Genomic DNA, 55,865 nt, shown 5'->3' on the forward strand with positions numbered 1-55,865 from the left:
CCGGACGGCCACTCCTGGGAAGCCACGAACGGCAAGGAACCATCAGCCACATCCGGCCCTCCCGGGCCACCCAACAACTTACGGAGGAACCATGATCAAGAGGACCAGACGGCTCACCTCGGCCGCCGCTCTGCTGGCCGCCCTGGCCGTCGGCGGTGCCGCCGTCGTGCCGACCGCGACCGCCGATCCCGACGGGGCTGTCGGGGGATCCGGGGACAGCGGCTCCGTCGAGTACGCCGACTACGCCGGTGACACCGGTTATGCCGGTGCCGCCGCACCGGCCTCCGGAGGAGGCCACGGTACGCCGCCCGTGATCCGGGCCGAGCTCGTCTCCAAGGTCGCCCCGCTGGACCCGCCGTCGCCGTTCGGCCACCTGACCGTGCTGGAGGGACCGGCCTTCGGACCCGACGGCAGGCTGTACTTCGTCAACCTCACGGGCGCGCCGGGGCAGCCGAAGATCCTCAAGTTCGACCTGCGCACCAAGGCCGTCACACCCGTCCACGCGGACGCCACGAGCGGCTACTCGTCGCTCCAGTTCAGCCCCGCGGACGGCAAGATCTACGCCACCGACTTCCACAACGGGGAGATCGACCGCCTCAACCCCGACGGAAGCGGGTTCGAGACCGTCTTCGCCGGCCCGGTGGCGGGCCGGCCGATGGTGCCCGACGACATCGCCTTCGACAAGGCCGGGAACATGTACATCACGGACTACCATGGCACGCCCTGGAGTCCGACCGGCCGGGTCGTACGCCTCGACGCCGACGGCACCGACCCGATCGTCCTGCAGGACGGCCTGTCCGGCCCCAACGGCATCACCTTCACCCCGGACTTCACCGGCGTGTGGGTGAGCGAGTACAGCCTCGGCCGCGAGAACCACTTCGCGCTGGCACCGGACGGCAAGAGCTTCACCGACGGCCGGGTGGGCATGTCGGCGAACATCGGCCTCCACGGCTTCGACTCCAACACCGTCGACGCGGCCGGCAACGTCTATCAGGTGGTGATCGGCACCGACAAGATCCTCGTCTGGAACCAGAAGGGCGATCTGATCGCCACCGTCGTCGTGCCGTACCCGCAGAACGGGAAGCGACTCGTCAGCAACCTGGCGATCAAGCCGGGCACGAACACCGCGTACGTCACCGTCGGCGGCGACGACGGAGGCTACATCTACAAGTTCCGCACCCTCGCCCCGGGCATTCCCCAGTCCAACGGCGGAGGCGCCTGAGACACCGTCGCGCCCGCCCTGGCACCAACGACCAACACCCGTTGCCAGGGCGGCGCTTCGGCGCCGCGGACCCCTGTGTGCGGGCGACAGCGGCCCTCAGGATCACCGTCGCGCGCTCAGACTCGGGCATCCGGATCGCGCCGTCGTGGGGGCCACCGGCCGACCAACGCGGCCGCGAACCCGGCCACCGCCTCGAAGTCGCCGTCCTGCAGGCCGCGTTCCCGGTCGACGCGGTGCAGCAGTGCGAGCCCTCCGTGATGAGTCCGCACGTACGCCTCGTCCAGATCGGTGATCTCGTCGTCGAGCCACACGAACGGACGGCCCGCGGCGTGCGCGACCAGATGCACGGTCTTCCAGAACTCCCCGCCAGGGCCGGGCGTACGTTGCGCGGCGGCCCCACCCGCGCGGTAGTCCGGCACGTCCGGCCACGTGATGACCGACAACTGCGGCAGCCCCAACACGGGCGCGATGAACTCGTTCGCGTCCTTGCCCCAGGCCGTCGCCCACACCAACTCGAACGCGTCCTCGAAGGCGGCCAGCCGCGGACCGTGCTCGGGGTTGAGCAGGACCCGCAGGGGCTCGACCGAGGAGCGCGCCTTCCCCGGATGCTGCACGACCCAACTCTCCGGCTTCATCCGATGCGCGGTGAATCCCGCCGGGGTGTGCCGGGAATCGGAGACATACGGGTTGAGCGGGCCGTCGACGTCGATGTAGAGCGCAGGCCGGGTCACAGTGGACTCCTCTCCACAAAGCAACAAACCGCAACAGCCAGCACACCCCAGAATCACACGTCCGCAGCACTCCCCCGTCGATATTGGCAGGAGCCGACATGTTGGGGTGGTGGGGGTGGGGGCTTTGGGCTTGCGGGCTACGTTGTGCGTATGGGTATGTCCATTTCGGAACTGCAGCGGCTCTTCGGCGTGCCCGGCGCCGGCCTGCCGGAGTCACCAGGCGGCCCGGGCGCTTTTGGTGGGCCGGATGTCCCGTCGCTCCCGGTGCTGCGCGAGGCCGCGAAGGCGGTGGACGGGTCACCGGTGTACGTCGGGGAGGTCGCCGGTACGGACGCCTTCCGGCTGTGGAGCCGGCTGCGCGGTCTGCACGACCGCACCGGATGGTGGCCGGTCCTTGCCGGGGAGCCGGAGGCCCTGGACCGGGTGCTCGTCGGCCTGGAGCGCGGCTTCGCGCCGACGCTCGCCGGGCCGGACGGCACGTCGCCGGACGGGCGTGCGCTGCTCGACGGCTGGGCCCGCGAGTCCGTGCGCTTCCTGCCCTCCCCCGCCGCTCCTGCTGATTCCGGTGCCGAGGCGGCCTCCGCCGGGCCGGACGTCCCCCGGGTCCTGCGTCGCCTCACCGAGCACGTCGCCGACCAGGTCGACCTCGATCTCGTCGGTGGCCTGCACGTGTCGGCGCTGGGACAGGAACGAACTGTGCTGTGCCTGGTGCAGGCGCCTTCGGGTGCCGACGTACCGACCCTGCTGAACTGGCTCGGGGCTTGCAACTACGACATCACCGGTCCCGAACATACCGCTGTGCTCAGGCACTTCGACCGGCGGTACGGCGCCGAACTGGTGACCCTGGAAACGGCGGTGCTGGAGGTTCTGGTGACCCGTCGCCCCCGTACGCCGGAGACGGTGGCAACCGCCGCCGTGGAGCACTACGCGTACTGCAACGACATCGTTCACCAGGGCGTCGGGACCATCGAGGAGCTGATAAGCGGTCAGCTGCGAAGCGGTTCCTGGTACTTCTGGTGGGACTGAGCGCGGCCCGCGCGGAATCGGGCCGGATTCGCGTAGGAGTCAGTCGGGGTCGAAGGCCGCCAGGAGGGCGTCCGCCGACAGTTCCGCGGACAGGGGGGCCGCGGCGGGTTGGGGCGTGGTGGACTGTTCGGCCCAGATGGTCTTGCCGGCACGGTGGTAGCGGCTGCCCCAGCGGTTGGTGAGCTGGGCGACGAGGAAGAGGCCTCGACCTCCCTCGTCCGTGTCGCGGGCGCGGCGCAGCCGGGGCTGGGTGTTGCTGGGGTCGGAGACCTCGCAGACGAGTGTTCCGCCGCGGATCAGCCGCAGTCCCACCGGGCCGCCCGCGTACCGGATGGCATTGGTGACCAGTTCGCTGACGACGAGCTCGGTGGTGTAGGCGAGTTCGTCCAGGCCCCATTCGGTGAGTTTGGCGGTGACCAGCGCGCGGGCGTGCGCGACCTCCCCCAGGTCGGCGGGCAGTTCCCAGGCGGCCACGGCGTCGTCGGGGATGCATTCGGTACGCGCCAGCAGCAGCGCGACGTCGTCGTCCCGCGGCGGGTCGAGCCGGCCCAGGACGACGGCGCCGATGGCGCCCAGCGGTCGCCTCCGGTTCTCCGCCACGACCGCCGCGAACTCGCTCATGCGCGCCGTGAGATCGCGGTCCCGGCGCTCCACCAGCCCGTCGGTGTAGAACGCGAGCAGAGATGACGGCGGCAGGTCGATCTCGAAGGACTCGAACGGCATGCCGCCGACGCCCAGCGGCGGCCCCGGCGTCAGGTCCACGAACTGCGGTTCCGTGTCGGGCCGCAGAACGAGTGGCGGCGGGTGGCCGGCGCTCGCGACGGTGCAGGTGCAGCTGACCGGGTCGTACACCGCGTACTGGAACGTCGCGCCCAGGGCCGCGAGTTCGGCGGTCGAGTCGTCCGGGTCGTGCTCGGGCCAGTAGCTGATCACCAAGTCGTCCAGATGGCCGATGAGTTCGTCGGGCTCCAGGTCGAGGTCGGCCAGGGTCTGCACGGCGGTCCGCAGCCGGGCCATCGCGGCGGTCGCGCCCAGCCCGTGTCCGACGACGTCGCCGACGACGAACGCGGTGCGCATCGAGGACAGCGGGATGACGTCGAACCAGTCTCCCCCGACTCCGGCCTCGCCCTCGGCGGGACGGTACGTGCCCGCCGTCTCCGCGGCCGGGGTGCGATTCGCCAGCCTGGGCAGCAGCGAGCGCTGCAGGGCCACGGCGGTGCGGTGTTCGCGCGTGTAGCGGCGGGCGTTGTCGACGCTGAGGGCGGCGCGCGAGGCGATCTCGGCGAGCAGCGCGGCATCGCGTTCGTCGAAGGCGGGCCGGCCGCCGGTACGCCAGACCGTGATGCTGCCCAGCAGCAGCCCGCGTACCAGCAGTGTCGCGACCATGGACGAGGTGGCCGCGGCCGGGATGATGGTGTCCAGCGTCGCCGCATCGAGCCTGAGGGACGTGCGCAGGTACGCCATGTCGGTGGCGCGTACCGGAATCCCCTCGGCGAGCGGCCCCAGCATCGGGCTCTCCGGGAACGGCGGCAGCCGGTCGCCGACGTCCAGCATCGGGGCGGGCCACGTGGTGCCGGGCCGGGCGGCGACCGCGGCGCGCCGGAACTCGACCTCGTCCGTCCGGCGCGGCTCGTCGCCGTGGAGGACGGATTCGGCCAGGTCGACCGAGGCGAGGTCCGCGAAGTCCGGCACGAGGACGTCGACGAACGCCCGGGCCGCCTCGCCCAGGTCCAGCGTCGCGCCGATGTCCACCGCGGCGGTGTGCGCCAGAGCCTGGTGATCCTGGCCCCGGGCGTCCGAGAGCCGCGGGTCGCCGGCGGCTCGGCCGACGGGCAGCAGCAGGATCAGGCGGGCGCTGGGGACCAGGTTGGAGTGCCCCGGGCCGTGGTCGGACAGCGGCGTCGTCAGCGAGCGCGCGTGCACCGGCCCGGCGGTCCCGGGAATCCGGACGCGCGCCCCGGGGCCGCGCCGGGGGATCTCGCGCAGCGCCGCGGCGGCCTCCGGGGCCAGCGGGTCGCCCAACTGACGCCGGGCGGCCGGGCTGCACATCAGGACGCGGCCGTCCGCGTCCAGCAGTACGGCCGCGAGATCCGGCGGGATCCCGTCGTCGGGCCGGGCGGCGCGTGCTGCGGGCATGTGTGCCCCGCCTTGTCTCCCCGAGACGGGCAGGATTCGGTACCTATTGTCCCGCGGACAGGGCCCCGCCTGCTACCAGGGCTCTGGACGCGTTGACGCACACGCTGTGTCACGTGGGCGCCACGGATGTGGTCTGCGGTGCCCTTGCGGGCAGATGGCGGTGTCCGCGGTCGGGCCACGGAGGGATGGACCGGGGCGGGTTCGGCGGCCGGTGGTCGCGGGGTGGGTCCAGGTGCAGGTGCGGGAGTAGCGGGATCGTTGAGTGCCACGGGAGCCGTCCGTGCGCAAATTCGCCGGCGGCAACATCCGCGCGATAGCCGTGACCGCCGACCTGTGGGTCGGCCGACCTGTGGGTCGACTGACACATCGGCAGCCACGGTTCACTCGCCCGCGCCGTCCTCGGTCTCCCAGCGCAGCAGGTCGCCCGGCTGGCACTCGAGCACCTCGCAGAGCGCGGCGAGCGTCGTGAAGCGCACCGCCTTGGCGCGGCCGTTCTTGAGTACCGCAAGGTTGGCGGGCGTGATCCCCACGCGGTCCGCGAGGTCGCCCACGGACATCTTCCGCTTGGCGAGCATCACGTCGATGTCGACGACGATCGGCATCAGACGACCTCGTCCAACTCGGCCTGCATCCGCACCGCTTCGCCGTCGCGAGCGACGGCCTGGGCGAGCAGCATCCGCAGCACGAGCACGATGAGAGCGACCCCCAGGATGGCCACGCCGACCCCGGCCATGATGACGGTGACGCCTGGGTCCTCCCGCTGGCCCGGCGCATTGATGCCCGTGACCGTGAACCACACGAGGGCAGCCGCGACGATGGCGCCGATCACGATGTCCACGTACCGGAAAGCCGCGTGGGAGAACACGGTTCCGCGTCGCACCATCGACACCAGCCGCCATACGCAGACCACGGCAACCTGGACCGCCATCATGCCCAGGACCGTGACCACGCGCAGCGGGGTCAGCGGCAGCGACCCGTCCTCCGGGTCGTTCCCGGTGACCAACGCCCAGACCATCCCGGCCTGCACGAAGAAGGTGCCGATGAGCATCATCGCGAGCACGGCACGCAACGCACCCACGGTCAGCTTTCCCATGGCTCATCCTTCCATCGACCAACGATGGAAATCTATCGAATATCGATACCCCAAACAAGCACCGAAACAGCCCCGGCCACAGCCCCACGCCACGGCACGCCGCGGGGAGAGTTCTCCCATCACCGGAGGGTCCGCAACGGCACGCAACAGGTGACACCGCCGACGGGCGCACGGCCGAGGTGAACGGCGAACGCGCCTACGTCTCGGCCGGCATCGCCAAGGTCGACATCCTCGCCGCCCTGCTGCTCCAGGCCCAGCAGGAGGACCGCGCCCTCACCGCGGACGAGAAGACGTCCGCCTCGGCGATGATCCGGCAGAGCGACAACGACGCGGCGTTCGCCCTGTGGAGGGCCCTCGGCGGTGCGCCCGCCCTCGAGGCGGCCAACGCCCGGCTGGTCTGGCCGAGACCACCCCGGACACCGAGACCTGGGGCCTGGACACGACCACCGTCGGCGACCAACTGCGCCTGCTGGCCGCGCTGACCGCGGAGTCGTCGCCGCTGAGCGCCGCTTCGCGGGCGTACGCGCTGGGCCTGATGGAGGAGGTCGCGGAGGACCAGGCCTGGGGTGTCTCGGCCGCCGCGGACCCCGGGCAGGGGGCCGCCGGATCCGAGGGCCCGGCGCTGAAGAACGGCTGGCTCCCCCGCAACACCACCGGCCTGTGGGTGGTCAACGGCATGGGCCGGATCGTCCACGGCGGACACGAACTGCTGGTGGCCGTTCTCTCCGACGGCCATGCCTCGATGGCCGCCGGAGTCACCAGAGTGGAGTCCGCGGCGGAGGCGGCCGCCGAGACCCTGGTCTCGATGACGGCCGCACCCGGAGAGTGATCCGTCAGTTGCCCTGTGCCTCGTCGACCCGCTTGTTGAACTCGGCTTCCTCGATGACCTGGTCGGCCGGCGGCGCGGAGACCTCGCACTTGTCGGTCTTGGTGAAGACCGTCTCCTCGCGCTCCTTGCCGCCGACGGTCTCCTCGACCTGGCCCACGATGACCGGCTCGCCCTTCGCGGCGATGTAGTACGTCTTCTTGACCTTGTCGCCGTCTTCGTCCCGCTCCTGGACCAGGGGGACCACGTCCTTGCCCTGGAAAGTCGTCACGGCGCCCTTGGTGACGTTGTCGGTCTTGCCGTCGAAGAAGTCGACGGTCGCCGCGTCCCCCGGCTCCGGCTCGCTCTTGACGAACTTGCCCTCGGACGCCTGCTCGAACAGGTCCGCGACCCTCGCGTCCCCCGGCCGTCCGGCGAACTGCGCCCAGCCCAGCGGTGTCGCCTTGATGTACCGGACGCGGCCGACCTCGAGCATCTCGGCCGACTCGTCACCCAGTTTCAGCGTGCCCTTGACGTCCTTGGTCTTCATCACGGCACACGCGTCGATGCCGATCGGGTTGCCGTTCTCGTCCGTTCCGGAGCCCTTGTTGGACAGGAACTCGATCTTGTCCATCGCGGCCACGGCCTGGTCCGCCAGGGCCTTGGCCTCGGTCTTGGTGTTGTCCTGCTCCTCGTCGTCACCGCAGGCGGTGAGACCCACAAGCGCGAGGACCGTGACAGACACGGCGGCGGCAAAACGGCGAGTACGCATGGCAGAAGACTCCGTCAAATCGGGGACCCGGGCTTTGTCGATCACTATGTCAAACGCGGCGTCACAAGCCCGCGCCGCCCGTCGCCGTGCCGCCGGGGACCGGGCTGTCCGAGGCGTCGCCGGTGGCGCCCTCTTCGTCGAGGTCCATGTCTCCGAAGTCGAAGTCGAAGACCTTGCCCTCGACCGCTTCGTAGGCGGCCTTGTCCACGAGCTGGTCCGCCGGCGGCACCTTGACGCCGCACGAGCCGCCGCCCGACGTCAACTTGAAGTCGACCTTGTCGGCGGTGCCGGGAGTCTCGTACGTGAGGCGCACCGGGATCTGCTTGCCCTTCTCCGGTACGTACACCGTGGTGACCTCGTCGGTGTCCTCGTCCGTGACGCTCAGCGGGATGACCTGCTTGCCCTCGTACTCGACCGGCTCTCCCTTGACGACCTTGCCGTAGTCGTCGCCGAACAGCTCCCGGATGTCGGTGAAGTCCGCGAACCCGCCGGCGCTGTCGTCGTCTTCGGCCCCGCCCGCGAAATCGGACGACTCGCCGCCGAACGGATCGGAGGCGGACGCCTCGGGAGCGGGCGAGGCGGTGTCGTCGGAGGACTCCGCCTCGTTCATGATCCAGCGGCCGTCGACCAGGGCCAGCAGCTGGTCGTACGCGGCCCGGTCGACCTTCACCTCGCCGCTGTCCAGATCGAACAGCATCGAGTACCACGCGTCCCAGGACGCGCGCGAACCCTTCACGTACTCCTTGCCGTCGACGAGCAGGACCTCGAGTTCGGCCTTGTCGTACGAGAATTTCCCCTTCAGCGTCTCGTCGGACGTGAAGCACATCTCCGCACTCAGGTCCATGGTCTCGCCGTCGCCGAAGTCGACGGTACCGCCGCCGGTGATGCGGACCGTCTCGGTCTCCTTGACCTTCTGCTGCGTCTGCTGCGCAAGCGTCTTGGCGTCCACCGTCAGGTTGCTCGCCTCACCGGCCTTCTCCGTGCCGCAGGCGGACACGGCCAACATGGCCATGCCGGCGGCCGTGGCGACGGCGGCTATTCGGGCAGAACGCACAAATACTCCCAGGTCAGGACGAGGACTCCGCGCAGACTCGCGGTTCGCGTCTGCGCCGGAAGTGAACCAAGAGGAAGCTATCGCAAGGGAAAAATCCGCCACAGTCGGTTTTCACCACGCGGGTGGGCGCCTTCGCGCCGCTCCCTCTCCGCCTTGCCGCAAGGAACCCCGGCCGCCGTGCAACGCGGACGGCCCGGATGCGTGTTTGTGGGGGTAGGGAGGTACGGGGTGAGACCTGATGATGCGGCTGCGTTCCAGGAGTTCGTCCGATCGCGGTGGCCGAGGCTGGTGCGGACGGCGTATCTGATGACCGGCGACTACGCGGAGGCCGAGGACGTGGCGCAGACGGCGCTGGCGCGTGCGGGTGCCTCGTGGCGGCGGATCCAGGCGAGCGAGCGGCCGGACGCGTACGTCCGCCGGATCCTCGTCAACTGCAACAACAACCGGTTCCGCCGGAAGCGGCCGACGCTGGTGTTCGGGGACAAGCCCCTGGACGTCCCCGGGCCGGATCCGACCCACCGCGTCGATCAGCGGGAGGCCCTGCGTGACGCGCTGCTCAGGCTGCCGCCCCGGCAGCGCGCGGCGGTCGTCCTGCGCTATTGGGAGGACCTTCCGGAGGCCGAAGTCGCCCTGGTCATGGGCTGCTCGGTCGGCACGGTGAAGAGCCAGGCGGCGCGCGGGCTGGACAAGCTCCGTGCTGATCCCGCCCTTTCGGACGTCGCCCCGATGGACGGTGCGGCCGGCCTCCCGCCGTCCGCGGGAAGGCAGGTACAGAGGGAGAAGCAGCATGGACGGGTCTGAGCACCGCTCAGGCGGCGGCACCGGTACCGGCACCGCGGCGGAGGCCTGGCTGCAGGCGCAGCTCAACGCCCATGCCGACGAATTCGTCGTCATGCCACCGGACTTCGCGCGTATCGACGCCCGCCACCACGGCATCCGGCGCCGCAGGGCGGCGCTGGTGGCGTGCGCGGCTTCGGTGCTGACCGTCTCGACGATGATGGCCGCGGTCGCGCTGACGGGCGGCGGAGGCGAGGCCGAAGTGACGACGCCGCCGACGCTCCTCGTCCCGACGCCGTCCGCGGAGACCGCACCGGCCACGCCCGCGCCGTCGAAGAGCACGGCGACCACGAACCCGTCGGCCACGATCCCGTCCCCCACCGAGCCTCCGCGGCCCGACCCCACCGGCACGGGCGGCACCGCACCCCCCTCGTCCGGCGCCCCGAACCCGAACCCGACGGGAACGGCGGCACCCACCGGCGGGGCCGCGACGACCCGCGCCCCGGCGCGCCCCGGGGGCGGTTCCGGCGACCCGAGTACGCCGGGCACCTCCGGCACCTCCACCACGTCGGGCGGCGACGGCACCGCGGCGTGCACCGACAAGAACGTCCGGATCAGCATGTCCACCACCGAGGACTCGTCGAACCACGTCCTCCTGACGGCGACCAACATCGGCGCGACGAGCTGCACGCTCTACTACCACCCGCAGGTCGTGCTCGGGGACCGGCACCCCACGCCGCCCATGGAGTCGCCCGCGAAGGCGCTCGCCACGATCGCGCCGGGCCAGAAGGCGTACGCGGGCGTACGCCTGTGGAACGACGGGGACACTCCGCCGGAGCACCCGGTGAAGTCCTTCGCCGTGAACCTCCAGGGCCGGGTCGCGAACACTCCCGCGGGCCACCCTATCGATGTCCAGGTCCCGCGCGAGATCATCGCGCTCGACGTCGGCACGAACCCGCTCAGCACCCTGTGGAACACCGACGTCGACGCGGTCAACAGGTACCTGTACGCCCGCTGACCGCCGGTCGCCTCGTGCCGCGTCTTTCGTGTCCCGTATGGGCGGCCTTCACAACGACGAGGCGGCGCTGCCGGGTTCAGTGGGTGTCCGGCTGTTCCTGCCGCCCGGCGGCCGCGGGCCCGGTGGCCGCGACCGGATGGCGGAGCAGGTAGAAGCCCGCGGTCGACACCAAAAACGCCATGCAGGCGATGAACACCAGGCCCGCGCCTTCCAGACCGATCGGCTCCACCAGGAGTCCGACCCCGATGACCGGCACCGAGATGCCGAAGTAGGCCACCACGAACAACGCGGAGATCACCGCCGCACGCCGCTCCGGCTCGGTCGCGCCCGCCACCGCGGACATCGCCGCCCGGAACGACAGCCCCTGCCCGGCCCCGCCGACGACCGCGCTCAGCACCACCAGCGCCAGCAGGTCCCACACGAGCGCGCCCGCGAGCAGCCCCAGCCCGACCAGCAGGGCCGCGCAGCCCAGCGGCAACGACCGGGTCACCCCCACCCATCCGACGGCCAGTTGCCCGGCGGTCGAGGAGAAGAACGCCAGCGCGACGACCAGCCCGGTGAGCGCGTGGTTGTGCACGTCCAGGGACTCGGCGAGGAACGCCGGGCTGACCGCGGTGAACACACCGAACAGGGCGAACCCGACGAAGGACGCGATCGCCGCGGGACCGAACACCGCCCGGACCGACGGCGGCAGGGCGGGCCGCTGGGGGCGTACGGTGTGCAGCGGACGCCGGTCCCGCACCGTCTCCGGAAGCCACAGCAGGATCACCGCGGAGCAGACCGCCACCAGGCCCAGGTGCACGATGAACGGCAGGTACAGCGGCCATGCGGCGTACTGGGCCAGTACGCCGGCGAGCAGCGGGCCGCAGCCCAGACCGCCCATGTTGGCGGCGGTCGCGACGAACGTGGCCCGCGAGCCACCGGCCTTCGGCGCCAGCTCGATCACGTACGCGGTCGCCGCGCCGGTGAACAGCCCGGCGGACAGCCCCGACAGCAGGCGGCCCGCGTACAGCCAGCCCAGCGCGGTGGCAGCCAGGAAGCAGGCGGCGCTCGCGGCCGCGAACAGCATGCCCCACAGGAGCACCGGACGCCGGCCCACCGCGTCCGAGGCGTTGCCCGCCAGGAGGAGCGTGCCGATCACCCCGGCGGCGTAGACGGCGTAGACGACGGTGACCGTGAGCTCGGAGAACCCGAACTTGTCCTGGTAGAGGGGGTACAGCGGAGTCGGCAGCGTGGTGCCGGCCATGCACACGGCGAACACCGCGCCCGCGGTCAGGCAGGCGGGCCACCCTCGAAGATCACCGTGCATGGTCCCGACGGTAACTTCGCGCGCTCCCGCACCCGCTCCGGCACGCCGCCACTCCCGCGCGGTCCCGCCGTACGCCGTGCGTCGCCGCGCGGAAGGCGAGGGTTGGCGCCCTCCGCCTCGGGGCCGTCAGGCCGTGTCTCATCGGGCGGCTCACGCCGTCGGCGCCGCGGAGTTCAGCCAGGTGATCAGGAGGTCGTTGACCTCGTCCGGGCGTTCCTGCTGGACCCAGTGCCCGCAACCGTCCAACAGGTGCGAGGAGACCAGGCCCGGCAGCGTGGCCGGGTACGCGTTGATCGCGTCGGCCATCCAGATGGTGGAGGCGTCCAGCGCGCCGCCGATGAACAGGGACGGCTGCCTGACGGGAGCGCCGTTGTACGGGGAGAGGTCCTCCCAGTCGCGGTCCATGTTGCGGTAGCGGTTGAGTGCCCCGGTCATGCCGGTGCGCTCGAACTCCCCGGCGTACACGTCGAGATCGTGCTCGGTCAGCCAGCCGGGCAGCCGGTCGGTCGGGAAGCGGTCGCGCAGTCGGCCGCCGCGGCCGACGAAGTGCGGGTCGGGTGCGTCCTGCGCGGGCATGGTGTCGGCGGACAGCGCCGCGAAGAAGCCCGCGAGCCAGCCGCGGACGTCGGGTTCCATCTCGGTCTCGGCCCGGCCGGGCTCCTGGAAGTACGAGACGTAGAACTCCTCGTCGCCGCCCATCCCGGCGAAGACGTCGGTGGGACGGGGGCCGCCGGGCGGGGCGTAGGGCACGCTCAGCAGCCCGACCGCGCGGAACACCTCGGGGTGCACGAGCGCGGAAGCGGCTGCGATGTTCGAGCCCCAGTCGTGCCCGACGATCACCGCCGATTCCTCACCCAGGGCCCGCACCACCGCGAGGTTGTCCTCGACGAGGGCGAGCATGCGGTAGTCGCGGGTCGCGGCGGGCTTGGAGGACCGGCCGTACCCGCGTACGTCGAGGGCCGCCGCCCGGTAGCCCGCTGCCGCGAGGGCCGGGAGCTGGTTCCGCCACGAGTACCAGGACTCGGGGAAGCCGTGGACGAGCAGCACCAGCGGTCCGGTGCCCTGCTCGACCAGGTGCAGCCTTCCGGCGGGTGCCTCGACCGTGCGGTGGCGCGGGTCTGCGGCGGATACGGACCGGTGCATGGCTTCTCCTCGTGCCCGGGGTGGATGCGGCGACCCACCGATCATGCGTCGCCGCCGCCGGCCGACGCGACCTTGCCTTGCCATTCCGGCAAACTAGGAGGCCAGAGGGGTGAAAGCGGAGGGTCGGAAAGGCGCGGGCGAGCATGACGGACGACGGCATTGCGGACGTACTGGCAGCGTTGGGCCCGCGGCTGCGGACCGTACGCGAGCGACACGGTGCGACCCTCAGCGACGTGGGCCGGGCGACCGGCGTCCCGCTCAGCACGCTCTCGCGGTTCGAGAACGGCCGACGCACGCCGGGCCTGGCGATGCTGCTGCGGTTGGCGCAGGTGTACGGCGTCTCGCTGGACGCGCTGACCGGCACCGACACCGGAACCGGCACCGATCTCGGTCACGGCCACGGCCACGGCACCGAGAGCGGCGCGGCGGCCGCCGTCTCCTCCCCGAAACGGAATCCCCCGCGAACCACCGCGCCGCAGCGCGCCGTTCCGGAAAAGGCGATGGTCCCGCTGACCCGGTACGTCGGCGGCCTGCACGCCCACAAGCACGTCCTGCCCGCCCGCGGTGAACCGCCGCGGCGACCCGCCCAGGTGTCACACGAAGGGTACGAATGGCTGTGCGTGCTCTACGGGAAGCTGTGGCTGGCGCTCGGCGGGCACGACCTGGTCCTCACCGCCGGGGAGGTCGTCGAGTTCGACACCCGTACCGCGCACGGGCTCGCCAACGCCGCACCCGACGAACCGGTCGAGTACCTGATCATGTTCGGGCCGCAGGGCGAACGCCTGCGGCAGCGCACCCCGCCCGGCGGCCGACCGCAAGGCTGAGGAGACCGTAAGGCGGACCACGGACGGGCCGGCGCGAGCACCCGAACGGACGGCCAGTGCGGGCAGCCGGTGCGCCGAGCGGACGGCCAGACCTCACGGCCCGGCAAACCGCCGTTGGTCGCACGGTCGCCGAACGCCACTACACACGTCTCCTATGACCCCTGTGGAGAGAAATTTCGACCGAAGGACCCTGCTGCGCACCGGCACCGCCGTCGGGGCGGGCCTGGCGATCACCCCCGTCGTCGGTGCCGCCTCGGCAGGCGCGGCCACCTCCGACTCGGGCCCGGGCCTCGTGCTGCCCGGTCGGCCCGGCCTCAGCCACGGCGTGCAGAGCGGCGACGCGATCGCCGACTCCGCGATCGTCTGGGGGCGCGCCGACCGCCCGGGCCGGCTCGTCGTCGAGTACTCCACCCGCCCCGACCTGCGCGGCGCGGCCCGTGTGCGCGGCCCGTGGCTGACCCCGGAGAACGACCTGACCGGCCGCGTCCGGCTGCGCGGGCTGCCGTCCGGGCGTCGCATCCACTACCGCGTCCACGTCGAGGGCGAGCGCGGTGCCGCCGGGCAGGCGGTGGTCGGCTCGCTGGTCACCGCGCCGCACGAACACCAGCGCGCCGACGTACGGTTCGTGTGGTCGGGCGACACGGTCGGGCAGGGCTGGGGCATCAACCCCGACATCGGCGGCATGACGATCTTCGAGCAGATGCGGCGGCTCCGCCCCGACTTCTTCCTCAACAGCGGCGACACCGTCTACTCCGACGGGCCGCTCGTCGAGTCGGTGGCGCTGCCGGACGGGCGGATCTGGCGCAACCTGACCACTCCGGAGAAGTCCAAGGTCGCGGAGAGCCTCACCGAGTACCGCGGGCAGTTCGCGTACAACCTGCTCGACGCGAACTACCGGGCGCTCGCCGCCGAGGTCGCGCAGGTCGTCCAGTGGGACGACCACGAGGTGCGCAACAACTGGTTCCCGGGCCAGGTCATCGACGACGCCCGCTACACCGAGAAGCGCGTCGACGTCCTCGCGGCGCGCGCCAAGCGGGCGTTCCACGAGTGGATGCCGATCGGCGACGACCGCATCTACCGCAAGCTGTCGTACGGGCGGCACCTGGACGTGTTCGTGCTCGACATGCGCACCTACAAGGACCCCAACGACAGCAACCGCTACGCCGATCCCGAGCGCGGGCTGCTGGGCGAACGGCAGCGGCGCTGGCTGATCGAGGGTCTGTCGCATAGCCGCGCCACCTGGAAGGTCATCGCCGCCGACCTGCCGCTCGGCCTGATCGTGCCGGACGGCGCAAACCTCGAGGGCGTCGCGCAGGGCGACAACGGCGCGCCGCTGGGCCGCGAACTGGAGTTCGCCGAGGTGCTGCGCACCGCGCAGCGGCGCGGCGTACGCGGAATCGTCTTCCTGACGGCGGACGTCCACTACACGGCCGCGCATCATTACGACCCGTCGCGGGCCGCGTTCAAGGACTTCGATCCGTTCTGGGAGTTCGTCTCCGGGCCGCTCAACGCGGGCGCGTTCGGGCCGAACGCACTGGACGGCACGTTCGGCCCGAAGGCCGAGTTCGTGCACGCCCCGCCGCGCGCGAACGCCTCGCCGATGGAGGGCTTCCAGCACTTCGGCGAGGTCGAGATCGACGGACCGAGCGGCGACCTGACCGTCCGCCTCCGCGACGGCGCCTCGGCCGTCCTGTGGAGCACCACCCTGCGCCCCAAGCGCTGACCGCGGTCCACCCCGTCGTGGGCGACCGGTCGTGACGTCGGCGTACCGCGGCACCGGTACGGGGACCGGCGAAATCGGCGCCGCCGGGTGCGGTTGACCCTCTCGTCGTGTCACCCCTTCTACTCGGTCTCCTCGTGATCCCGTCGATCGAGGAGTGGCGCACATGTTCGCGTATTCAGGTTCCGGCCCCTACTGCTACACGCATTCGCTCGGAATGGTGCTCGGCTCGGAAGCTCCCGCGCCGGGGGTGATCGAGACGCTGACCGGGGCTCCCTTCGGTGTGCAGTTGCTCGCGGGGACCGTACCGCTGTTCGATCCGCTGGGCTGGGACCCGGAGTTGGGCGTCGACGCGGCGCTCGGCCTGCTCGGCTGGACGTGCGTCCGCGAGGCGGGCGGTACGGGGAAGGAGGCGGTCGGCCGGCTGCGGAAAGCGGTCGCTGGCGGCCCGGTGATGGTCGGGCCCGTGGACATGGGCCTGCTGCTCTACCAGCCCGGGACCCCCTTCGGCAGCGGCGAGGACATCGCGGACCATTACGTCGTGGTGGTCGACGTCGGCGCGGAGACGGTGGTGATGCACGACCCGCACGGGCACCCGTTCGCGACGTTGCCGGTGGCGGAGTTCGCGGCGGCGTGGCGGGCCGAGGCGGTGGAGTACATCGACCGGCCGTACGTCATGCGCCACTCCTTCGTCCGGGAGCGCGTCGTCCTCGAGCCGGACGCGCTGCGCGCCGCGATGCCGCAGGCCGTCGCCTGGCTGGGCAACTCGGGCGAGTCCCGCGCGACGGCCGGTTCGATCGGCGGCGCGGCGGCCGTCGAGGCACTGGCCGACCAGGTCCGACGCGGACTCGCGCCGCAGGTACGCACGCTGCTGCGAGTTTTCGGGGTACGGGTCGGCGCGCGGCGCCTCGCCGACGCCGCCGCATGCCTGGCCCGGCTGGACCTGGCCGACGCGGCCGCCGTCGCCGCGCGGCAGGCTCGGATCGTCGGCGCACTGCAGTACCCGCTCGTGACCGGCGACGACCGCGCGCTCGAAGCGGGTCTGCGGCTGCTGGCCCCCACATACGAGAACCTGCGTATCGAGATCGCGCGATCCCGGGCACAATCGCTGCGACCGTCTGCCGACTGTGCCCCGGCTCCCGCCGTCGACGGCGGGTGAGGGGCCCACCCGGCTCCACGTCCGTCGAGAGAGGCACCGCCCAGCATGTCCTTGGTCTATGACGTACGCCTGCGCCCCGCCCAGCCGCCGACGCCCGCCGCGGACGCCTTCACCGTGCACCGCGGCGAAGTCCCGGCGACGGAAGGGCGTGACGGCCTGGAGATCGCGTACGTCCGGGAAGGGGTGGGCGGTTACCCCCTGCTCCTCCTGCACGGCTATCCGGAGACCAAGCGGATCTGGTGGCGCAACATCCGGCCGTTGGCCGAGGCCGGGTACGAGGTCATCGTCCCCGACCTGCGCGGCTTCGGGGACTCCGACCTCTCGGCGGACGACGTGTACGACCTCGCCGCCTACAGCCGGGACCTGCACCTTCTCGTGCACGGTGTCCTGGGGCACGAGCGCTGCGGGGTCGTCGCGGGCGACGTGGGCGGGGCGACCGCCGTCGACCTCGTCCACCGCTACCCGGGCTTCGTCGACAAGCTGGTCTACTTCAACACCGCGCCGCCGGCGATCTTCGAGGAGTACGCGGCGGCGGGCATCGACGTGTCCGCCATCCGCACCTTCGCGGACGGCCCGACCGCCGACTACCGGTACCGCCAGGGCGCGACTCCCGACGACCTTGCCGCCGAACTGGACACCCCGGCCAAGCGGCGCCGCTACATCGGGGAGATGTACGGCCACCGGCTCTGGGCCTCCCCCGGCACCTTCACGCCCGAGGACATCGACTTCATGACGGAGCCGTTCGCCTCGGACGAGCGGCTGCGGGCCAGTTGGGCGGTCTACCAGCTCGCCTACGGCCGACGGGCGAGCGAACCGCCGCTGATGTCCGGCAAGGTGTCCGTCCCGACGATGATCCTCTACGGCATGGACGACAACGTGGTCGGTCCGGATTTCCTGCACACCAGCGAGGTCGCCTTCACCGACCGGACCGGACCCGTCGTGCTGCCGGGCGCCGGGCACTTCCTCCAGTGGGAACGGGCCGACCTCGTCAACGCGCTCGTCATCGCGTACTTCGGCGACCGGCGCGGGTAGCCGGTTCCGGCAAGGCATACGGCGTCGACGGGGCCGCCGGCGAAGGTTCGCGCACGGTCGGCGGCTCGCCGTCGAGCCCCCGGCGAGTCATCCTGCGGGCCGCCTCCTCGGCTCGATTGTGTCTGCGGAATGCGTACGGACGGCAACGGTGCTCGGCCACCGACGAGTTGCCGCAGAGGCGGCGACTCGACCGAGATACGGGAGCGACGTGGGAGTTCTGGCAGACCGTCACACATCGTGACTCAGCGTCGACACCGACCGTCCGAATCTGACCGAAAAACCCTGTGGGTTTCCGCAAAAGTTGATCACGCCATCAAGATCAACAACGCTAGTGTCGCGTTCGTCCTCAGCCGCGCGGCTTACCCAAGGTGATCAACAAATGTCGCAGAGACTGACCGTCCCCCCGATCTACTCGCCGTTCGAGCCCGCCATCCACCCGAGCCATGCTGTCATCGACAAGCAGACCAGCGAGTGGGCCGAGAAGTTCGGCATCGGCTCCGAGGATCTCCGTACCCGGCTCGTCACACACGAGATCGGCACGTTCGCGGCCCGCATCCTGCCTGACGGCCACGAGGAAGTCGTCGGCATCCTGTCCGACTTCGTCATGTGGCTGTTCGGCGTCGACGACGGATGCTGCGAGGAGGGCATCGCGGGCGCCGACCCGCACGACCTCGTCCCGGTACTGTCGCGGCTGATCCGCGTCGCGCAGAACCCCGAGACGCCGATGCTGCCCGACGACCCGCTCGCCCGGGGCATGCGGGACTTACGCGGCCGCATCGCGGCGCACGCCACCGCCGCCCAGGCCACCCGGTGGGTGGACGGCCTGCGCGAGTACTTCCTGTCCCTGGTGTGGGAGGCCGCGCACCGCAGCCGCGGCACGATGCCCGCGCTCGCCGACTACACGATGATGCGGCTGTACGACGGCGCCGCGTCGATCATCTCGCCGGTCCTGGAGTTCGCGTACGGCTACGAACTCGCGCAGAACGACCGGGACGCGCACACCGTGCGGGCATTGGCGGAGATGGCGTACTTCGTCATCTCCTGGGACAACGACATCTTCTCCTTCCACAAGGAGAGCCGGGCCGACCGCTACGTCCTGAACGTGATCAAGGTCCTGGAGCACGAGTACCGCATCACCCCGGAGCAGGCGATGTCGGTGGCGATCTCGCAACGCGACCGCGTGCTCTGGCTGTTCCTGCGGCTCCGCGAGCACCTGCTGACCACGGCGGGTCCGGAGCTGGCCACCTACCTGCTCAGCCTGGGCACGTTCATACGCGCCACCCAGGACTGGAGCATCTCGTCCCGGCGCTACACCACCCCCGAGGACCCCGCTGACCTGCCCACCGACTTCGCCGACACGCCGACCGACACCAGCAACGAACCGCTCCCGATCTCACCGATCGCCTGGTGGTGGGGGCTCCTCCCGGACTGACCCGTCCGGACCGACGGTTCCCGGCCGCTCGGCGTCGCGCCGACCGGCCGGAAGCGTTTTCGCCATGCCTCGTGTCGATACCCTCGTGACAAGGAGTTCCGCGATGACGACCGAACTGCGGTCGGTTCCGCGCGCGCCGGGACGTCTCCCCCTGCTCGGCCACCTGCTGCCGCTGGCCCGCCGTCCCTTCCCGTTCCTCCGCGGCCTCCGGGATGTCGGCGAGATCGTGCGTGTCGAACTCGGCACGTCACCCGTCTACTTCGTCACCACGCCCGAGGCGGTCCAGGAACTCGTCCTGCTCAAGGCCCGTTCCTTCGAAAAGGGCCGACTGATGGACCGCGCACGCGAGTTCACCGGGAACGGGCTGCTCAACTCCGACAACGCCACCAACCTGCAGCGCCGACGGCTGGTCCAACCGATGCTGCACCGCGCACGCGTCCGGGAGTACTCGACCTCGATGGCCGGACACGCGCAGGCGCTCGCCGACTCGTTCGAGGCCGGCAGCACCGTCGACGTCTACCTGGCGATGTACGAGTACACCATCAACACCGTCACGACCTCGCTGTTCTCCAGTCATGCCGACGCGGAGGCCATCGACGTCATCCGCCGCCAAGTGCCCTTCCTGCTCAAGGGCGTCATGGCCCGGGCGGCGTTGCCCGCACTGCTGGGACGCATACCCGTACGCGCCAACCGCGAGTTCGACCGCGCGGTGCGCGAGCTGCGGGAGGTCATCGACCAGCTCGTGGCAGGCGCCCGCAAGAACCCGGACGACAGCCCGGACTTCCTCTCGACCCTGGTCGCCGCCCGCGACGCCGACAGCGGCGCAGGGCTCTCCGACGAGGAGGTGCGCGACGAACTGGTCACGATCCTCATCGGCGGCACGGAGACCACCGCGTCGACCCTCGCCTGGACCTTCCACGAACTCGCGCGTGCTCCCGAGGTCGAGGCCCGCGTCCTCGACGAGATCGACGCCGTGGTCGGCGACGGCCCGGTGGGGTTCGAGGACATCCCACGTCTGACCTACCTGGCGCACGTCGTGAACGAAGCCTCCCGGCTGTACGCGCTGCCGGTGCTGATGCGCCGTGCCGTCCAGGACGTCGAGGTGGCGGGTGTGCGGATCCCCGCGGGCACCGAACTGGCTTTCAGCCTCTACGCCATCCACCGCGACGCGCGAATCTACTGCGACCCGGACCGCTTCGTGCCCGAGCGATGGGAGAACGGAGGCAACCGCTCCCGCGTCGGCACCGAGTTCCTGCCCTTCAGCACCGGACCGCGCAAGTGCCCCGCGGAGGCGTACGCCCGGATGGAGATGCCGATCGTCCTCGCGACGATCCTGTCCCGATGGAGACTGCGGCCCGCATCCGAGCAACCGGTGCACGAGGTTCTTGCCGCGGTTCCGCGGCCGAACCACCTGGCGATGACGCCGGTTGCCCGGCGGAGTCCGAGCACCGTCGCCGTACTTCCCGAACCCGGCCGCCGCTCGGGGTAGGCCGCCCTCCGCTCGGAACGCGCTCGCCTGGCTCCCGAACTGCCGTTCGGGAGCCAGGCGAGCGCGGGTGCCTCAGCCGCGGCGCCGGACCCGGCCGACGAGCCGCCGCCACAGGGAAGGCCGACGCGGCGTCAGCACCGGCGGTGCGCCTGCCGCTTGCGCGGGGGCCACCGCACTCGGTGGGGTCGACGGGTGGGCCTGCGCCTCCGTCGTACCCGGCGGTTCGGCGCCGGCCGGAGCGGACGGCGCGGCGGGGGGCACCGCCAAGGCCGCACCTGGTGCCGATGCCTCCGGGCCGGGTGTGCCCGTACCGGGCTCCGCGGCGACCGCGGCCGGCTGCTTCGGCGTGAACTGCACCGGCAGCGCGGTCAGGTGCCTCGACAGCCAAGTGGACACCGACACCAGTTCGTCGTCCGGAACGGAAATGTGAATGTCCGGTAGACGCGTCAGCAGGACGTCCACCGCAGCCTCGGTGACGGCCCGGCCGATGTCCTGCCCCGGGCACTCGTGCGGGCCGCCGCTAAACGCCAGATGCGACCGGTTGCCGTGCATCGGCACGCTCAGGTCGGGGCGGATCTCCGGGTCCACGTTTCCCGCCGCCAGCCCGAGCAGCAGCATGTCGCCCGTCCTGATGTCCGCGTCGCCGAGTTGCGTGTCCCCCACGGCCCAACGTGCCGGGCACACCATGGTGGACGGCTCGTCCCACAGCACCTGCTCCACCGCGTCCGGGAGCGTCATCCGCGCCCCGGCCAGCGACGCGCGGAACCGCGGATCGCTCAGCACCAGGCGCAGCGTGTTGCTGATGCACACGGTGGTGTTCTGATTCGCGGCGGCCAGCAGCACGCGCATGTGCTGGACGACCTCTTCGTCGCTGAGCCCGGCCGGGTGCTCCATCAGCCACGACCCGATGTCGTAGCCCGGCTGCCGGCGCTTGCGCTCGATGTGCTGCCGGAGGGTCGCGACGACGAACTCGTTGCTCTCGAAGGCGGTGTCGGTGCCGCGCACCAGGTCCAGCACGGCTTCGGTCAGCCGCGGACCGTACTCCTCCGGTATGCCGAACAGCTGTGTCATGACCAGCATCGGCAGCTTCTCGGCGAACTGCCCGACCAGGTCCGCTTCGCCCTCGGCGCAGAACGCGTCGATGAGCTGGTTCGCGAAGCGGGTGACGTGCCGACGCACGCCTCGGCGGTCCAGCTGGTTGAGGCTGTCCGTCACGGCCTTGCGGAGCCGCTGGTGCTCCTCGCCGTCCAGGAACGCGAGCAGCGGCTGCCAGCCGAGCATCGGCAACAGTGGTGACTCCGCGTCGACTTCACCGCGGTTCCAGGAACCCCAGTTCCGCGAGTCGCGGGAGAAGCGGTTGGGGGTGCGGACCACTTCGAGGTTCTCGCGGTAGCCCAGGACCAGCCACGCGGGCAGGTCGCCCTCCACCAGCACCGGCGCCACCGGGCCGTACCGGGCACGCAGTTGCTCGTACACTCCCATCGGGTCGGACTGGTGCTCGGGGCTGTTGAGCCGGACGACGTCCTCGCGCCCGGCAGCCGCGGCGCCCGCGTGGGCGGGGCACCCCGGGGGCGGGACCGACCCGTCAATGGCCGTACCGCCGTGCGGGGCTTCGTCGGTGGGAGTGCTGCTCATCGTGTCTCCGTCTGTGCGAGCGTCATCGCGTGCAGGTAGCGCGTCAGTTCGAGCAGAACATCGCGGCTGGATGCCCGGTTGCGGGCGTCGCAGTCGACCATCGGGACCCAGTCGGGCAGGTCCAATGCCTCACGCAGTTCGGCCAGTTCGTGCCGTGGGGCGTCGGGGAAGGCGTTGACCGCGACGACGAACGGCATGCGGCGGTCCTCAAGGCGGCTGATGATGTCGAAGCTGACCTCCAGGCGGCGTGCGTCGACCAGGACGACCGCCCCCAACGCTCCGTCGAAGAGTCCGTTCCACAGGAACCAGAACCGCTCCTGGCCTGGGGTGCCGAACAGGTAGAGGACCAGGCGTTCGTTGAGGCTGATGCGGCCGAAGTCCATGGCGACCGTGGTCTCGGTCTTGTCCTCGATGCCGGTGACGTGGTCGACGCCCTCGCCGGCCCGCGTCATGGTCTCCTCGGTGGTCAGCGGCCGGATCTCGCTGACCGCGCGGACCATCGTGGTCTTGCCGACCCCGAAGCCGCCCACGATCACGATCTTCACGGCCGTGGTGACCGTGTCCGGCAGCGCGTCCTGCGGACGCGGGCCGACGGGCTCGCCGAGAGATGCGTCCGGGACGGGGTCAGAGATTCTGTAGTCCATGCATCACCGCCTCGAGAAGTTCGGCGTCGGGCAGCGACGCGGCCGGGATCGGCGGCCGGGCCTCCACCCGGCCGTCGGCGAGCAGGTCGGCGAGCAGCACCATGACCACGCTCGCAGGTAAGGAAAGGTAGGCGGAGATCTCCGCCACGGACAGCGGATACCCGCACATCCGCACGATGGCGGCCTGCTCAGGCTGCAGGCCCGGGTCGGGCGACGACCGCGACACGATCAGGGTGACCAGGTCCAGTTGCTCCCGGGCGGCGCCGCTGCGGCCGCCGGTGAGCACGTACAGCCGTTCGGGGGACCCTTCTTCCCAGTCGAGCCGTCGCGGTCCGCTCATGTGCCCCGCCCGGCGGCGGTGGTCCGCGGCGGGCTGCTCAGGTGCTCTCCGATCCGTGCCACCAGATCGCGCATGCGCTGGCCCATCAGCCCCGCGTCGACGCCCTCGTCGGCGAGCACCGCGAGGTACGCACCGGTTCCGGCGGCCATCAGGTAGAAGAAACCGCCGCCCATCTCGATGACGACGAGCCGCATCTGCCCGTCACCATTGGGCAGTTCCAGCGCGATGGCGGCCGACAGGCTCTGCAGCCCGGCGCACGCGGCCGCGATGCGGTCGGCGGTGTCGACGTCGCAGCCGTGCTGGGCGATGCACAGACCGTCCGCCGACAGCACGACCACGTGCCGTGTCTGCGGGACACCGTCGGCGAGATCCTTGAGGATCCAGTCCAGATCGGCTCTCTTCTGCATCACCGCTCACCTTCATTCTGGAGCGTGCCGTCGGCCGCGTCCGCGGGCGCGGCAGCCCCCGGGGAGTCGGCCGGAGCGGCTGAGTCGCCGGCCACCGCGCCCTGGAACGCGGCCAGCCACAACCCGGGTTCGGGCGCCGGGCCGGCGGAGGGGGACGCGGATTCGGACGGGGCCGACGACGCGGCCCGCGCCCCGGCACCGGGTGCCGCGTGGCTGCCGGTGTCGCCCGACCGGCTGCCCGTGTCGGGCGCACTCGCGGTCCGCGTGGGCGGGACGAGCCGCGGCGGTTCGGCCGGGCTCCTGCGCTGGCGCTGCGGCAGTCCGTTGGCGGTACGCCCGCGCGGCGCGCTCTCCACCGGCGCGGCCGAGAACCGGGCCGGGCCGCTGGCCACGGTGCGTGCCGCGGACAGTGCCTCCAGCCCGGGAGCGGCACCGGAGACCATGGACACCCTTGCGGTGGTGAGGAGTTCCTTGGGTACGACGAGGATCGCGCGGACGCCGCCGTACGCCGACGGCCGCAGCGACACCCGGAAATTGTGCTCCTGTGCGAGCCTTCCCACGACCGCGAGCCCGAGTCGCGGGGACTCGCCCAGGTCGGCGAGGTCGAGGCCGGCGGACGCCTCTTCGAGCAGCCGCTCGACGCGGCGGCGGGCCTCTTCGGAGAGCCCGATTCCGCCGTCCTCGATCTCGACCGCGACGCCGGACTGCACCTCGCTCGCGCTCACCCGCACGACGGTCTTGGGCGGGGAGTAGCGCGTGGCGTTGTCCAGGAGTTCGGCCAGCGCGTGGATCAGCGGCTCGACGGAGGAGCCGACGACGGCGACCTCGGTGACGGCCGTCAGTTCGACGCGCGGGTAGTCGGTGATGCGGGAGACCGCGCCGCGCAGCACGCTGTAGAGCGGGACGTTGTTCTGCCACTGGCGGCCGGGCCGCGCGCCGCCGAGCACCGCGATGCTGTCGGCGAGCCGGCCGATCAGCGCCGTACCGTGGTCCAGCCGCAGCAGGTCGCCGAACACGTCCGGCTGGGCGCCGTGCCGCTCCTCCATCTCCCGCAGGTCGGTGGCCTGCTGGTGGACGATCGCCTGCACACGCCGCGCGATGTTGACGAACGCCCGCTGCGCGGAGTCACGCATGCCCTCCTCGGCCTCGACGGCTTCCGCCACCAGGCGCAGCACGGTGCGCTGGGAGGCCGCGAACTCGGCGGTGACTCGGGGGAGTTGTTCATCGATGGCGGCAAGTTCATGGACGATCTCACGCGCAGATTCGCCCTGCTTGAGACGCAGGATCGTCTTGGGGAGCAAATCCTCCGTGAGGCGCTGCTGCGCGGCGTCCTGGGCGGCGAGGTACTGCCGCAAAGACTCCGCTTCGGCCTGATGGCGGTGGTACTGCGCGGACACGTCGGCCTCGCGCTCGCGGGTCAACTGACGTATTCGTGCGCCGCGGCGTCCCGCCACCGCGGTGGCCACCGCGATGGCGCCGGTGGCGACCGCCAGGCACACACCCAGCACCAGACGCGCGTCGGCGTCGACGAGAGCGACGACCACCGCGGACGCGGCGGCCGATAACGCGGTCGGCACCAGCCAGGCGGTGCCGACGGGAACGGGACGTGACGGTTCGGGTGGCGACCCGACTCGGACCATGGACATCCTCGGATTCGTGCGGAGGGGGCACGGAGACACGGAGAGTCGCGCAAGACACGGCATCGGCCGGTCGGACACCCGGCGACGCTTGTGGCCTCGCCGACTGACCCGGCCCGGCGTACCCCCAAGGGGTTTCCGGCCGTTCGGGTCGCCCGCTCATTTCGGGCCACCCGATCAGGCCGTCCGCGACGGGCCGTGCGCGTCTTGCGGCCACCGCCGCCGGCGACCTGCGCGCGGAAGCCCACCCTCGTCGCGTACGCCCGGCCACAGCGTGGCAGCCTGCAACAACCCCGTCATTGCGGTCGTTTGGACCCCGCAGGCAGGCGACCAATGGTGGTAGTCGCTGCATGTCGCAGGGCCTCAGGGAGCATAGCCGCTCCGCGTGTGCATCGACGACTCCGCGCCAACGAATCCGTACGCCGGCACCGGCGCGCCGGGGCAACGCGCAGTATCTGCGGGGGATTCAGCAGATCCGTGCCGATGATGCGTCGACGAGCGCGCGGACCGTTGCGCCGAGGGCCGACGTGTTCGGGTGCGCGGTGCACCAGGCGAAGACGTCCCCGCCCTCGCGCACCGGCAGGCGCGGGTAGTTGTCGGCCGTCGCTCGGTGCGCAGCACGGCGAAGGGCGCCGTGCCCGGCATCGCCGGGCTGCGCGACGACGAGGCCGGCGGAGAAGGCATACACCGCGTCCCAGTCCCCCGGCGCCAGTTCGGCGAGCTGGGCGCCTGTGCCGGACGCCTCGACCCGCCGCAACGCGTCGCGCAGCTGCCCCGCGGCGCCGCCGTCTTCGGCATACGACGCCACGCACGTGTCTTCCCGGGCCAGGTCGTCGGTCGTCAGCGTGTGGACGCCGACCGCCGCCACGTACGCCGCGACCAGCGCGGCCACCGCCAGCAGGACCCATTTCCCGGGCCTGCGGCGGCGACGCCGCAAAAGGCGCGCGAGTTCGTCATCGAGTGACGCCATATGGAGGTTGTACTACCGGGCGGGCCCTCGCACATCAGCGCCGGGGATGGGCACCGGCGATGGCACCCGCGTTCGGCGTTGCGGTCGGACACGAACGGCGGCGGCGAAGGGTCGGCACAATAACCGCATGGTCGAGAGCAACCCCGATTTGGTCACCGCGTCCTGGTCCCGGATCGACGCCTGGCTGGCCGCGCACGCACCCGCGAGCCTGGCCCGGCTGGGTCCCCCGGCGGATCCTGCGGCCGTGGCCGCCGCCGAACGCGTGCTGGGCGTCGAGCTGCCCGCGGAGCTGGCCGCCTCACTGGCGTGCCACGACGGCATCGAGCCGGACTGCCGGGTCTTCCCGGAGATGGACCTCCTGTCCGTCGCCGGGGTGGTCGACCAATGGGAGCTCCGCAACCAGGTCGAGGCGGAGTTGTTCGACGACGAGGAGGACCTGCCCCCGCTGGAGGGGGACCCGTATTGGCACCGCCTGTGGATCCCGGTCGGCCACTTCCAAGGCGACCTGAACGTGATCGACCTGCGCCCCGGCCCCGGGCAAGGCCGCATGGGCTGGGTCTCGCACGACGGCTCCAGCTCCTTCGCCGGCGAGGAACTCGCGACGCTGGGCACGTACTTGGCCGCCCTGGCCGACACCCTGACGACCGGTCGCCAGCCGATCCCCGGACTCTGGGAGGAGCCGTGCGTCAGCCCCGACGGAGAGCTTTCCTGGTGGGGCGTGCCCCGTGGCGGCGTCGGCTGGTCCCCGGCACCGGTCGGCCTGCCCGGCGTCGGGCAGGCGGACGGCGCTCGGGCGGGTGACGGCCCGGCGGCCCCGGACCGGGCCGACGTCGACCCCTGAGCGCGGCCACCCGTCCCGTCCCGTCGGGCGAACACCCCTGTCACGTCGCGGTCGTCGCGGGCGGGGAGAATCCGGGCCCACCGGCCACCGGCGCGTCGGCATCGCCTGCGGCACCGACGAGTGCGGCGTACACGTCCGGCTCGGACGCCAGCGCGGTGAGCTCCTCGGGAGTAAGCAGCGGGGCGTCGGTCAGCACGTCCGGCCGGCCCGTCATGCGGTTGGCGCTCCCCAGCCCCCGGGACTTGCCGTCAGGCGTGACGAGGTACAGCACCGAATGCCGGTCGCCGCCGACGGTCCGGCTCGCGGTCACCGTCTTCGCGCCACCGGGCAGCACGCCCGTGACGCAGTCGGAGAACGGGTACGTCGGCGCCCCGATGGCCACGGGAGGGAGATCCGGATCGCACGGATCCGCCGGCGCCGAACCGGGGGCCACCGAGTCGCCCGTCTGGAAGGACAGTTCGGTCCGGCCGCCGTCCGCCCGGGTGAGGACCATGGCGTACGGCGAGCCCGGCACCGGATCGGCGGCCACGATGCCCGGTGGCAGGTGTGCCCGTACGGCGGCCAGGGCGACCGCGCCTTCCGCGTCGAACGGCGAGCCCGGGGAGCCCGGCGAACCCATGGTGGGGGCCGTGGTGTCCGACGGCTGTCCGGGACCGGTCGACGACGGGGCCACCGGCGCCGAGGGCGGGGCGCCGACCTCGGCCGGGCCGCCCGCCATATCGGCCCCGCCGACCAGCACGGACACGGCCAGCGCCGCGCCGCCCAGCACCGCCGCCCCGGCTGTCGCGGCCGCCGCCGAGCAGATCTGGACTGAGCCGTGTATCAGCGGGGGCACCCCGGTTCCGCCGGCCACCGACGTCTTCCGCCCCGGCGCCGACCTGGGCCCGCTCAACGCCGCGCTCCGGGCCAGCGCGTCCAACGAAGTCACCACCTCAGTACCGGTGTTGTTACCCCAAGGCGGCAACGACGTGCTGAGCAGCCTGAACGAAGGCCTGGCCAGGCAACTGTGCGAGAAGGGCACGAGCGTGGAGTTCAAGTTCTACGTCGACCAGGGCCACACCATCGGCGGCGGACCCCTGGACGACGCGATCGCCTGGCTCGACGCCCGGCGCGCGGGCGAGCCCGTGACCGGAAGCTGCGTCTTCTGACGCCCCGCGACGGGACCCGAACGCGGCGTCGCGGTCGTTGTCAGGAGATCGAAACGGCGCCGTAACGGGAGGTGGGATTCGGCGAAACGCGTGCTCCCTACCTTCCCGGCATGGACACGGATGTGGATACCGGGGTGGATACAGGCCCGGGGCCTGCGGGAGTTCTCGGGTCCCGCGTGGAGGAGCGGCTGCGTACCGCGGTACTGGGCGCGGAGTTCGGGCTGCGGGAGCGGCTGACGGAGAGCGGCCTCGCGCGGCGCCTGGGGGTCTCGCGTACGCCGGTCCGCGCCGCGTTGGCCGGGCTGGTCGCGGACGGGTTGCTGACCCGGGCCGACGGGGCGTACTACGTCGCGGTGCCCGATCTCGCCGAGCTGCGCGACCTGTACGAGCTCCGGGTCACCTTGGAACTGCGCGGTATCGCCCGGGCCTTGGAGAGCCCGACCGTCCGGCACGACCCCGCGGTCCTGGCGGAACAGCGGCTCTGGTGGCGCTCGATGCGCGCCGAACCACCCGAGCCCGGACCGGGGTTCGCGCTCCTGGACGAGCGGTTCCACGTCGAGCTGTCGCGGGCTGCCGGGAACGCGGCGCTGACCGCGGCGCTCGTGGCGGTCAACGCGAAGATCCGGCGGATCCGCATGTACGACTTCCTGACGGCCGATCGGGTGACGACGACCGTGGTGGAGCATCTGGGGATCCTGGAACTGCTCCAGGCAGGCGAGTTGGACGCGGCCTACCGGGCGCTGCACGTCCATGTCGGGGAGTCGCTGGCCGTGGTGTGGGAGCGGGCCACCCGGGCGCTGACGCGGATGACGTTGCACGGGGGCCTGTCATGAGCTTCGACACGCCGCTGATCGCGAACCGGGGCGAGATAGCCGTGCGGATCCTCCGGACCGCGGCCGCGCTCGGGCTGCGCACCGTGGCGGTCTACTCCGACGCGGACGCCGGGGCCATGCACATGCGCATGGCCGACGACGCGGTGCGGATCGGCCCGTGTCCGGCCGCGGAGAGCTACCTGTGGGTCGACGCGATCCTGGAGGCGGCGCTGCGCACGGGGGCCGGGGCGGTGCACCCGGGGTACGCGTTCCTGTCCGAGCGCGCCGACTTCGCCCGGGCGTGCGAGGACGCGGGCCTGGCGTTCGTCGGCCCCACACCGGGGCAGATCGAGCTGTTCGGCACCAAGAACACCGCCCGTGGCGCCGCCGCCCGGGCCGGCGTCCCCCTGATGCCGGGCACCGAGCTATTGGCCGGTGTCGAGGACGCGGTGACGCAGGCCGACCGGATCGGCTATCCGGTGATGCCCAAAGCGGCGGCCGGCGGTGGCGGCATCGGGATGCGGGCGTGCGCCGAGGAGAGGGCCCTGCGTGCCGCGTACGACCAGGTCACCCGGACCGCGCAGGCGGGGTTCGGCAACGCCACGGTGTTCCTGGAGGCAGCCGCATGATCCCCTTTCCGACACGCACCCGTGTCGAAGCGGCGTTTCGGCGAATCAAGGAGGTCGACCGGCCCGAGGTGTGGATCCTGCTGCGGGACGAGGCGGACGTGCTCGCGGACGCGGACCGCGTCGACGCCAGGACCGCGGCGGGCGACGAACTCCCACTCGCCGGCCTGCTGCTCGCGGTCAAGGACAACGTCGACGTCGCCGGGTTGCCGACCACCGCGGCCTGCCCCGCGTTCGCGTACACACCGCCCCGCAGCGCGACCGCGGTCGCCCGGCTCGTCGACGCGGGCGCGGTCGTGCTGGGCAAGACCAACCTCGACCAGTTCGCCACCGGGCTGGTGGGCACCCGGAGCCCGTACGGCGCGGTGCGCAACGCCCTGCACCCGGAGCGGATTTCCGGGGGGTCCAGCTCCGGGTCGGCGGTCGCGGTCGCGCTCGGCGTCGCGGACCTGGCGATCGGCACCGACACCGCGGGCTCTGGCCGGGTGCCCGCCGCCCTCAACGGAATCGTCGGAATCAAGGCGACCGTGGGCCTGGTGCCCACCACGGGGGTCGTCCCCGCCGCACGGCCTTACGACTGCGTCACCGTCTTCGCCGGCACCCTCACCCTGGCGGCACAGGCCATCGCCGTCATGGCCGGGCCGGACGATGCGGACCCGCTCAGCCGCCGGTGGCCGCCCGACGTACGCCTGGCCGCACCGCCGCGACCACGCATCGCGGTCCCCGACCCTGCCGCGCTCGCCCCGCTGACCGACGACGCCCGCACCGCTTTCGCCGCCGCCGTCGACCGTCTCGCGGACGCCGGGGCCACGGTCGAGGTCGTCGACATCGCACCGCTCACCGCCGTCGCCAAACTCCTCTACGACGGCGCGCTGGTCGCCGAACGGTACGCGGCGGTCGGGGACTTCCTCGCCACCGAGCCGCCGGGTGCCGACCCGACCGTCTCGGCGATCATCCTCGCGGCCGCCTCGCTGTCCGCCCACGACCTCGCCGCGGACCAGCGGCGCGTCGACGAAGCCCGGGCGACGGCCGCGGCGTTGCTCGGCGGATGCGACGCGCTTCTCCTGCCCACTACCGTCGGCCACCCCACGCTTGCGGAGGTCGCCGCGGACCCCGTCGGCGTCAACAGCCGCCTGGGCACGTACACCAACTTCCTGAACCTCCTCGACATGGCCGCCGTCGCGGTCCCCGCCGGAACCGCCGACGGGGCGCCGTTCGGCGTCAGCGTGATCACCCGCGCGTTCGACGACCAGATCGGCGTCGACCTCGCCGGGCACCTGACCGGCGAGACGATCGACCCTCCCCTGCCCGAACTCGGCGTCGACTTGGTCGTGTTCGGCGCACACCGGAGCGGGCAGCCACTCAACGGCCAGCTCACGGAAGCGGGTGCGCGCCTGCGCGGCATCGTGCGCACCGCCCCCGACTACCGCATGCTCGACCTGCGCACCGAGCCGCCCAAGCCGGGCATCACCGCCACCGCCCCAGGCGAGGGCGGAGCCCTCGAAGGAGAACGCTGGACCCTGTCCCCCGCAGCCCTCGGACTCTTCCTGGCCGCGCTCCCCGCCCCGATGACGCTGGGCAAGGTCATCCTCGACAGCGGCGAGGCGGTCACCGCCTTCCACTGCGACGTGCCACCCAGCGCCGACGCCATCGACGTGACGCCGTACGGGAGTTGGCCGAACTACCTGGCGGCCCGCCAGTAAATCCGTCCGCCACGTCACCGCACACCCCGCGCCGACGTCGTGTCTTAAAAGAGGAGCAGGGCATCCCACAGTGGACTTAATGGGTCAAATGGCAGTTGTTAGGTTGACTAAGGCGGGGGCGATCGCCACTCGCCTCGCGAGGGTGAGACGGCAACGGCACGGGTGGATCGCGTGCGCTTGTCGGGATGGCAGGCCACTCCTTCGGACCGATTCACCCTCTTCGTCAACTCCTCCGTGTCGTTGCTGTTGGACTTCCTGGTCTGTGGGCGGTCGGGTCGAGCCGTGCCGCCTACGTCCGCGCGGAGCCGTTTGATGCGGCTCGTGGTGGCGGGGCGGAGGGCTCCGAGGGCACGGACGAGGGGAGGGGTGACGGTTGGGACGAGGGCCGGGAGCGCGGGTCCGGATCGCCGCCCAGGTGGTCGGGGGTTCCCGGGCGCCGGCTGAGGCCCTCCAGGATGTTCAGCGCCATGGAGTCGCGGATGCGGTCCACGCAGGTTTGCCACTGGCGGCTGAAGCCCGGTCTTGCCTCCAAGTCCTCCCACACCGCCAGGAGTTCGGCTGATGTGTCGACGCCGGGCGACCACAGGTGGATCAGTTGGTGCACGGCCGGGCGGATGCGGCGCAGGGAGGCGGAGTCGGACTGGCCGGCGCAGGCGCGGTCCGCGGCTTCGGCGAGGACGCTCAGGAGCCAGTCGTGCAGGGCCAAGTCCTCGCAGAGTGCGGCGATTTCCGTGATCGCGGGGAACCGGTCCGCGGGGAGGCGCAGTTCGAGGGTGCGTTCGGTGGCGCCGTACAGGGTGAAGGTCCCGCCGGGCCGGCTGCCGGACTCGGACGGTGCGGCGGACCAGCGCAGTTGGGTGCGTCGCGCGCGGAACGTCGCCTGGTGGTCCAGCGCCGGGGACCTCTGGACCTGGCCCAGGAGTCGTTCGGATACGGCACCGGGGGCGAGTTCCCGGTCGGGCGGGCGCGTTCCGGGAAAGCCGTTGGCCAGGTCGTCGGCGCGGGCACGGCCGATGACCTCGACGGTGCCGGGGCGTTCGAGGTAGTGCGCCCACGGCAATCGCCGGGTGCCGCCGGGGACGAGGGCGCCGCGGGTCGATGCCTGGAGTACGCGTCCACCGGTGACCTTGGCGCGGGCCAGGAGCGTGCCGACGCCGCGCGCCTTCGCGGCCGAGCCGGTGCGTACCGGGCAGTCGACGGCCTCCACGAGATCGGCGGACAGCGCACGGGGCACCGGGCGTTCGGCGGTGCGTACGTGCGCGCCGTGCACGAGCAGGGCGAGCAGCGCCTCGGCGCCGATCCGCCCGAGCGGCCGGGAGTTCATCAGCAGTGCGGTGCGAACCTCGCCGACGACGAGCAACGGCGGGGTCACCGCCGGCCGCCCTCGGGAGAGGCTTCCCGGTGGGTCCCGTCGCCGGTGAGCAGGGTGTAGGCGATCCTGCCGGTCGGGTCCCTCGGCAGCAGCACGCCCTCGGCCTCGGCGCGCCGGACCGCCTGGCCGCCGACGACCGGATCGACGGCGGTGTGGCCGAGGATCAGCCGGACCGCATGCTCGATCGGCAGGAAGCGGCTGCCCAGCACGGAGAACGTGCGGTACGCCGCGAAGGGGGCGGCCGCCGGGTTGAGCCGGAGCAGTGCGGGGAGGTCGTCCCAGTCCCGGGGAAATTCCGGCGCCGTCCACGGGACCGGGGGCAGCACCGGCGCGCCGCGGTCGCGCAGCAGGCCCAGACGCAGAAGTTGCCACACGGCCGCGAGGAACGGACAGGACCAGACGCGCTGTTCCCCGTCACCGGCCCACAACTCCACGTCGAGGAAGACCGAGTGGTTGCGCGCCCCGATCTCGCGTGGCGGCCGCCAGGCCTCGCGGGGCGCCATCGCCTCGGCGCCGTGTCCGTGCGGGGTCCGCACCCCGTTGCACAGCCACCCGGTGTCGTGCGCGGGCGGCCGCGTCCCGTTGGTCCCTTCCACGGGTGCGGGCACCAGCCGGGCTTCCAGGAGTGCGGCGGGCCCGGAACCCGCGGCGGAGGACGCGCAGCCCGATTCGCGGGCGAGGTAGTCGATGACCAGCCCCGCTTCCTCGGCGGCGCGCAGCAGTTCGGGGATCACCTCGGCAGGTGTGGCGAAGCGGGTGAAGTAGTCGTCCACCAGGAAGCACGTGCTCACCCGCGCCCGGGTGCCGGGCGGCGCGGCGGTCGCGCGGGCGGCCTCGATCCAAGGGGCGACCGCGGCGAAGTGGCCACGCAGGCGCTCGGGCCCCTGCGCGAAGTCCTCCATGTACAGGTGTCCGAGCTCGATCGACAGGTGCGCGTACGGGATGGACTCGGTCGGTTCCTCGGCCGACCACTCGCGGAAGACGGTCTCCGCCCGTTCCTGGTACGGGAGGTCGGCACCGTCGCGGACCCCGGCGCCGTCGCGGACGCCGACGCTGTCACGGGCGCTCACATGACCTCCCAGGATTCCGCGTTGGTCAGGGCGTCCGCGAGGTCCCGCAGGGCGTCCACGGTCTCGCGGTTCGCGATGCGGCGGACCACCGCATCGGCGTCGGTGAGGAGTTGCTCGCGCCACTGGAGCACGGGGTCGAGCGGGACCGAGCCGAGCAGGTTGGTCCGGCCGAGCCGGTTGGCGGCGGCGAGGTCGTGGAGCTCGCGGTCGCAGGCGACGAGCCATTCCGCCTGGGTGGGGCGCAGCCCCGCGCCGAGGGCCGGGCCGGACTTGGGGACCGCGGCGCGGATATACCGGATGCGGTCGGCCAGTTCCGACCGCTCGTGCCCCATGGCCGCACCGGCGGCGAGGATCCCGCGGTCGCCGTGCACGAGGTCGGCGGTGGCGACGATGTGCTGCCGCGTCCAGCGGTGGAAGACCAGCCAGCGGATCCGGGTCTCCCGGAACTCGGGCCGGGTGACGGTGCGCAGCGCCAGATCGATGGCGTACGACCGGCCCGCGCTCAGGTCCACGAACGTGACGTCGAACTCCTCCTCCAGGCGCAGGAAGAGTTCGGCACAGGGGCCGACGGACGCGTCCTCGGCGGCGAACTCGCCGCCGCCGACGTCGCCGGGGAACAGCTCCAGGCGACCGCACGAGGGCGGCCGCATGCGCAGTTCCTGCCGCCGGGTGTGCGCCCACACGTCGATCTGCCGCGGTTCGCCGCCACGGCCCCGCAGGTAGGTGTGCAGGCCCGAACCGGCGGGCCGGTCCGAAACGTCCAGTTCGAAGACGGCCTTCGCGGTCGGGGAGCCAAAGTCGAAGTCGACGTACGCGACGTCGTCGCCGAGCAGCGCACGGCGGTAGGCGATGTTGGCGCACGTGACCGTTCGGCCGGTGCCGCCCTTGTCGGAGGTGGCGAATACCAGCATGCGGCTCAGCCCCTGCCCGCCTGCTCGCGCGCGGCACTCAGCTCGTCGAGTCGGCGCAGCGCCTCGGCCGCCAGGGCGACCGCGACCCCGGGCCGTCGTGGGGCCTGGTCGCGCGACCGGCCCAACACCGCCGCGACGAGGTGCAGTTCGGCGTCGGTGGCGGCGGTCGGAGTGGCACGTGTCAACATCTCGTGCGCGAACAGGTGGTCGGCCTCCCGGATCATGTCGGCCGCCAGTTCGGCGAGGCGTCGGCTCGGCGCGAGGTCGGCGGAAATCCCCGCGGCGGCGACGACCAGCACTTCTACGACACGCTCGGTCATCCGCCAGGACATCTCCGCGGGCGGCGCGATGAGGCCGGGATAGACACGCGCGGGGGCGTCCCAAAGGCCCGCGGACGGCCCCGCGTCCAGGCGCCGCCCCCACACGTGGTCGCCGAGTTCGCCGGCTAGGGACAGCATGGCGTCACGGTGCTCGACGTTCCGGGTCAGCGCCGCCACTTGAAGAGTCCGCTTGAGCAGTACGGGCGCGAAGTCCGTGACCGCCAAGCCCAGCGCCGGCCCGTGGCGGTCGGTGCCGGGGAGGGGCGTGACCATGCCGGGGTGGTGCAGGGCGACCGCGGGATCGCCGGGCAGGGCGCGCCGGGTGATCCGGGCTCGGCCGGCCAGTTCAGCCAACACCGCCACCAATGGGGCCAGTTCGTGCTGCGGCGGCAGTTCGTCCGGGTCGCCCTGCCGCATGAGGTTGTGGATGACGATGGAGGCCACGTGCAGTGTCCGGTAGTCGGAGTCGTCGCCGCCTCGCCACGGAATGTCCTGGAGGGGCCAGGCCGCGTCGCCGAACCGGGCCAGCGCGCTCCAGTAGCGCTGCGCCAACTCCCAGCGCAGTAGTAGCTGTTGGGCCAGTGCGAGCTGTTCACGGTTGAGGAGCCCGGGCAGCAGCGTCTGCCGCGAGGAGAACAGGTCGACGATGCCGTCCATTGCGGCGACGGTGAAGTGCAGGGAGGGCTCGGGGTCGGCGTCGTGGTCGGGGCGACTGGGGGTCCTGACCCGGCCCCACGACCAGCCGCAGGAGAAGAGCATCGACTCGTCGTCCAGCCCCCGCAGCCCGTCTCCCGCGGTACTGAGGCCGCCGAGGCCGCCGCGGATGGGCTGGAGTTGCGCCAGCAGCTCGCGCAGGCGGCGCTGGTCCCGCGGCCCGTCGGGGAGGACGGCGGTCAGCAGCGTGCGGCCCTTGGCGGAGTCGGGGCTGAACACGTCGGCGACGAAGGATTCGCACAGGGCGTTCATGGCGTGTGTGAGCCGGGTGGACGCCGCGCCGCGCAGCACCGCGAGGCGTTCGAGGGTCGCTTCCGCGCGTACCCGCGACTCCCGTTCGCGGACGAAGGCGAGCACCGACAAGGACAACGTGACCGCGATCGAGAAGGATTCGACGGTTTCCCATGCGTGCCGGGTCGGCGGTGGCGCGTCCGCCGGGTCGAGGACGCGCAGCGGACCGCCCGAGAAGAGCGGCCGGCCCTCCTGGTCCGTGTACGCCGTGAAGTACTCGGCGCAGACCTCGGTCACCGTGTGCGGGATCCCTTTGTGGTCGCCGAGCGGCGCCAGTGCCGCGAGTACGTCGGGGCCCGTGGTGTCCGGGTCCGCGAAGCCGAGGCCGGGCATCCTCATCGCCGGGTAGAGCAGGCACACCAGTTGCTCGGCGTCACGCAGCGAGTCGTGGGAAGGCCAGGCGTCCGCATCGGGGGCACAGCGCCCGGCCATTCGGGCGGCGAGCACCTTCCACAGGTCGAGCAGCCGCCGCCTGGGCAGATTGGTCACGTACGCAAATCCTCGTTCCGGGTCTCTTCCGGGCCTTTCCCGGTGTTCTTGTGGCGTTCTTCCGAGGCTCAGGTCACGTCACGCGGCCCCGGGCCAGCATCATCCCCGTGTAGCCGTCCCGCAGCGGCGTGTCGCCCATGTCGATCCGGGCCACATCGAGCTCCGCCGCCAACGGCGCCAAAACCCGGGAGACCACGGCAGCGTCCACCGCGACCGCGGGGTAGTCGCGTCCTCCGACCACGTAGCCCTGGGAGTTCTCCATGAACCCGATGGCGAACAGCGCGCCGGGGCGCAGCATTTCGCAGAAGCGGCACAGTGCGGTCCGGAATTCCTCCTGGGATGTGGAGAACGACTCCGCGACGAAGAACATCGTGCCCATGTCGTACGGGGCGGGCAGGTCCGGCCGGTCCAGCAGGTCGGCCTGCCGTACTTCCGCGCGCTTCGCCAGGGCCGTGCGCGGGTCGCCGATGCCGCGGTATTCGTCGTGGACCGCCAGGACGTCCCAGAAGGCGTCCCAGGTCGGCGCGTACCCGGCCGTCTGGGCCCTGAGCCACGCAAGGTTCGACGACGAGTGTTCGAGGAGGGTGATCTCGTCGCAGAACGGCAGCATGGCCAGTGCGGGATACAGGTTCGCGCCGGACCCGACGTCGACCCCGCGTGCGCCGGCGCGCGGCTCGCAGTGGCGGAAGAACTCCCCGAGCAGTTCCAGGATCCGCCGGTCGGCGTCGGACAGGCGGGCGTAGTTGTGCGCGACGTAGTCGTCCGAGTTGAACGCGTCCCAGTCGTAGGCGGCGTTGGCGGGCATGGCATCTCCCAAAAGGCGGTTGGACGCGGTGCGGTGGCGCGCCGCGGGCGCGGGCAGGGCACGGCCTTCTCGGCCGGATGGCGGATGCGAAGCGGGCCGGCTTACGTCCCGGGCTCGGGGTGCGGCGCGTAGCGGGCGATCGAGTCGCGGATCCGGTCCGCGTACGGTCCCTCCCACCACGGGACGGTCCGCAGGAGGATCGGCGCGCTTCCGCCGATCTGCGCCCACGCCCGTCCGCGCGGCATGCTGCCGAGGACCGCCGCGTCGAGCACCGGCTCACTCCGGGAGGAGCGGGTGGCGGCCCGGGAGAACGGGTCGAAGGCCGACCAGGAGACCTGGTGCGTCGCAGGCTCGAACTCCGGGGACGTGCCCGCCAGGTCGCCCAGGAATCCGGTGTCGGCCGAACCTCCGCCGTACACACGCACGTTGGCCGCGCCCCACATCGCGGCCATGCCCGTCTGCCCCCACACCGCGACGCCCTGTGCCCACGACTGCAGGATCGTCATCATGATGATCCCCCGGGAACCGTAGTGCGTGTAGAGCGACGGGAGTTCGGGCCACGGGCAGACGTTGGCGGCCTCGTCGAGCACGAAGACGGCCGGGACCGCCAGGCGTCCGCCGCTCGATTCGATCGCACGTCCCTCGAACTGGTACGCCAGCGCCGTGGTCAGCGTCAGGATGAGCGGCGCCGCGACCTTGTGGGTCTCCTCGGACAGCAGGTAGATCGTGCCGTTGTCGTGCGCGCCGAAGTCCGTGTGCCGGAACTGCGGGCGCGGTCGGCCTTCGCCCGGCGTCACCCACCGCGCGATTTCGGGTGCGGTGAGCGGCGCGGCGATCTGGGACGCCACCCCGTACACCCCGGCCCGCTGCGTGACGGGACCGGCCGACACCGCCTCCACGGACGCGGCGACCACGTCGTGCCCCGCGTCCCGCAGGATGCGGGCGGGCGTGTCGTCGGTGGGGCGCCGCAGCCACGTCAGGACCGCCGTGACGGGCAGTCCGGCCTCGGACGCGGCGAGGAGCACGGCGGCGAACAGGTCCTGGCCCGCGGGCTCGAAGTAGCCGTCGCTGCGCACGTGCGCCCCGCGGTTGGCCCCGGCGAAGAGGGACGCGGCGATAGTGGCACGGACCACCGAGCTGCCGACGAACGTCAGCGGGTCCCACCACCAGGAGGCGGGTTCGTTCGCCTGGTTCTGCGGATCGAAGACCCAGACGGGGCCGCGGCGTTCGCGCACTCCGCGGGTGGCGTCGACGATGTCGCGCTTGTTCGAAGTCACGACCACGGCGCCGGGCGCCTCCACCACCGCGGGGATCGCCCGGGTCGTGGTCTTCCCGGTACGCGGCCCCCAGATGTCCATGTGCATGTCCTCCCACGACGCCCACACGTCGCGGCCGCCGCGTACCGAGCGCCCGAGGCGGACTCCGGGCACCGAGGTCCGCGCGCCGAGGCGTGCGGCCGCCGCCGCGGCTCCCCGCGCCGAGGCGGCGGGGAGATCCCGCGGCCCCGCGAGGTGGCGCGCGGTGCGGTCGATCGTCGGCCGGCGCCGTCGGCGGAGTACGAGCACCAGGGCGCACACCGCGGTGGGCGTGCCGATCGCGGCCACCGCCGCCACCGCCGCCGGAACGCCGAACCGCCAGGCCACGGTCGCGATCACGCCCACCAGGCCCACCGACGCGAGGAGGGCCAGGACGGCGGTCGACCCGTACGGCGAGGGGCCGCGCCGCCGCAACGTCGCCGGCACGTCAGACGCCGATCCGAGTGCCGGAGACGGGCGTTCGGGCGGCCGGGCCGACTGCGGCCGTGGTTGTGCGCATGTGCGTCCCCTCCGTTGTCGCGGGACGCGGCACCGCCCACAGGTCTCACGACGGCCGAATCCCGCCGCCAATGCTGGGGACGTGCCGAGCCGCGAGTTGGCCAGAAGCGCACGGGGACTGTGCGATTTGCACGCGGCGCGCGGGGGATCCGCGGCCACGGGACACCCTCGGCGCTCACTGACCTTTCTGCCGCGTCCGGTGACCTTCGGTCATTGGCATCACCGGACGTCGACAGCCGCCTCCGGCACGACAGAAGGGCCGCAGCCGTGATCCGTCCGCCGGTCCCGGTCACCGCCGCCACGCCGCGGCCGCCTCGTCCGGAGCCGGCGCCTGACACCGCCAGGCGCCGCCACACGCTCCGCCGGGCACCCCTCCGGCCGGTGATCCGACCCGAGCGCGTTCTCCCGCAGGTTCCGCGGCCGCCACGCCGTCTCGCCCCGCGGATACCGCGAGTCGAGCGCACCGCCGACGGGCCGGCCGCCGAATGTCCTGAAGATTTTTCCCGTACGGAGGGAACCTCCTCGCGAGTCGCGCGTCTGGACCCCCGTACTGCGTGTCCCGCGCGGTACGGAACCTGTGAGGAGCCCGGACTTGTCCCATCCCCTTCGCGGTCGTCCCGACCGGCGCGGCCGTGCGCGCGTCGGCGCGGCGAGCGTCCTCTTGTCGGCTTGCGCGGTCCTGACCACGGGCGCGGGTGCCGCCTACGCGACGAGCACGCCTGCCCCGGTCCCCAGCCCGTCGGTGCCGGCGACCCCGTCGGCGTCCCCGACGGTCGCTCCGCCGACCGACATGACACCGGCCCCGAGTGCGCCGCCCACTCTGACGCAGAAGCCCACCCTCCCGCCCGCGCCTTCGGGTGCGTCGGCGGCGAAGCCGACACCAGTGCCAACCGCCGTGACGCCTTCCGCGTCGCCGAGCGCCCCGACCGTGCCGGCGGAACTGCCGCGCACCGGATCCGGGACCTCGCCTCTCGTGTACGGCGGCGCGGGTGCCGCGTTCCTCGTCGTCGGCACGGGCGGGATCTTCCTGGCCACACGCGGGCGCAGGCAGTCCGCCGCCTGACGTCTTCAGGACAGTTACCCGAGGGCTATGTGACGTGACGCCGGCCGGGCGTCCGTCTCGACGCCGCGGGACGCGCGCCACCCGGTGCGCGTCCCGCGGTGCAACCAGGTGCGCGGTCCCACACGTACGACGTACGCGGCAGGTCCTCGGAAGCGGACCGCCCGGGACGGGACCGCCACCGCCCCCTTTGTTCCATCGAGGAGCGTATGACCACGGAGAACACGCTGTCGCGACCGTTCGGCCCAACGCGCCGGCCGATTCTCCGGCGGCCGTCCCGTACGCGCGCCCAGGACCTGGCCGGCGTGCTGCTGCGCATGGGCCGCGAACTGGCCGACCGCCACGAGGACCTTCGCCCGCCGGCCGACGACCTGCCTTCCGGCGTCACCGCCGCGCCGCCCGGCGGGCTCACCATCACCGACCTCTACCACGGCCACCGGGTCGAACTCGTGCGCCTGGCGGCGCTGCTCGTCGACGACGTCGACGCGGCGCAGGACATCGTGCAGGACACCTTCGCGGCGACGTACCGCCGGTACGGGGCACGGATGACCGGCGTGGACGACCCGCTGCGCTACCTCCGCAGAGGCGTCGTCAACGGCAGCCGCTCGCTGCTGCGCCGCCGCCGCACCGCGCGTGCCTGGGTGCCGCCGCAGCTGCCGCCCGCGCGGTCCCCCGAAGAGGACGCGGTACGCGCCGAGTCGGACCGGGAACTCCGGGCGGCCCTGGACCGATTGCGGCCCCGGCAGCGCGAGGTGCTTGTGCTGCGCTACTTCGCGGGGCTGAGCGAAGCGGACATCGCGCGCACGCTCCGTGTTCCGCAGGGCACCGTCAAGTCCACCGCGAACCGCGCGCTCAAGGCGCTGCACCGGATGCTGGAGCCAACCCGATGACGTCGGACCGTGAACTGCGCGCGCTGGAAGACCGGGTACGCACGCACCTGCAGCAGCGGGCCGCGGGCATCACCGTGGACACGCTGCGTCCCGCCAAACCGCCGGTGCCGCCGCCCGGTGGCGCGCGGCGCCTTCAGGGGTGGCGAAGGCCCGTTCTGCGGCTGGCCGTTCCGCTGGCCGTCGGAGCAGCCACGGGACTTGCGGTCCTCGTGTGGGCGGTCCTCGCACCCGATCCGGGAGCGGCGAACGATCCGGTGCCGGTTCCGCCGGCGGGGGTTGGGCAGGACTCGACACGGTCGCAGTCTCCGGCGCCCGCATCGACTCCCGCGCCCACGCCGACGCCGACGCCGACGTCCAAACCCGAGGGGCCGGGCATTCCGTCGCCAAGCGTCCCGCCCGGCCTGCCGCCTGCCATCTCTCCGACGGCCGCAACACCCGCCGCGTCAATCGCGTCCCCATCCGACGCGCCGCCGGCGAAGCCGCTGTACCCCGGGGATCAGCCGTCGACCCGGCCCACCCAGACGGCGACCACACCCGGGCCGACATCGGTCCCCTCGACGCCACCCGTTCCGCAGCGCCCGCCGGGTACAAGTGCCCCGCCCACGACGGTGACTTCCTGATGTCAGATGTCAGATGTCAGATCTCAGATCTCGGGCAGGGAAGGGTCCGGCACCCAAGGCGCCGTAGCGGTGACGGACCAGCGCTCGTGGTCACGCCAGGCACCGTCGATGAAGAGGTAGGCGGGCGAGAGGCCCTCGTACCGGAACCCCAGGCGTTCGACCAGACGCAGGGACGCCTTGTTGCCGGGCTGGACGTTGGCCTCCAGCCGGTGGAGACGCAGGTCGTTGAAGGCGTGGTGCAGGACGGCGGTCAGTCCTTCGGCCATGTACCCCTGCCCCGCGGACGGGGCGAACGCCGCATAGCCGACGGACGCCCCCTGGTAGCGCCCCCGGATGATCGAGTTGATGTTCACCGTGCCGGCCGCCGCACCCGTCTCCCGGACGCGGATCAGGTAGCCCCGGTTGGTGCCGTCCTCGAAGCGCCGCATCCAGGTCCGGAACTCCCCGGCGGTCGCGGGTAGTTGCATCCACGGTCGATGGAGGTCGGCGCTGGCCCGCACGAGGGAGCAGAACTCGTCCTGGTCCGCGAGGGTGAGCGGGTGCAGTTCGACCCGTGACGACGTATTGGACATGCCGCCCATGCTAGATCGTGTCCGCGGGGACGCGCGGGGGCGTCGAACGCGCGTTCCGCCGCGAGGTAGGGTCACGGAGGCGTGGACGTATATGAGGCCGTGGACAGTCGCCGGGCCGTGCGGGCGTTCAGCGACGAGCCGGTGCGCCGGGACGTACTCGAACGAGTGCTGTCGACGGCGGCGCGGGCGCCGTCGAGTGGGAACCTCCAGCCGTGGCACGTGTACGTCGTGACCGGTGAGCCCCTGGCGGAGTTGAAGAGGCGCGCAACGGCACGGGCGCTGTCCGGGGACCCGGGCGACGAGCGGGAGTACCCGATGTACCCGGCCGATCTGGCCCCGCCGTACCTGGACCGCTTCTCCGCCGCGGCCGCCCAGCGGTACGCGGCGCTGGGCATCGAGCGCGACGACCCCGAGCGGCCCCGGAAGATCGCGGCCCTGAACTCGGGGGCGTTCGGGGCTCCCGTCGTGCTGTTCTGCTACCTCGACCGGACGATGGGGCCCGGTCAGTGGGGTGACGCCGGGATGTACCTCCAGACGGTCATGTTGCTGCTGCGGGCGGAGGGGCTGCACAGCTGCCCGCAGGTGATGTGGACCATGTACCGCAGGACTGTGAGCGAGACGGTCGGCGCCGACGACCGGCTCGTCCTGTTCTGCGGTGTCTCGGTGGGATACGAGGAGGCGGGCGTGCCGCCGCTGCGCACCGGCCGGGCGCACGTCACGGAGACCGTGAGCTTCGTCGGAGGGTGACGGCCGGGCCGCGGGGGTCAGCCGGCCGTGAGCCTCGGCGTACGCAGGGGTTCGGTGCGGCGGTCGCCCGTCGCCTCGAAAGCCGCCGCCAGCGCGAGCAGGGCGTTGTCGTCGTACGCGCGTCCCGCGAAGGTCAGCCCCACCGGCATGCCGATGTCGGCCATGGTGCCCATCGGCACGGTGACCGTCGGGATGCCCAGGTGCCGCGGCACCAGGTTGCCGTTCGCGACCCAGACGCCGTTGCGCCAGCCGAGGTCGGCGGAGGCCTCGTTCACGTCCATGTCCGCCGGGCCGACGTCCGCGACCGCGGGGAACACCACCGCGTCGAGCCGCAGTTCGTCCATCCACTCCTCGAGGTCGATCCGGCGCGTCTCCTCCAGCCCGCGCAGCCCCTCCGCGAGGTGCGGGATGTCGGTGACCGAGGCGTACGGGCGTTCCCGCACGAAGCGCGGGTACTCGCCGATCGCGTCGTCGAAACCGGCGTAGCGGTCCGGGAGTTCGCCCTCGTGCTTGGGCCAGATCCGGGCCCCGTCGACGTCGGCCAGCGTGCCGAGCTCCGGGTCTCCGTTGGCGCGCAGGAAGTCGTCCCAGGCCCACGCGGACAGGTCCTCGATCTCGACCGTCAGGAACTCGCGGGCCACCAGGCCGCGCGTGTGCAGCGAGGGCGCCCCCGGGCGGTCGGACTCGTAGTTCGAGACGACCGGGAAGTCGACTTCGATCACCTCGGCGCCGGCCGCCTCCAGGTCGCGGCGGGCCGCGTCCCACAGCGCGAGCACCGACGCACGTGTCTCGATGCGCTGCCCGGTCTGCCCGCCGATGCCGCCGTCGGGGTTCGTCCCGGCCTCGGGGTCCGCGTTGACGTACATCTTGGGCACGCCTACGCGCCGACCGGCGAGGGCGGTCCGGGCGGCCGCCGCGTTCGCGGGGGCCAACTGCGGGTACGAGGCGGGGCGTACCTGCGACGCCGCGGGCAACGCGACCCACGGCTGGGCGCGCCACAGGTCACCGCGCGTCTCCGGGTCGTCGGCCACGATGACGTCGAGCAGTTCGAACAGGTCGGCCATGGTACGGGTGTGCGGGACCACGACGTCCATCGTCGGCACGAGCGGCCAGTTGCCGCGCACCGAGATCACCCCGCGGCTGGGCGTGTACGCACACAGCGCGTTGTTGGAGGCGGGCGCCCGCCCCGACGACCAGGTCTCCTCGCCGAGGCCGAACGCGCCGAACGACGCCGCCGTCGCGGTGCCCGACCCGTTCGACGAGCCGGAGCCGTACGCGCTCGTCAACCAATCGGCGCTGTACGGGCTTTCCGCTCGCCCGTACACGCCGCGCTGCATCCCGCCGTTCGCCATCGGCGGCATGTTGGTCAGGCCGATGAGCACCGCCCCGGCGGCGCGCAGCCGCTCGACGGCGAACGCGTCGCGCCGGGCCACGAGATGCTCGAACGCCGGCGAACCGGCAGCTGCGGTAAGCCCCTTCGCGAGGTAGCTGTCCTTGGCGGTGTACGGGATGCCGTCCAGAGGGCCGAGGGTCTCGCCGCGGGCCCGGCGGGCGTCGGAGGCTTCCGCGTCGGCGCGCGCGTCCGGGTTCATCACCACCATCGCGTTGAGCGCGGTGGCGGTGCCGGGGCGGTCGTAGGCGTCGATCCGGGCGAGATACGCGTCGAGCAGCCCGACCGCGGTGGTCTCGCCCTTCTCCAGCGCGGCGCGCAGGTCGGCGATGCTCGTCTCCACGACGTCGAAGACGTCGAATCCGCGCGTCATGCGGGGTGCCTCCTGCTGGCTGATCCGTCGGGCGAAAGGCCTGGGCGGGCTTGTAGGTCTTGTGGGTCTTGAAGCTCTTGTGGGGCCTGTGGGCCTGTGGGCCTGGGCGAGGCCGTGCCGGATCGATCCGGCAGTGTCGAATCTAGCCGGAGCCGGATCGATCCGGCAAGCGCCCGACCAGGGCATCTACAATCCATGGCTGTGACCGTCCGCATCGTGACCCTGCTCGACGTGGCCCGCGCCGCCGGCGTCTCCCGGAGCACCGCCTCGGACGCCCTTCAGGGCTCCGGGCGCGTGGCCGAGGCCACCCGCGCCCGGGTCCGCGCGACGGCCGACGCGCTCGGCTACCGCCCCAACAGCGCCGCCCGCCGGCTGCGCCGCGCCAGCACGGGGGCCATCGGCCTGCACCTGCCCCGGACCGCGAGCCGACTCGACTACTACATGAACCTCGCCTTCGGGGCCGTCGCCCGCGCCCAGGACGACGGGTTCGACATGGTCCTGCTCGGCCGGTCCGCCGCCGCCCACGGCCCACTCGCCTCCCGCGTCGACGGCCTGCTGCTCATCGACCCCGATACCGCCGACGACGCGGTGCCCGAGATGCTCGGCGCCGGCGTCCCCGTCGTCACCGGCGAGCGCTACCCGGGCCCGTCCCCCGCCCCCAGCGGCGCGGTGGTCTGCGACAACGCCGCCTCGCTCACCGCCCTCCTCGACCACCTCGCCGAACGCGGCGCCCGCCGCCCCGCCCTGTTGGCGCCGAGCGGCGAGTCCGCCTGGGCCCAGGCCCTGCGCGACGCCGCCGACGCCTGGGGGCGCGAGCACCGCACCCGCGTCGCGGTACGCGCCGTGCCGTTCGCCGCCGCCCCGAACGAGGCCGCCGACGCCGTACGCGACCTCCTCGGAGCAGCACCGGACGTCGACGCCGTGGTCTGCGGTCCCGACGGCGCGGCGCCGGGGGTCCTGCACGCCGCCGCAGCGCTCGGTCGCACGCCCGCGAAAGACCTGCTGGTGGCCTCCTGCGTGGACGGAACCGCGACCCGCACCAGCAACCCGCCGATCACCGCGGTCGACCTCAGGCCCGCGGAGTACGGACGCGCCTGCGCCGAACTGCTTTGCGACATCCTGGCCGACCGCACCCCGCCGGACACCGTCCGCCCGCACGACTGGGTCCTGCACCCCCGGGCCTCCACACAACCGGCCCGCTGACCCGCCCCCGGTGGTCGCCGCCCCACGGTCCCGCATCCCCGGACTCGAACCCGTGATCGGCGTACGTCACGGCTCGGTTAGTGTGGCGCCCGGTCGCCGGAAAGCCTTCGGTGCCGAACCGGTGACGCCGCCCTGCCGGCGACATCGCATCGACACCCCGAGGCCGGCGCCACCGCCATCGATCGGAAGGACCTCCGCCCGTGACCGTCGCCCGCCGACATGTCCTCGTCATCGGGATGGGCGCCGGGGACCCCGAGCACCTGACCCTCGCCGCCGTGGCCGCGCTGGGGCGTACCGACGTGTTCTTCGTGCTGGACAAGGGGCCGGAGAAGGACAGCCTGGTCCGTGCTCGCCGGGACATCCTCGACCGGCACGCGAAGGCCGACCACCGCCTCGTGGGAATCCGCGACCCCGAGCGCCGGCGCGACGTGGCGGACACCCCCGCCTACCACGCTGCCGTGCGCGTCTGGCGGGAGCGCCGCACGGACGCGTACGAACGAGCCGTCCGCGACGAACTCGCCCCGGGTGAGTGCGGCGCCGTCCTCGTCTGGGGCGACCCCGCGCTCTACGACGGGACCATCGACATCCTCGACGACGTGGCGGCCCGCGGCGGTGTCGACTTCGACTACGAGGTGATCCCGGGGATCAGCAGCGTCTCGGCGCTGGCGGCGCGCCACCGCACCACCCTCACCCAGGTCGGCCGCCCGCTGCACATCACCCCCGGCCGGTACTTCACCGAGGAACTCGCGGACCTCACCGGCTCCGGCGGCGACATCGCCGTGATGCTCGACGCGCACCAGGCGTTCACGCGCCTGCCCGGCGACGACATGTGGATCTACTGGGGTGCCTACGTCGGTACGCCCGACGAGATCCTCGTCTCCGGCAGGCTGTCGGACGTCGCCGACCGCATCGTGGCATTGCGTGCCGAGGCCCGGGCCCGGCACGGCTGGATCATGGACGCCTACCTGCTGCGCCCGTGCCGGGACGATCCCGCCGAGGAACCGCCCGGCACCTGAGCCGGAACCCGTGCAGGGGCCCAAGCAACCCGGGCGGGAACCCGCGCAGGAACCAGAGCCTGGCGAACGGGCTCAGGCCTGACCGGCGTCCGCGGGCTCGGGCCGGGCCTCCGCGTCGCGCTGCCACCGGGCCTGCATGTCGCGCGGGGCGACGAACACGCCTGTCGCCTCGGCCGTGACCCGGCCGTGGGCCAGGATCTCGCCGGTCGCGAAGCTCTTGCGGCCGTCGCGGTGCGTCCAGCGCGCCCGGACTTCGAGCGGCACGTCGTACGGCGTGGCGTCGCGGTAGCGGATCTCCAGCCCGGCGGTGAAGCCCGGCCGTCCGGCCACCGACGTGGCGATGCCGAGCAGGTGGTCGAGCAGCGTGGCCACCACACCGCCGTGCGCCCGGCCGGGCGGGCCGCTGTGGGCGGCGGTCAGGACGCAGTCGGCGACGACCTCCACGGACCGCGGTTCGGCGCCGACGTCCACCGCGTCCAGGACCGGGCGGATGACCATCCGCGGCGCCTGCGGGTTGAGCAGGCCGGAGCCGGCCTGCGCGAGCTGGTCGATGCGGCCGTCGGGCGTCCGGGCGAAACGTACGGCACTGGGGTGGGTGGCCGCTTTGAGGAGTTCGGTGGCCTGCGCCACCAGGCCGGCCGCGGCCGAACGCACGTCCGCTCCGACATCGGTGAGCACGGTGGCCTCGACCAGGTCCCGGACCTGCTCGACCAGGTCCAGAGCCTCGTCGGGGATGGATGTGACGTCCGGGATCTCCCCCACGATCAGCTGTTCGAGTGCGGCGAAGTCGTCGGTGTCGGTGCCCGGTTCGGCCACGGCGGTACTCCTCGGTGTTCCGGCGCGTACCCTGGCGGACCCGCCACTACATGACTGTGACAAGTAAATCCCGCCGATCATATACCGCCAGCTCCGGCCACCGACCCGCGCCGCTGGTCAAGGGGTGTGGGCAGCGGACAGAGCACTGCACCATCGCGCGGCGCGGGCGCGCAGTTCGTTCCGGTCGCCGCCGTCCGCCGCGTCCCCGACGAGGGGTACGCCGACACCGACGGCCGCGGCTCCGGCCGTGAGGTAGGCCACCGCGGTGGGGGCGTCGATGCCGCCGACCGGGACGAAAGGCACGTACGGAAAGGTGTCCCGCAACGCCGTCAGATATGCCGGGCCGCCGACGAAGGCGGGGAAGAGCGCGACGCCGAGCGCCGCGCGACGTGTGGCCGCCAGGATTTCGCTGGGAGTCAACGCGCCCATCAGGACCGGAAGTTCGGTACCGGGGCTGCCGACGTGCGGCGTCGGCTCGTCGATCAGCCCCGGGGTGACGAGGAAGCTCGCGCCGGCGGCGGCCGCGCGGGCGGCATCGTCCGCGGTCAGGACGGTGCCCGCGCCGAGGACGGCGTCGGGGCCGAGTTCGCGGCGGGCGTGCTCGATCACCCAGAACGCGTCGGTGGTGGTCAGCGACACCTCGCTTGCGGTGATGCCCTCTTCGGCGAGAGTCAGCACGGTGCGCAGGGCGGCGGCACGGTCGGTGCCGCGAACGATCGCGAGTGTCCGAAAGGGGAGTTCGGCCAAGTGCATGAGGTTCCTTCGTGCCGGTCGGTGCGGGGGCGGCCTGGAATGCGTTCGGAAGATGTCCGTCGGCAGTCGGCCGGTGTCTTGTGATCGTCTAACCCGTCAGCCGGCCTTGATCCGCATCTCGTCCGCGAAGCACCCGCTCGGACGTCGGACGCCCAGGCGCCGGGCGGATTCGGAGGCGGCCGCGGGGCTCGGCAGTCGGCCGGAAACTGCGGACGTTCGTGTGCCCTTCGTGCCCGAGGGCAGCGTTAGGCGGACCATGTCAGGGCGATCGCCACCGGAGGCAGGACGTGAACGAGTACGCCCGAGGAATACCGGAGTCACCCGCGGAGTGGGGTCTGTTGGCGGTGGGACTCGCCGTCTTCGGCGGTGCCTTTCTGGTCCGGGCGCTGTGGCGCAGGCGGAACGGGCGTCCGGTCAGCACCCGCGAGGACGAGGACCCGAATCGACCGGACGGCCCCAGCCGGAGCGCCTGGAAGTGGTGGCTCGGCGCCGGGGCCGCCGGGTATGTGGGCACCGTGATCGTCCGCGCGGCAACAGGCGCCGACGCCGTCGGGATCTGGCTGTTCCCGGCGCTCGTCTTCCCGGCCTGCGGCCTCGTCCTGCCGGCCAGGACGGCGCTCAACGCGTGGAGCGCCCGCAAAGGCCACGAGTTCCGGGCCGGTCGACGACACGACGGGAGCGCGAACACCGCACGGTAGGACCACGAGGCCCGCTCCCCCGACGGTCTGCGAGCGCATGCACCCGCGCAAAACCGGGCGAGGACTGCCTGGTTCGGCTCGACACGGCAGGCTGTGTGTGCTGGACCCCGCCGGCCCCCGCCGGGGACAGGGCTTTCGGGCCTGTCCCCGGCGGGGGCGTGCGCGGGGCCGGGTTGTCGGCCGCGCCGTCAGACGGTGAGGTCGTCCGGCTTGGCCGCCTTGTCGACCGGCAGGAAGTCGTCGGGAACCGGGTACTCGCCGAGCAGGTACCGCAGGATCGCCGCATGCATGGCCTCGACCGGCGCGATCGTCGCCGCCGTCTCGATCCCGGCGGGCGTGGTGACGTTGAACTGCGCGAACAGGTAGGTCTGCGCGGCCTGGTCCTCCAGTTGCAGCGCCAGCTTCGCGACGCCGGGCACGTCGGTGACCTTGCCGAGGGCGTCGGTCACCGCGGCCTGGCTCTTGAGCGGTACGCCGGTGATCGGCGGCTTCCCGGCCTGGGTGAGCACGTTGTTCCACACCTTGGCGTGGTCGGCGTGCTGGGCCATCGCGGTGGTCGCGAAGTTCGCCACGGCCGGGGGTACGGTGCCCAGCTTGCCCGCCCCGGCGGCCGAGATCGCGGCCTGGTACGCGCCCACCGCCTGGTTCTCCAAGGCCGCCGCGAGCGCCACGACCTGGAGGTCGCCGGTGTACGTGCCGGACGGAGCCGGAGCGGCCTGCCCCGATGCCGAGGCCTTCGGGTCGGCGGACGAGCCCTTCCCGTCGTCGTCACTGCACGCGGCGAGCGCGAACGCGGACAGGCCCACCACGCCCAGCCCGCGCAGGAACCGGCGGCGGTCCAGGCCCGCGTCCGGCAGGCCCTCGTCCGCGCCGCGTCTCGCGGCGTGCCGCTTCTCCCCGGCCTGGGCGCCGAGTTCGGCGGCCGCCGTGTACATCGCCGGAAGCGTCGCCCGGTGGGCCTCGTCGACCTCGCGGGTCAGGGCCGCGAGTTCCGCCTCGGTGCCGTCGAACTGCTGTCGGTCGCGCTTCACTTCACGGCCCCTTCATCGATCGGGGAGGCGTCCTTGGTGGGGTAGAAGGCGTCGGGGAACCCGACCGACCCGGCGGCGGCCGGAAGCTTGGCGGCGTCCGGCGGCAACGCGACCAGGTCGGCGGCATTGCCCGCCAGCAGCGCCTGCACCGCCAGCAGGACCGCCTTGTGCTGTGCCTCGACCGGCGCCACCGACCCGAACAGGCGGCGCAGCGCCGGTTCGGAGACCTGCGAAACGTTCTTGGTGTACGTCTGCGCCGCGACGTCCTCCAGCGTGATCGCGAGCTTGACCACATCTGCCGGGCCCTTGATCGTCGGCAGCGCCTGCTGCACGACGGCCGCGTACCTCGGATCGGGCCCGGGCTGCGGCTTGCCGCCAGCATTGACCGCGGCGGCGTTGAACGCCCGGGCGTGGGCGGCGTGTTGCGCGTTCGTCTTCTCAACGAACGCCTTGACGACCGCGTTGCCGGTCTGGATGAACGGCAGTCCGGCGGCGGCCGTATAGACGTTCACCGCAAGGTTCTCCAGCGAGGCGGCGGTCTGCAGCGCCATCACGTCGTCCGCGGCGCTCGCCGCGGTGGCCCGGCCGGCGCCCAGCAGGACCGCGCCGGCGGCCACGCCGCCCAGGAACCCGGGACGCCACCAGCGGCGGCGCCCGTACCGCTCCGCCGCCGTGTCGGCGTATTCGTCGAGTGCGGCGCGGGTCAACCGCGTCGCGTCGCTGTGCAGGTCCTCGGACTGCTCGGTGAGGCCCTGCAACAGCCGGGTGTCGATGGGCTCTGCCACCACGGCTCCTTCCGTCCGGCCCGCCGGTCGCGGGCACGTGCGGCAGGTTCGGCGCGCCCCTCCGCCCGGATGGGTCGCGATGCGGCGACCCACCCCGAATTCACCCGTTCGAAGTACACCGGCACGGGCCCGTCCCGGTGGGGCCGCATTGCTTCGGCTTTCGGGTCCTTCACGGTGTCCGGTTAGGGTCGGACGGTGATCCTGCCCAAGGAGCGCGACCCCCGCTTCGCCACGATTCGGCGCGGGGGCACGCTCACCGACGCCGACCACCGGCTCCTGGCCCGATGGGCGGCCGCCTGCGCGGAGCACGTGCTGCCCCTCTTCGAGGCGGTCCAGCCGTCGGACCCCCGCCCCCGCGCGGCGATCGCGCAGGTCCGGGCGTGGACCCGCGGTGAGGTCAAGATGTCGGAGTCCCGAGCGGCGGGCGGCCACGCCATGGCCGCGGCGCGCGTGTTGACCGGGGCCGCCCGGCACGCGGCGTTCGCCGCCGGCCAGGCCGCGGTCGTGGCGCACGTCGCGGCACACGAACTCGGTGCCGCGGCCTACGCGATCAAGGCCGCGCGTGCGGCCGCTCCGGCGGACGAAGCGGAGAGCGCCGGGCGCCTGGAGTGCCGGTGGCAGCGCGATCAGTTGCCCGACGAGATCCGCGAACTCGTCCTGGACGACCAGCGCCTGCGCAACGACATCTGCTGGTCGGTCTTCGACTTCCGGTGATCCCGCGGGCGCCAAGTCACTTCGGGTCGCGGCAGGGGCAGGATGCCAGTGTTCTCACGACGAGCACGGGGAGAACCAAGGACGAGGCGACGAACGGGACTCCGACGATCACGCAGAACAGGCCCATCCGGATCCCGACGGCGATGGCCTCCCCCGCGCCGGTGCCGGCGTATGCGATGTGCTGCTTCTGCGGCATCAGCCAGCTGTCCTGCTTGCGCAGCATGCGGGCGTCGACCGTACGGCCGGCTTCGCAGCCGCCGCGGAGGCGGACGCGGACGTCGGCCTGCACCGGCCTTGGCACTGCGGATCAGCGAGCCTTGCGTGACCTGCACGAAGAAGTACGCACGTGCGGTCCACGCTGGGACGACGGTAGCCACGCGCCTGGGGACGTCACTGCCGGACTCCGGCTAAGCCCGAACCGCAGGTCCTTCCGCATCGTGACCGGGCCGCGGGGTGAGCACGGGGCCTTACCCTCACAGTTCCGCCGGGCCCGCTACCGGCCTGCGCAGGCGCCGCCTAGCGGTCCCGGCCCAGTGCCGGGGCTGCCCCGCAGCGGGAGGCGGGCCTACCTGGCTCGTTCCTGCCGCGCCACGGCCAGCGGGTCGGCGAGGATGCGCGCGACGACCTCTCCGGCGGCGCCCAGGACGGCGCCGTCCGCGACCTCTGACGTTCGGAGGGCGGGGCTCCGGCCCCGCAGCCGACCTCCGCCGGCCTCCAGGGCGGCGGCAATATGGGGAGTCGTCCAAGGGGCGATCTGCGCGTGCAGACCGCCGAGGACGATGGACGCCGGGTCGAACAGGTTCGCCACCGCGACGAGCGCGACGCCGAGTCCGCGTCCCGCCTGCCGGGCCGCGTCGAGGGCGCGCCGGTCGCCGGCTTCGAGGCGGCGCACCAGCTCGGCCGCGCCGGCACCGGGCGGCCGGTCGGGGATCGCGGTGCCGAGTGTCGCGGCGTCGGGGTTGGCGCCGGCGGGCACCCGGATGCCGGCCACCGACAGCAGCGCGTCCAGTCCCGCGACCTGCTCCAGGCAGCCGCGGCCGCCGCAGCGGCACGGCGGCCCGTCCGGGGCGACGATGACGTGGCCGAGTTCTCCGGCGGCGCCGTGCGCGCCGCGGAAGAGCGCTCCGGAGACGACGATTCCGGCACCGATGCCGGTTTCGCTGGAGACGTGGACGTAGTCGCCGAGCCCGGGACCGGCGCCGAACCACAGCTCGGCGAGCGCGGCGAGGTTGGCTTCGTTGTCGACGGTGATCGGGAGGGGCCGGCTCGGGATCGCGTCGGAGAGGAAGTCGGCCGCGGGCAGCGCGTCCCAGCGCAGATTGGGGGCATTGACGAGTTTCCCGTCGATGACTCCCGGAACGGCGACCGTCGTTCCGGCGAGTACCAGCCCGGCGCGCCGCGCCTGGCGCGTGACGAGGCGGGCCAGGTTCGCGAGCGCCGCGACGGCGTCCTGAGGACGGTCGCCGGCCTCGGCGCGGGCCACGGTCCGGCGGATGCGCACCTGGCGGGTCAGGTCGACGACGCATGCGGAGAGGTAGCCGACGTTGATCTCCAGACCCAGCCCGGCGATCGGGCCGGGCGCCACGGACACCGGGGCGCCGGGCCGCCCGCGGCCGCCGGGCACCGGGTCGTCGGCGCTGACGATGCCGAGCCCGGTGAGCGCCGCCACCTGGGCGGAGACGGTGGTCTTGGTCAGGCCGGTGAGTTCCGCGAGCCTGGCCCGGGTCACCGGCTGGCTGCGGTCGATCTCCGCCAGCACCAGGGCGAGGTTGCGTTCGCGCATCCCCACCAGGTCGGTGGGGCCGTCCGGCGTGCTCATGCGCGGATCCTCTCACTGTCCGCCGGTCGCGCCGCGACCCGGTCGCCAGGCGGCGCCTTCACGAGCGATCGGCCGCCCGTGGCCCCGGTCGTCCGTCCGACCGGTCGGCCGGCCGGATTCACCGGGTCACGCCCGCCCCCGGCGAATCCGCGCACGTGACCTTCCACCTGCACGCCCTGATGGTCGGAGCCTCGTACGCCGGCATGCGGCGCCGGACAACGGTGCGCCTGGCCGGCGCAACCCGCCGCGTCGGCCACGAACGCGTCATGGACACCCCGCGTCGACGGATGGATCCCGCTCAGCGTGACCGAAGCCCTCGATCTCTCGGAGGCCGGGAATGCGGCCGCCGGCCTCCGAGAGGGCCTGTAGGGTCCGGCCCATGTTCGAGTACCACGGGTGGATCAACGTCCAGGACACCGCCGGCGCGGAAGACGCGGACCACGACGTGGACCGAATTCGCCGGATCGCCGACGGAATCCGGGAGCGCATCCGCGAGATCGACAGCCCCTATCTATTGGACCTGCGATGGATGAACGGAGAGGCCTTCGTCCATTTCGGCGGCTTTCCGAACCACCGCGACGCCGGGATTTTGGCGTTCTTCGCCGAGGTCGGCGTACGGGCGCCCGGGTCGTACGGGTTGCTCCACGTGCGCGACGACGAGGACCCCGGTCACGAGAACGAGGTACGCGTGATCAGGATGGTCCGCGGACGGCTGACCGAGCACCCCGAGCCGCTGCTGTCACCGTGCATCCCGCTGCTCGAAGACCCCTACCAAGGCTAGGGGTTACACCCCGGCGGGATGGACGACCAGCACCTTGCAGCCGTCGGCGGAACGAGGGAAGTGCACCGATCCCGGGGAGCCGACGATCACGCTCCCCTTCGGGTGGTCGGCGTGGCCGTCCGACAGCACGCCTTCGGTGACCACCAGGATCTCCGGACGCGCGTGCCGGTCCTCGCCGAACGCGGCACCCGGTGCAAATGTCAGCTCCATCACCACCGAAGGATCTTCGGCTGTTCCCTCCTTCAGCAAACGCATGGTGATTCCGTCCACGACGGCATTTGCGGGTGTGTCCTGAATCGTCGTGACACTGAATCCAGCAGGCATCGATATTCCTCGACTTCCACGCCAATTTCGTTCAGGGGTACGGGATTTCCGCGATTCCGCGGCCCGCGTCGAGAACGGTAGGCGGGGACGGCGCCGCGCTGCCACGGCCCTGGTGCACAAATTTCACCTCCGCGGAGGGACCCCGTGCACCATCTCCGCGTTTCCGCCCGCGGGCTCGAACGCACCGGTTGGCCGGCGGCCTCATTCTGCGATCGAGGCCGCCGGACCGCCAACCAGACAGCGTGGCTTCACGCCGCGCACCCGGGATAGACAACGATGCGGATGGCCGTTTCACCCTTTTCATGACAGGGGCACACTGCGATCGGGCCGGTCGCGGTCGCGGTGCATGGTGCCGAACGGCCCTGTCGTGCGGCCGGACGTGTGCATGGCCGCACCGTTTCGGGCCCGCAAGTGTGCACCGCGGCCCTGTTCCGCTCCGAAAATGGTGCACCACGGCCGTGGTTGCCGACCCGGGCATGCCCTAGCGTGCTGGGCGCCGCAGCTCCGGCCGAGGGACAGGATCCGGCCACGTGGCCGCGCGGCGTCACAGACGAGGAAGACCGATGCCCGTTGGATTCAGTGGCACGCCGTTCCGGGACCCCCGGGCCCGCTCCGACACGGCGGACCCGCGCGGCTGAGCGTGCGGAAGGACGTACGGACGACGTACGAGAAGGCGTGCCGAAAAGCGTACGGAAAGGCCGGTTGCGGCGGCCGAGTTCATCCGGATGGTCCGGCGATTGGCTGAGAGCTCATGATCGATGACGTGCACGTGTGGGTCGGCGCCTCCAGCGCGGCGCTGGCCGCCACCGCGACCTGGCTCGGGCACCGGCCCGGACAACGCAGAGCGGCGCAGCGCCTCCGGCGGGCCCAGGAGCGCGCCGCGCAGACCGCGGCTCTCGGCGAGCGGAGCGCCGCCGACACGGCCGACCGAGCCGTCGCCGACGCGCGGCGGCAGGTCGAGGAGGCCCGCACCGAGGCCGCC

55 protein-coding genes and 1 pseudogene (1 of these 56 running past the window's edge) are annotated in these 55,865 nt (G+C 72.4%); 25 read left to right on the plus strand and 31 right to left on the minus strand.

The features are described from left to right. The first annotated feature begins 91 nt into the window (after window positions 1–91). Window positions 92–1,222, plus strand: a complete 1,131-nt coding sequence (locus ACWD12_RS27625; RefSeq protein WP_450101820.1) for an SMP-30/gluconolactonase/LRE family protein — start codon at window positions 92–94, stop codon at window positions 1,220–1,222. Between the two features lie 116 nt (window positions 1,223–1,338). Here the strand turns inward: ACWD12_RS27625 and ACWD12_RS27630 are convergent, their stop codons facing one another. Continuing rightward, window positions 1,339–1,953 (minus strand): hypothetical protein, encoded by a 615-nt coding sequence (locus tag ACWD12_RS27630; protein ID WP_450101821.1) that lies wholly within the window; start codon window positions 1,951–1,953, stop codon window positions 1,339–1,341. Window positions 1,954–2,103: 150 nt separating this feature from the next. On the opposite strand from ACWD12_RS27630, the gene ACWD12_RS27635 reads away from it, so the two are divergent. Beyond that, a complete protein-coding gene (locus ACWD12_RS27635; protein ID WP_450101822.1) occupies window positions 2,104–2,979 on the plus strand; it encodes a DUF4253 domain-containing protein in 876 nt (291 codons plus the stop codon). A 39-nt stretch (window positions 2,980–3,018) separates the two neighbouring features. On the opposite strand, the gene ACWD12_RS27640 is transcribed toward ACWD12_RS27635, so the two are convergent. The 3 genes from ACWD12_RS27640 to ACWD12_RS27650 form a co-directional block, all read right to left on the minus strand. Then, complete coding sequence (locus tag ACWD12_RS27640; RefSeq protein ID WP_450101823.1) at window positions 3,019–5,115, minus strand: ATP-binding SpoIIE family protein phosphatase; 2,097 nt, start codon at window positions 5,113–5,115, stop codon at window positions 3,019–3,021. A gap of 380 nt (window positions 5,116–5,495) precedes the next feature. Beyond that, window positions 5,496–5,717 (minus strand): helix-turn-helix domain-containing protein, encoded by a 222-nt coding sequence (locus tag ACWD12_RS27645; protein ID WP_358351031.1) that lies wholly within the window; start codon window positions 5,715–5,717, stop codon window positions 5,496–5,498. After that, window positions 5,717–6,208, minus strand: coding sequence for a DUF2975 domain-containing protein (locus tag ACWD12_RS27650; protein WP_450101824.1), 492 nt, complete (start codon window positions 6,206–6,208; stop codon window positions 5,717–5,719). The genes ACWD12_RS27645 and ACWD12_RS27650 overlap by 1 nt, the downstream gene beginning before the upstream one ends. Before the next feature lie 179 nt (window positions 6,209–6,387). On the opposite strand from ACWD12_RS27650, the gene ACWD12_RS27655 reads away from it, so the two are divergent. Then, window positions 6,388–6,690 carry a hypothetical protein gene (locus ACWD12_RS27655; RefSeq protein ID WP_450101825.1) on the plus strand — a complete coding sequence of 101 codons (303 nt, stop codon included), beginning with the start codon at window positions 6,388–6,390 and terminating at the stop codon, window positions 6,688–6,690. A 53-nt stretch (window positions 6,691–6,743) separates the two neighbouring features. After that, complete coding sequence (locus ACWD12_RS27660) at window positions 6,744–7,037, plus strand: hypothetical protein (protein ID WP_450101826.1); 294 nt, start codon at window positions 6,744–6,746, stop codon at window positions 7,035–7,037. A 4-nt stretch (window positions 7,038–7,041) separates the two neighbouring features. Here ACWD12_RS27660 and ACWD12_RS27665 read toward each other — a convergent pair whose 3' ends face one another. Both ACWD12_RS27665 and ACWD12_RS27670 read right to left on the minus strand, forming a co-directional pair. Further along, window positions 7,042–7,758 (minus strand): hypothetical protein, encoded by a 717-nt coding sequence (locus tag ACWD12_RS27665; RefSeq protein ID WP_450101827.1) that lies wholly within the window; start codon window positions 7,756–7,758, stop codon window positions 7,042–7,044. 88 nt (window positions 7,759–7,846) lie between these two features. Next, on the minus strand, window positions 7,847–8,839 hold the full coding sequence (locus tag ACWD12_RS27670; protein WP_450101828.1) for a hypothetical protein: 993 nt from the start codon (window positions 8,837–8,839) through the stop codon (window positions 7,847–7,849). A 228-nt stretch (window positions 8,840–9,067) separates the two neighbouring features. On the opposite strand from ACWD12_RS27670, the gene ACWD12_RS27675 reads away from it, so the two are divergent. Beyond that, window positions 9,068–9,640, plus strand: a complete 573-nt coding sequence (locus ACWD12_RS27675; RefSeq protein ID WP_450101829.1) for a SigE family RNA polymerase sigma factor — start codon at window positions 9,068–9,070, stop codon at window positions 9,638–9,640. After that, window positions 9,627–10,634 carry a DUF4232 domain-containing protein gene (locus ACWD12_RS27680; RefSeq protein WP_450101830.1) on the plus strand — a complete coding sequence of 336 codons (1,008 nt, stop codon included), beginning with the start codon at window positions 9,627–9,629 and terminating at the stop codon, window positions 10,632–10,634. The genes ACWD12_RS27675 and ACWD12_RS27680 overlap by 14 nt, the downstream gene beginning before the upstream one ends. Window positions 10,635–10,710: 76 nt before the next feature. On the opposite strand, the gene ACWD12_RS27685 is transcribed toward ACWD12_RS27680, so the two are convergent. Then, the gene (locus ACWD12_RS27685; protein ID WP_450101831.1) at window positions 10,711–11,943 is read right to left on the minus strand and encodes an MFS transporter; all 1,233 of its coding nucleotides are present in this window, start codon (window positions 11,941–11,943) and stop codon (window positions 10,711–10,713) included. Window positions 11,944–12,093: 150 nt separating this feature from the next. Beyond that, window positions 12,094–13,086, minus strand: coding sequence for an alpha/beta fold hydrolase (locus ACWD12_RS27690; RefSeq protein WP_450101832.1), 993 nt, complete (start codon window positions 13,084–13,086; stop codon window positions 12,094–12,096). Window positions 13,087–13,229: 143 nt separating this feature from the next. On the opposite strand from ACWD12_RS27690, the gene ACWD12_RS27695 reads away from it, so the two are divergent. The 6 genes from ACWD12_RS27695 (at window position 13,230) to ACWD12_RS27720 (ending at window position 20,742) form a co-directional block, all read left to right on the plus strand. Further along, the gene (locus ACWD12_RS27695) at window positions 13,230–13,910 is read left to right on the plus strand and encodes a helix-turn-helix domain-containing protein (RefSeq protein WP_450101833.1); all 681 of its coding nucleotides are present in this window, start codon (window positions 13,230–13,232) and stop codon (window positions 13,908–13,910) included. A gap of 154 nt (window positions 13,911–14,064) precedes the next feature. After that, entirely contained in the window at window positions 14,065–15,633 is a 1,569-nt protein-coding gene (locus ACWD12_RS27700; RefSeq protein ID WP_450101834.1) for an alkaline phosphatase D family protein, read from the plus strand. A gap of 163 nt (window positions 15,634–15,796) precedes the next feature. After that, window positions 15,797–16,789, plus strand: a complete 993-nt coding sequence (locus tag ACWD12_RS27705) for a hypothetical protein (RefSeq protein WP_450101835.1) — start codon at window positions 15,797–15,799, stop codon at window positions 16,787–16,789. Between the two features lie 45 nt (window positions 16,790–16,834). Continuing rightward, window positions 16,835–17,821: an alpha/beta fold hydrolase gene (locus ACWD12_RS27710; RefSeq protein ID WP_450101836.1), complete on the plus strand. Its 987-nt coding sequence runs from the start codon at window positions 16,835–16,837 to the stop codon at window positions 17,819–17,821. A 379-nt stretch (window positions 17,822–18,200) separates the two neighbouring features. Further along, a complete protein-coding gene (locus ACWD12_RS27715) occupies window positions 18,201–19,253 on the plus strand; it encodes a selina-4(15),7(11)-diene synthase (protein ID WP_450101837.1) in 1,053 nt (350 codons plus the stop codon). Between the two features lie 103 nt (window positions 19,254–19,356). Continuing rightward, window positions 19,357–20,742, plus strand: coding sequence for a cytochrome P450 (locus ACWD12_RS27720; protein WP_450101838.1), 1,386 nt, complete (start codon window positions 19,357–19,359; stop codon window positions 20,740–20,742). 72 nt (window positions 20,743–20,814) lie between these two features. Here the strand turns inward: ACWD12_RS27720 and ACWD12_RS27725 are convergent, their stop codons facing one another. The 6 genes from ACWD12_RS27725 to ACWD12_RS27750 all read right to left on the minus strand — a co-directional run bounded on the left by ACWD12_RS27725 (window position 20,815) and on the right by ACWD12_RS27750 (window position 26,375). Next, window positions 20,815–22,377, minus strand: coding sequence for a cytochrome P450 (locus tag ACWD12_RS27725; RefSeq protein WP_450101839.1), 1,563 nt, complete (start codon window positions 22,375–22,377; stop codon window positions 20,815–20,817). Next, the gene (locus ACWD12_RS27730; protein WP_450101840.1) at window positions 22,374–23,021 is read right to left on the minus strand and encodes a GTP-binding protein; all 648 of its coding nucleotides are present in this window, start codon (window positions 23,019–23,021) and stop codon (window positions 22,374–22,376) included. Before ACWD12_RS27730 ends, ACWD12_RS27725 begins: the two co-directional genes overlap by 4 nt. After that, complete coding sequence (locus ACWD12_RS27735; RefSeq protein ID WP_450101841.1) at window positions 23,002–23,361, minus strand: DUF742 domain-containing protein; 360 nt, start codon at window positions 23,359–23,361, stop codon at window positions 23,002–23,004. Before ACWD12_RS27735 ends, ACWD12_RS27730 begins: the two co-directional genes overlap by 20 nt. After that, window positions 23,358–23,768: a roadblock/LC7 domain-containing protein gene (locus tag ACWD12_RS27740; protein ID WP_450101842.1), complete on the minus strand. Its 411-nt coding sequence runs from the start codon at window positions 23,766–23,768 to the stop codon at window positions 23,358–23,360. Before ACWD12_RS27740 ends, ACWD12_RS27735 begins: the two co-directional genes overlap by 4 nt. Further along, the gene (locus ACWD12_RS27745) at window positions 23,768–25,408 is read right to left on the minus strand and encodes a sensor histidine kinase (RefSeq protein WP_450101990.1); all 1,641 of its coding nucleotides are present in this window, start codon (window positions 25,406–25,408) and stop codon (window positions 23,768–23,770) included. The genes ACWD12_RS27740 and ACWD12_RS27745 overlap by 1 nt, the downstream gene beginning before the upstream one ends. A 463-nt stretch (window positions 25,409–25,871) precedes the next feature. Then, window positions 25,872–26,375 carry a hypothetical protein gene (locus tag ACWD12_RS27750; RefSeq protein ID WP_450101843.1) on the minus strand — a complete coding sequence of 168 codons (504 nt, stop codon included), beginning with the start codon at window positions 26,373–26,375 and terminating at the stop codon, window positions 25,872–25,874. Between the two features lie 127 nt (window positions 26,376–26,502). On the opposite strand from ACWD12_RS27750, the gene ACWD12_RS27755 reads away from it, so the two are divergent. Beyond that, complete coding sequence (locus ACWD12_RS27755) at window positions 26,503–27,216, plus strand: SMI1/KNR4 family protein (RefSeq protein ID WP_450101844.1); 714 nt, start codon at window positions 26,503–26,505, stop codon at window positions 27,214–27,216. Window positions 27,217–27,256: 40 nt separating this feature from the next. Here the strand turns inward: ACWD12_RS27755 and ACWD12_RS27760 are convergent, their stop codons facing one another. After that, complete coding sequence (locus tag ACWD12_RS27760) at window positions 27,257–27,835, minus strand: hypothetical protein (protein ID WP_450101845.1); 579 nt, start codon at window positions 27,833–27,835, stop codon at window positions 27,257–27,259. On the opposite strand from ACWD12_RS27760, the gene ACWD12_RS27765 reads away from it, so the two are divergent. The 4 genes and pseudogenes from ACWD12_RS27765 (at window position 27,834) to atzF (ending at window position 31,505) form a co-directional block, all read left to right on the plus strand. Next, the gene (locus ACWD12_RS27765; RefSeq protein ID WP_450101846.1) at window positions 27,834–28,364 is read left to right on the plus strand and encodes a hypothetical protein; all 531 of its coding nucleotides are present in this window, start codon (window positions 27,834–27,836) and stop codon (window positions 28,362–28,364) included. The genes ACWD12_RS27760 and ACWD12_RS27765 overlap by 2 nt on opposite strands. A 110-nt stretch (window positions 28,365–28,474) precedes the next feature. After that, window positions 28,475–29,197, plus strand: coding sequence for a GntR family transcriptional regulator (locus ACWD12_RS27770; RefSeq protein ID WP_450101847.1), 723 nt, complete (start codon window positions 28,475–28,477; stop codon window positions 29,195–29,197). Continuing rightward, window positions 29,194–29,793 (plus strand): annotated as a pseudogene (locus ACWD12_RS27775) (biotin carboxylase N-terminal domain-containing protein); the annotation flags it as partial. The gene ACWD12_RS27770 and the pseudogene ACWD12_RS27775, both read left to right, overlap by 4 nt. Before the next feature lie 8 nt (window positions 29,794–29,801). Continuing rightward, window positions 29,802–31,505 (plus strand): allophanate hydrolase, encoded by a 1,704-nt coding sequence (gene atzF, locus ACWD12_RS27780; RefSeq protein WP_450101848.1) that lies wholly within the window; start codon window positions 29,802–29,804, stop codon window positions 31,503–31,505. Between the two features lie 289 nt (window positions 31,506–31,794). Here the strand turns inward: atzF and ACWD12_RS27785 are convergent, their stop codons facing one another. The 7 genes from ACWD12_RS27785 to ACWD12_RS27815 form a co-directional block, all read right to left on the minus strand. Beyond that, window positions 31,795–32,877 (minus strand): SCO2521 family protein, encoded by a 1,083-nt coding sequence (locus tag ACWD12_RS27785; RefSeq protein WP_450101849.1) that lies wholly within the window; start codon window positions 32,875–32,877, stop codon window positions 31,795–31,797. Continuing rightward, window positions 32,874–33,947 carry an SCO2522 family protein gene (locus ACWD12_RS27790; RefSeq protein WP_450101850.1) on the minus strand — a complete coding sequence of 358 codons (1,074 nt, stop codon included), beginning with the start codon at window positions 33,945–33,947 and terminating at the stop codon, window positions 32,874–32,876. The genes ACWD12_RS27785 and ACWD12_RS27790 overlap by 4 nt, the downstream gene beginning before the upstream one ends. Continuing rightward, a complete protein-coding gene (locus tag ACWD12_RS27795) occupies window positions 33,944–34,858 on the minus strand; it encodes an SCO2523 family variant P-loop protein (protein ID WP_450101851.1) in 915 nt (304 codons plus the stop codon). The genes ACWD12_RS27790 and ACWD12_RS27795 overlap by 4 nt, the downstream gene beginning before the upstream one ends. A 5-nt stretch (window positions 34,859–34,863) precedes the next feature. Further along, window positions 34,864–36,672, minus strand: coding sequence for an SCO2524 family protein (locus tag ACWD12_RS27800; protein WP_450101852.1), 1,809 nt, complete (start codon window positions 36,670–36,672; stop codon window positions 34,864–34,866). 73 nt (window positions 36,673–36,745) lie between these two features. Next, complete coding sequence (locus ACWD12_RS27805) at window positions 36,746–37,477, minus strand: SCO2525 family SAM-dependent methyltransferase (protein ID WP_450101853.1); 732 nt, start codon at window positions 37,475–37,477, stop codon at window positions 36,746–36,748. 101 nt (window positions 37,478–37,578) lie between these two features. After that, window positions 37,579–39,219, minus strand: coding sequence for a type IV secretory system conjugative DNA transfer family protein (locus ACWD12_RS27810; protein WP_450101854.1), 1,641 nt, complete (start codon window positions 39,217–39,219; stop codon window positions 37,579–37,581). A 774-nt stretch (window positions 39,220–39,993) separates the two neighbouring features. Continuing rightward, window positions 39,994–40,305: a hypothetical protein gene (locus ACWD12_RS27815; RefSeq protein WP_450101855.1), complete on the minus strand. Its 312-nt coding sequence runs from the start codon at window positions 40,303–40,305 to the stop codon at window positions 39,994–39,996. Window positions 40,306–40,560: 255 nt separating this feature from the next. Between ACWD12_RS27815 and ACWD12_RS27820 the strand changes: the two genes are divergently transcribed. Beyond that, window positions 40,561–41,241 (plus strand): sigma-70 family RNA polymerase sigma factor, encoded by a 681-nt coding sequence (locus tag ACWD12_RS27820; protein ID WP_450101856.1) that lies wholly within the window; start codon window positions 40,561–40,563, stop codon window positions 41,239–41,241. Between the two features lie 643 nt (window positions 41,242–41,884). On the opposite strand, the gene ACWD12_RS27825 is transcribed toward ACWD12_RS27820, so the two are convergent. Beyond that, on the minus strand, window positions 41,885–42,433 hold the full coding sequence (locus ACWD12_RS27825) for a GNAT family N-acetyltransferase (RefSeq protein WP_450101857.1): 549 nt from the start codon (window positions 42,431–42,433) through the stop codon (window positions 41,885–41,887). An 81-nt stretch (window positions 42,434–42,514) separates the two neighbouring features. On the opposite strand from ACWD12_RS27825, the gene ACWD12_RS27830 reads away from it, so the two are divergent. Beyond that, window positions 42,515–43,180 (plus strand): nitroreductase, encoded by a 666-nt coding sequence (locus ACWD12_RS27830; protein WP_450101858.1) that lies wholly within the window; start codon window positions 42,515–42,517, stop codon window positions 43,178–43,180. Window positions 43,181–43,197: 17 nt separating this feature from the next. On the opposite strand, the gene ACWD12_RS27835 is transcribed toward ACWD12_RS27830, so the two are convergent. Beyond that, complete coding sequence (locus tag ACWD12_RS27835) at window positions 43,198–44,943, minus strand: amidase (protein ID WP_450101859.1); 1,746 nt, start codon at window positions 44,941–44,943, stop codon at window positions 43,198–43,200. A gap of 201 nt (window positions 44,944–45,144) precedes the next feature. Between ACWD12_RS27835 and ACWD12_RS27840 the strand changes: the two genes are divergently transcribed. Next, entirely contained in the window at window positions 45,145–46,146 is a 1,002-nt protein-coding gene (locus ACWD12_RS27840) for a LacI family DNA-binding transcriptional regulator (RefSeq protein ID WP_450101860.1), read from the plus strand. Between the two features lie 200 nt (window positions 46,147–46,346). Beyond that, window positions 46,347–47,162, plus strand: coding sequence for a precorrin-6A synthase (deacetylating) (gene cobF, locus ACWD12_RS27845; protein WP_450101861.1), 816 nt, complete (start codon window positions 46,347–46,349; stop codon window positions 47,160–47,162). A gap of 72 nt (window positions 47,163–47,234) precedes the next feature. On the opposite strand, the gene ACWD12_RS27850 is transcribed toward cobF, so the two are convergent. Together ACWD12_RS27850 and ACWD12_RS27855 are read right to left on the minus strand one after the other, a co-directional pair. After that, window positions 47,235–47,978, minus strand: a complete 744-nt coding sequence (locus tag ACWD12_RS27850) for a PaaI family thioesterase (RefSeq protein WP_450101862.1) — start codon at window positions 47,976–47,978, stop codon at window positions 47,235–47,237. Window positions 47,979–48,095: 117 nt separating this feature from the next. Continuing rightward, window positions 48,096–48,731 (minus strand): bifunctional 4-hydroxy-2-oxoglutarate aldolase/2-dehydro-3-deoxy-phosphogluconate aldolase, encoded by a 636-nt coding sequence (locus tag ACWD12_RS27855; protein ID WP_450101863.1) that lies wholly within the window; start codon window positions 48,729–48,731, stop codon window positions 48,096–48,098. 287 nt (window positions 48,732–49,018) lie between these two features. On the opposite strand from ACWD12_RS27855, the gene ACWD12_RS27860 reads away from it, so the two are divergent. Next, on the plus strand, window positions 49,019–49,429 hold the full coding sequence (locus ACWD12_RS27860) for a hypothetical protein (RefSeq protein WP_358361170.1): 411 nt from the start codon (window positions 49,019–49,021) through the stop codon (window positions 49,427–49,429). 188 nt (window positions 49,430–49,617) lie between these two features. Here ACWD12_RS27860 and ACWD12_RS27865 read toward each other — a convergent pair whose 3' ends face one another. Further along, entirely contained in the window at window positions 49,618–50,460 is an 843-nt protein-coding gene (locus ACWD12_RS27865) for a ferritin-like domain-containing protein (protein WP_450101864.1), read from the minus strand. Beyond that, on the minus strand, window positions 50,457–51,245 hold the full coding sequence (locus ACWD12_RS27870; RefSeq protein WP_450101865.1) for a ferritin-like domain-containing protein: 789 nt from the start codon (window positions 51,243–51,245) through the stop codon (window positions 50,457–50,459). Before ACWD12_RS27870 ends, ACWD12_RS27865 begins: the two co-directional genes overlap by 4 nt. A gap of 195 nt (window positions 51,246–51,440) precedes the next feature. On the opposite strand from ACWD12_RS27870, the gene ACWD12_RS27875 reads away from it, so the two are divergent. Further along, entirely contained in the window at window positions 51,441–51,959 is a 519-nt protein-coding gene (locus ACWD12_RS27875; RefSeq protein ID WP_450101866.1) for a putative immunity protein, read from the plus strand. 16 nt (window positions 51,960–51,975) lie between these two features. On the opposite strand, the gene ACWD12_RS27880 is transcribed toward ACWD12_RS27875, so the two are convergent. Both ACWD12_RS27880 and ACWD12_RS27885 read right to left on the minus strand, forming a co-directional pair. Further along, window positions 51,976–52,182, minus strand: a complete 207-nt coding sequence (locus tag ACWD12_RS27880; RefSeq protein ID WP_450101867.1) for a hypothetical protein — start codon at window positions 52,180–52,182, stop codon at window positions 51,976–51,978. 342 nt (window positions 52,183–52,524) lie between these two features. Then, on the minus strand, window positions 52,525–53,778 hold the full coding sequence (locus ACWD12_RS27885; protein ID WP_450101868.1) for an ROK family protein: 1,254 nt from the start codon (window positions 53,776–53,778) through the stop codon (window positions 52,525–52,527). Between the two features lie 379 nt (window positions 53,779–54,157). On the opposite strand from ACWD12_RS27885, the gene ACWD12_RS27890 reads away from it, so the two are divergent. Then, window positions 54,158–54,559, plus strand: coding sequence for an Imm7 family immunity protein (locus tag ACWD12_RS27890; RefSeq protein ID WP_450101869.1), 402 nt, complete (start codon window positions 54,158–54,160; stop codon window positions 54,557–54,559). Window positions 54,560–54,562: 3 nt separating this feature from the next. On the opposite strand, the gene ACWD12_RS27895 is transcribed toward ACWD12_RS27890, so the two are convergent. After that, window positions 54,563–54,883, minus strand: coding sequence for a cupin domain-containing protein (locus tag ACWD12_RS27895; RefSeq protein ID WP_450101870.1), 321 nt, complete (start codon window positions 54,881–54,883; stop codon window positions 54,563–54,565). A gap of 751 nt (window positions 54,884–55,634) precedes the next feature. Between ACWD12_RS27895 and ACWD12_RS27900 the strand changes: the two genes are divergently transcribed. Then, window positions 55,635–55,865: the 5' end (the start) of an ATP-binding protein gene (locus ACWD12_RS27900; RefSeq protein WP_450101871.1), read on the plus strand. The gene runs 1,311 nt beyond the window's last position; 231 of the gene's 1,542 nt are visible here — the first part of the coding sequence; it begins with the start codon at window positions 55,635–55,637; its stop codon lies off the right edge, out of view.

It is taken from the genome of Streptodolium elevatio, from assembly GCF_053592165.1.

Excerpts from the sequence above, each read along its gene's own strand:
- ACWD12_RS27730 (WP_450101840.1), bottom strand. The coding sequence starts at position 23,021 with ATGGACTACAGAATCTCTGACCCCGTCCCGGACGCATCTCTCGGCGAG.
- ACWD12_RS27755 (WP_450101844.1), top strand. The coding sequence starts at position 26,503 with ATGGTCGAGAGCAACCCCGATTTGGTCACCGCGTCCTGGTCCCGGATC.
- ACWD12_RS27695 (WP_450101833.1), top strand. The coding sequence starts at position 13,230 with ATGACGGACGACGGCATTGCGGACGTACTGGCAGCGTTGGGCCCGCGG.
- ACWD12_RS27725 (WP_450101839.1), bottom strand. The coding sequence starts at position 22,377 with ATGAGCAGCACTCCCACCGACGAAGCCCCGCACGGCGGTACGGCCATT.
- ACWD12_RS27640 (WP_450101823.1), bottom strand. The coding sequence starts at position 5,115 with ATGCCCGCAGCACGCGCCGCCCGGCCCGACGACGGGATCCCGCCGGAT.
- ACWD12_RS27625 (WP_450101820.1), top strand. The coding sequence starts at position 92 with ATGATCAAGAGGACCAGACGGCTCACCTCGGCCGCCGCTCTGCTGGCC.
- ACWD12_RS27890 (WP_450101869.1), top strand. The coding sequence starts at position 54,158 with ATGTTCGAGTACCACGGGTGGATCAACGTCCAGGACACCGCCGGCGCG.
- ACWD12_RS27895 (WP_450101870.1), bottom strand. The coding sequence starts at position 54,883 with ATGCCTGCTGGATTCAGTGTCACGACGATTCAGGACACACCCGCAAAT.
- ACWD12_RS27880 (WP_450101867.1), bottom strand. The coding sequence starts at position 52,182 with ATGCTGCGCAAGCAGGACAGCTGGCTGATGCCGCAGAAGCAGCACATC.
- ACWD12_RS27720 (WP_450101838.1), top strand. The coding sequence starts at position 19,357 with ATGACGACCGAACTGCGGTCGGTTCCGCGCGCGCCGGGACGTCTCCCC.
- ACWD12_RS27885 (WP_450101868.1), bottom strand. The coding sequence starts at position 53,778 with ATGAGCACGCCGGACGGCCCCACCGACCTGGTGGGGATGCGCGAACGC.
- ACWD12_RS27645 (WP_358351031.1), bottom strand. The coding sequence starts at position 5,717 with ATGCCGATCGTCGTCGACATCGACGTGATGCTCGCCAAGCGGAAGATG.
- ACWD12_RS27855 (WP_450101863.1), bottom strand. The coding sequence starts at position 48,731 with ATGCACTTGGCCGAACTCCCCTTTCGGACACTCGCGATCGTTCGCGGC.
- ACWD12_RS27650 (WP_450101824.1), bottom strand. The coding sequence starts at position 6,208 with ATGGGAAAGCTGACCGTGGGTGCGTTGCGTGCCGTGCTCGCGATGATG.
- ACWD12_RS27680 (WP_450101830.1), top strand. The coding sequence starts at position 9,627 with ATGGACGGGTCTGAGCACCGCTCAGGCGGCGGCACCGGTACCGGCACC.
- atzF (WP_450101848.1), top strand. The coding sequence starts at position 29,802 with ATGATCCCCTTTCCGACACGCACCCGTGTCGAAGCGGCGTTTCGGCGA.
- ACWD12_RS27795 (WP_450101851.1), bottom strand. The coding sequence starts at position 34,858 with ATGCTGGTATTCGCCACCTCCGACAAGGGCGGCACCGGCCGAACGGTC.
- ACWD12_RS27740 (WP_450101842.1), bottom strand. The coding sequence starts at position 23,768 with ATGCAGAAGAGAGCCGATCTGGACTGGATCCTCAAGGATCTCGCCGAC.
- ACWD12_RS27760 (WP_450101845.1), bottom strand. The coding sequence starts at position 27,835 with ATGGGTTCGCCGGGCTCCCCGGGCTCGCCGTTCGACGCGGAAGGCGCG.
- ACWD12_RS27700 (WP_450101834.1), top strand. The coding sequence starts at position 14,065 with ATGACCCCTGTGGAGAGAAATTTCGACCGAAGGACCCTGCTGCGCACC.
- ACWD12_RS27765 (WP_450101846.1), top strand. The coding sequence starts at position 27,834 with ATGGTGGGGGCCGTGGTGTCCGACGGCTGTCCGGGACCGGTCGACGAC.
- ACWD12_RS27635 (WP_450101822.1), top strand. The coding sequence starts at position 2,104 with ATGGGTATGTCCATTTCGGAACTGCAGCGGCTCTTCGGCGTGCCCGGC.
- ACWD12_RS27825 (WP_450101857.1), bottom strand. The coding sequence starts at position 42,433 with ATGTCCAATACGTCGTCACGGGTCGAACTGCACCCGCTCACCCTCGCG.
- ACWD12_RS27805 (WP_450101853.1), bottom strand. The coding sequence starts at position 37,477 with ATGCCCGCCAACGCCGCCTACGACTGGGACGCGTTCAACTCGGACGAC.
- ACWD12_RS27685 (WP_450101831.1), bottom strand. The coding sequence starts at position 11,943 with ATGCACGGTGATCTTCGAGGGTGGCCCGCCTGCCTGACCGCGGGCGCG.
- ACWD12_RS27710 (WP_450101836.1), top strand. The coding sequence starts at position 16,835 with ATGTCCTTGGTCTATGACGTACGCCTGCGCCCCGCCCAGCCGCCGACG.
- ACWD12_RS27660 (WP_450101826.1), top strand. The coding sequence starts at position 6,744 with ATGGAGGAGGTCGCGGAGGACCAGGCCTGGGGTGTCTCGGCCGCCGCG.
- ACWD12_RS27715 (WP_450101837.1), top strand. The coding sequence starts at position 18,201 with ATGTCGCAGAGACTGACCGTCCCCCCGATCTACTCGCCGTTCGAGCCC.
- ACWD12_RS27705 (WP_450101835.1), top strand. The coding sequence starts at position 15,797 with ATGTTCGCGTATTCAGGTTCCGGCCCCTACTGCTACACGCATTCGCTC.
- ACWD12_RS27735 (WP_450101841.1), bottom strand. The coding sequence starts at position 23,361 with ATGAGCGGACCGCGACGGCTCGACTGGGAAGAAGGGTCCCCCGAACGG.
- ACWD12_RS27750 (WP_450101843.1), bottom strand. The coding sequence starts at position 26,375 with ATGGCGTCACTCGATGACGAACTCGCGCGCCTTTTGCGGCGTCGCCGC.
- ACWD12_RS27820 (WP_450101856.1), top strand. The coding sequence starts at position 40,561 with ATGACCACGGAGAACACGCTGTCGCGACCGTTCGGCCCAACGCGCCGG.
- ACWD12_RS27690 (WP_450101832.1), bottom strand. The coding sequence starts at position 13,086 with ATGCACCGGTCCGTATCCGCCGCAGACCCGCGCCACCGCACGGTCGAG.
- ACWD12_RS27770 (WP_450101847.1), top strand. The coding sequence starts at position 28,475 with ATGGACACGGATGTGGATACCGGGGTGGATACAGGCCCGGGGCCTGCG.
- ACWD12_RS27835 (WP_450101859.1), bottom strand. The coding sequence starts at position 44,943 with ATGACGCGCGGATTCGACGTCTTCGACGTCGTGGAGACGAGCATCGCC.
- ACWD12_RS27745 (WP_450101990.1), bottom strand. The coding sequence starts at position 25,408 with ATGGTCCGAGTCGGGTCGCCACCCGAACCGTCACGTCCCGTTCCCGTC.